A 57,671-nucleotide genomic window follows, 5' to 3' on the forward strand; every position below is an offset into this window, starting at 1 on the left:
AAAATATAAGAATGAAAAAAGGGCGACAAGATAGAATCGCGGAGACGCTTACTCAAATCAAATGGCTGCTTCCTGATTCAACCATTGAGCAAGATTAGTAAAGCTATTTCGTAATTAGTTTCAACCCTATTTGAAACTAAAAGTTTCACGCCGAGAAACAAAGTGTTTCAAGCATTGAAACGAAGTGTTTCACACCGAGAAACGAATCGTTTCAAGCTGTGAAACTATTTTTGAAACTAATCGCCACAGGTGAAGAGGTGGTGAAGTTGTTACCCTTCACCCGCAAACTCCTTATTCATCGAAGAGACAGAGAAAAGGTGAAAGAAGACATAGAAAGATTGAAAATAAATATCCGATGAGAAAATCCATTCTATTCTGTAACAATTAAAAACCGCACCGATTAATTACTAATCCGTTAATCACTATTTAATTCCTTTGTGCACCATTATGAACTTTCCAACTAAATTTCAAAAGAGCAACTACACCCAAACTTCATATTAAGGAGAGCTATTTTGATTTAGTTTTTTAAGAATGCTCCTTACCAATTAGTTTTCCCGTTCAATAATATATTTGTTTTAATCTCTTGATATAGTTGACTGATTCGTATCTTGTATAACCGAATTATCAAATTTATGCTTTTTCTTTCCAAAAATGAAACGATAATTGACCGATAAGCTAATCACATGATCGCTAACGCGAGGTATTCGACTTTCATATCTTCTTTCATAGCCAATTTGCTGAAGGTGTCCTTTAGAGACTGCCTTGTACGGTGTTCGCATATATAAATCAATATTCCAGTTGTTGATACTGTAACCAGCTCCAAATCCCAGCATTCCGGGAAAATGAGTCATAAGACCGGAAGTGATTTTCATATACTTTGATGGTGCCATATAGTTTACATCAAAGCTCCAACCATTATGCATATAAAAAAGAGAACAGCAAAAGAAAAAACGATCAAAAGAAAAATTTTTCCACAATGTCACATCCATGCGGTCATAAATCAGCACTGGTCTTAAACTAAATATCTGTGGAATAATATCATATTGCAAAGCCAATTCATAGTGCTGACTCAAACTTTTGCCTCCATTCAAATTTTGATATATAAACATTTTCCGTTCGTCATCATAACGATATAGTTCATAGATCTGCGGATTACTTATGTGCAAACTAGCTGAATAAAGCAATGTCAACTTAGAATTCATAGTCCAATCATAATTTAATCCTGCATTATATTGCAAATAGTCTTTTAATTCAGGATTTCCTACAAACATCTCGTATTCATTTTTTTTATATTCGTAACCGGTACGATTTGAAAGACCTATTTCTGTACTACGGACAGTTCCGGTCAACTTCAACGAATGTCCCTTATGAAGATAGGAGAGTTTCAATGAAGGTATGAAAAAAGAACTGAACACATGATTTCCATTCGTCGTAGTATATGATAAATGTTCGGCAATGCTAGCTTGTAGATTAAATTTCTTCTTAATGCGATAATTATATGTAGCATAAAAACTGGTATTACCTTTATTTAAAAAGATCTCTGAATTTTGCCCCTCTTTTGTATTTAAGTTGTTAGTATGCGTAAAATTCTGATTTAGAGTCAAACTGACAGATGATTTATTTTTGAAACTTTTACTATAGTTACAATTAAGCCTTCCATACCAACTATCTTCGGCAGTAGCATTGGCATAAGAAGACGTTATGACTTCATCCGTACGCTGCTCATACCATCGATTGTAATCGTTGTTTCCATAACTTCCATACAACTCCAATCGAAGTATCTGCCTTTTGGGAAGAGTACGATTATAGCGTAATTGTAAAGCCGGATTCAACCTAACAGTATGTTTGTATTCTTGTTTCACGAGAACAGCGGATGTATTATTATACCGTTGCCGATTCCAGTCGTCATTTTCGGACATACTCCTATTCATTCGTAAAGAAGAATAAAATGTTTGCAGCTTATCTTTATAGATATAGTTCAGATAGGTTTTCAAATTGTTATTGTTATCCAATGAGGGTAGCTCATCATCTGTCCGTACAATGGTTTCGTCAGGAAAATGATAAATGGTTTCGGTATATCCCTCATCATGATTTCTAAAATGAGTATAACTGTCCGATACTGACACAGCCCATTCAGATTTTCCTTCAAAATACTGGGCAGTTCCTCGTCCAGTACCTGTTGGTTTGTTCAATTGATGCCTTGCGTTTAAAGCGATTGTTCCTAAGTAATCCCGTTCTTTAAGTATATAATCTAATATAGTAGAAGCTTCCGGGTAATCGGGACGACCTTGAGAATAAAAATCTACACGTTTAATATCTTTGGGGTTTAGATTCTGCACTTCTTCCCGTGTTGCCTCACGTCCGTCAATACACAATAATACGCTTTCTCTATGATAAGTGATAGTTGCACTTCGAGGATCAGCTTCCAGCCCCGGAATCATTAACGCACGCAAAGCACTGTATCCATCATAAGAATGTCGTAACTGCTCACGAGTAGGGAATACCATTATTTTGTCTTCGGTATTTATCCGGTTTTGAGCTAGCACAGTTACTTCCTGTATCTGTACCACTTTCTTATCCATCGTTATTTCTCCTAAACGAATCTGGGTCTCTTTGGTCGGATTCAAGACTAAAGTGGTTTCCTTATAACCTAAATAACTAATTAACAACTTGTATTTTTGCTCCGTACGTGGAAGTTTGAGTTCAAATTCTCCTTTACTATTTGTAACTCCTCCTATCACTAAAAGCGTATCATTACTATAGCAGCGTATAGTTGCCGCTACTAAGTCTCGTTTATTTTCATCTATTAAATGTCCTTGTATTTTCAGTTCTTGTCCAAAGAGTGAAGTTCCCCAAAATAACAAAGCAAATAGTAATATAGCGTATTTCATAAAATTATTTATATTTCAATTTTACATATTCATTTTGCCGATGAATTAATACCATAGCTGCTTAGCATCTTTATATAAGAAAATTCGTTCATCCGTCCCCCTAGTAAGATTTCTCAATAATAGTAAAGCATTTTGTGGTACATGGTGAAAGGTTAGACTAAAATCGTCAGCTATTTGTTTGCCCAACGACACCCAATCCATATCCCAATAAAAAAGCTCGTAAGTATCTCCAATACGAACATTATTGTCATCATTACGTGTCATATAGCCTATTCTTCCAACAGATTCCGGTTTGCCCAAATCCAATCCTACCCAACCATCTCTTAAAGTTTTAGATGCGAAAAATGTCAACGGATCTAAATCAAAAGCAGCAAAACGGCTATAATGAGGATTTTTGCTTCGTTCTTCAGAACCTATAATGGTTCCTGTCAGTTTTTTATTGTCTTTATCCAAGAACATCAATTCTGCAATATTACAGCGGTAGGGCTTTGGACAGATATAACGCCAATAACGATACTTTGTAGTATCGCTCACATTTATACTACCCGATACGCTATACTCTTTGAATGTATGTACTGTGACAGCATCACTGAAATCCTCCTTGTGTGCTGCTTGAAACATGCTGTATTTTAAACGGAGTGCTGTGGTGAACGCTTTGCGCGTTAAAGGATATTTCCGTTTTAGACTAATACTTCTTTTCGATGTGTTATCGGGATTCAAGAACTCCAGTTCACCTTTTTCATTCAACAAAGCAGGATAATTGAATGGACGAACCCTTCCATTTATATAATATACCGGCAGATAGACAGCTCCCTTCTCTATTTTATCAAAGACGATCTGCTTACTATCTTTTATTTCCGAAAAACAAATAGGAACCCATTTCGCATTGTCAAATACAGCCAGATATGCATATTTTTCTTTGCGTTCTCTTTTCCCGGAAAGTACAGGAAAAACAGGATCAATGGTCGTTGCATATTCATCCGTAACGTCTTTTATAAACACATTGCGCAACGTTGACGGGACACTACCAGCTTCTTTATTCAGCCGGACTAAGGCCGAATTGGGAGAATATGTTCTTCGATATACTTTTCCCTTACACTCCCCCGGTCGTAAGGCAGCTAAAAAAGGTTCATGTCCTCCTTCACATACCATTCGGCGATCGTGATCTATCAAAATACTAAGCCACGAATGTGCATGTGCTTTTGTAGGCCACTGCAAAACGAAATCATACGAAACCGCAAACCCCTTACTGCGCATGATAGCTAAAGCTGTGTTTGTCCTTGTCTCACAAGAATTGGAAGGAATATTGCACCAAAACGGAACCTTATATAACGCATGCCACTTCAGAGGCTTTTTCAAATCGACAATAACGGTATCACGTAGTTTAATATTAATAGCTTCTGCCGCATGATAGGGTGTTTTATTCCAAATGTCATTATAAGAAAAATCGCCTAATGTGTCATTAGCTATCGGTTTCAACACATTGCGCCAATCATCAAAAGCCTGAAACTCTACGCACTTATAAGGAAGCATATATTCACAAAATTCATCGAATGTAATGCCTCTTGCCCAACGACCTTGTTGCCAATCGTCAAAAGCCGCGTCTATACTCTGTATCAGATAGTCGGCTTTTATGACAGAGTAATCTTCCTTAAACTCAAAATCATCTGATGGAAACTCTAACAACAAGTTATTTAATTCATTCACCTGTTCATCAATCTTTCTGTCGGAGAAGATAATCTTTTCAGCTTCGACATAATATTCTTCAATATCTTTCCCTATATACGACTGGTGTCCGGGCATATTCATTATCAAAAATTTGGCAGCTCTAAGTTTCAAACTGTCAGCTTCGTTTTCTTTATAATGCTCCAACACTTTTTCGAGTTCCAGACGATTATTGCCCGCCAGTGTCAGCACCTTTTCCAACTGTTTTTCTTCAGAGCTTTGACAACTGAAAAGCAAAACAAGAAAAAGAAAGATGAATGTAGCTTTCATTTTGTTTTATTGTTAGTTTATAATTAAATATTCTTTTTACGCAAATAGTTTCTAGCCTCTTCTTGTATGATAGTAACAGTGTAAGATGGTATCTTTATTCGTTTATTTATTATTTCTAAAGCTATCCGTTCGGCAAGTATGCAGTTATCAGATTTTACATAGACCCTCAAAAGTCCTTGTAATGGAAGAAAACGGCTAGGACACATACATTGTGCCAGCTTATATCGTCTTTCAGCTTCTTCCCAACATTCCATTTGATAGTAATTATCCGCCAATTGCATTTGCAGGTCATACGTATTGATATAAGATTCGCAATGCAAGAATATGTTGACGCTTTGTTTGTACAATTCCACATTTTTCAATTCTGATGCATAATTGTACAAGAAATAGGGATTGCCATTCCACTCATCATATAGCTTGGTAAATACAGATAATTCATTATCCAGCAAACTATTGTTCTTTTCTGCAACCAACGAAATTCGTTTCCATGTACGCTCGAAAATGATATTCTTAATCAAAAAGAAACAGAGTATAAAAAGAATAATCAATAAAAATGGCTTGTTGAAACGTATTGTTCGTAGAGCAACCTCCCGTTGATTAAGTGAAGCGAGGCAGTAGATAATCATGAACCAAACAAAAGCATATTTGAATGGATAAGAAAAACAGGAAAATATAGCAATAGAAACAAGCGTCAGTATGGCTGGAGTGTCAAATGCCACATTACTTCGAAAAACAGCAATCAACGACAATAAGAATAAAGCGATTCCTATGAGTCCTTGTTCAATCAGCAGCAACAGATACTCATTAAATGGATGATTCGTGTTTCCTGCCAATATTCTATCGCTTTCATCAGCATGGGAGGAAGACAAATATTTGGCTTGTTCCGGCATGTAATCCGCCTTAAAAGAACCAAGTCCGTTTCCCTGAATTATATGTTCCTTACACAATCCGGCAGATACTTTCCAAATCAGAACACGACCGGAAGCGGAAGCTGGTTTTAGATAAATCAGACCAATGAATAAACTTATTAGAAACAAAGCGCCTCCGCTGATAAGAAAGATGCGCCTTTTATGAATTAACTTCCGATAACGGAGAGCATAAAAAAGAAGTGTTACTACACATAAAGTAAATACACCTGTTCTCGAACCGGATAAGATAACGACTATAATGAGGAGAAGGCACGCCATAACCTTGAACGTTCTTCTTTTTCCGTTAGAAGAATGACACAAAAGAAAAGGATAACAGAGAACGATGCTCGCAGCAAATCCGGCGGGATTATCAAAAGAACCGGTAACTGGAAAATAAGATTGAGTTTCTATACACCCTACATATTGCAGCAAGCCATACAAGGCCGACAAAACTCCAACGACAGCTAAAATGCTATTAAATGTTTCTGTAGGATTTTTTCTATTACGCATCAACACAAAAAGAATCCATCCAGATACAATGTATACACTGTGTATATATTGTGATGTAAAGAGACTGCAAACGAAAACATATCCCATAAAAACAGTAAAAGACAGAAATAGAAAATCAACAGACAGTCTAATTTTTCGCTTCCAGTTCCCTATGCAAATACCTCCCCATAATATGATGCCGACAACGAAACTTATATTTTTAGGCATAAAATACCTATCCATAAACCAATCAGCCGATAAGTATAAGGTGGTGATAAGTAAAAAAGAAAACGTAAAAACATTATCACTGAATAATTGCCTTAACTTGCAGAATATAAAAGAGGGAGTCTGTATTTGCATTGATAATAATTAATTCTTCTTTCGCTCCTAATCCTTTTCCTTTCGGATTGAAAGAGAAATGAAGCGAGCACGATTCGTCAGGATTTAATTCATACTTCTCCACCGATGCTTGTGTACATCCACATCCAGTTTCGATCTCTCCTATTTCCAACCTGGCATTGCCTACATTGGTGATTGTAATGCTATCACGACAAATTATATCAGAACTAATTATTCCGAAATCGTGTGTATAGGAAGACAGGGACATCTCTGCCTTCCTTTTTTGATTGCAAGAAACGCAAATCAGCAGAATAACAATAAGACCAAGGATTTTACTCATTTTTTATAGTTGTTGATGATGAACTACTCGGAATAGTCTCGATGAAACGGGGTGGATCACCGATCAAACTATCTAATATCATTCGGCTCTTCTTTTTAAATTCTCGTTCTTTCATAATATAATCCCACCATGATAAAAAAGCATCTCGATCCGCTTGGGGCATTAAATCGATAATGCGTAAATATTGAGAGAGTTCAGGCTCCCCAATCGGGTATTTTGTCCTTAAATCACGAGCCAACATGACTCGGATGACATTCGGATATTTTGCATATTTTTCAAGAAAAGTAAACCGACCTTCTGAACGCTGTTCAGTTTCTGATATATCCAATAGCTTACAATTCTCTATATTAATACTATCTTTCGCCATTTTTCTACGTTCTCTATTCCAATATACAGCATTCCATTGAGCTTCTCGCTCAAGAATATAAGTATTATAATCTTCATTGATGGAAGTGCCCGATACATTAGCGTTATCGTTCCAATCGACCATACGAATATAGATATTACCCGGTTCCACAAAAAGATTAATATCAGTCCCTTTATGGAACGGTGGTCCATCATAGGATATTTGTGCAAAAAAAGGCTTTCGTGTGACAGTTCCTTCGTAAAAAAATTCCTTGCCAATCACCTTTATTTTTATGCTGTTGTCGTATGCTTGTTTTTGGCGTTCTCTTTCTTCAAGAAGATACGATTTATCTATTAATAACACATATTTACCATCTAGAGAATTATCAGGGAATTCACCCCGAATCGTAAATTTTTCCTGTCCCAAAAGTAATTGAGCAAAGAATGCGAATACAAAAAGGGAAAAGATTTTTTCTTTCATAATTGTATGTTGTTTGGAATCTTAAATAAGTGGAATCTTGATTTTTATCACGTTGTTTTTTTACAACAGTCTTTTACGCAACCCTCCCTATCTTTATCAACTTTCTTTACACATTCATCTCTACTGTTTCTAGCTCGTTCTTTCAAATATTCCAACCTTTCCGGATACATAAGTTTTTCCCAATCTGACATACTATTTTCAGCATCTTGAATTTCTGCATAATATGTATGTTGGCATTCCATATCTTCGTTTGTAGCATCCGCATTACAATCATCAATACAACGTTGTTCAGAATCGGTATCTCGTGTACTAATAGTAATTTGATTCATTTGACGTTTTTGCCGAGCTCTTGTTAATTCCAATCGGGTAAAATTTGTACCTTTGTAAACCTTCCAAACCAAAGAATCAATTCGATCGTAACTTGCTTCTTCGTCATATCCGAGTAAGATATTTAATTGAATCTGCGCTTCAACACGAGTATCCGATTTGGATAACTTTTTTCTAAGCTGTTGATACTGTTTTTTTTCTTCTTTAGAAAATTTATCAATTGCGTTTTTTCTTCTTCTCAAATTCTTTTTAATCTCTTTTTCTAAATTCTTATACGCCTCCGAGGCTACAAAAAGGTCGGCTTCAGTCAAATTATTTTCTTGAATAACATTATCATAACCGCTATCAGTCTGACAACTATGAAGTGACATAACTATAACAACAGTCCATGTAGTCAAAGCTAAAATGAGTCTTTTTGTTTTCATGATTTGATTTTTAATTATTATTTATTTGTCTTTCAATAAAACGAGGAGCATTGCGATTAAGACTATCGGTCAACGCTCTTCTCTTTGCCCAATACTCCTCTCTCTTCATTGTATACTCTCGCCACTCTATCAAAATATCTCGATCCGCTTTGGGCATTAAGTCAAGAATACGTAAATATTTAGCATCCACCAATCTTTTATTTAATTCCTTAACTTCCAAATAGCGAGATAACATTACTCGAATAACATCCGGATATTTGGCATATTTCTCAAAGAAAGCCAATTCACCTTTTTCAAAATCCTCAAATGCTGAACCAAAAGAATAAGCCCCTTCAGCTTCCGAAGTCTGCCCCTTTAAACAGATAGTTCTAAAAATTCTATTTACCAGATTTTTCCGTTCAATGACACAAGTGTTATAGTCTTTATTGATAGGAGTACCCGATACATTTCCTTCCTCATACCAATCGGTTATATGGATATGGATATTCCCAGGTTCTATTACAAAAGAAGTCGCACTTGTCTGACCACTGAATGTTGGTCTATCATAATATATTTGCGTCAAAAAAGGTTTTCGTGTAGTTACCCCTTTATAATAGAATTTTTTATCAGTTACCAATATCTTTACTTCATCGTCAGATGCTTTCCATTTACGTTTGTACTCATCAGAAAGAAAAGATTTATCTGTCAGTATTATATATTTTCCATCCAGCGAATTATCTGGGAATTCACCTTGAATCGTATATTTCTCTTGTCCATAAAACAACTGAACAAAAAACACTAATACAATAAGAAATAGATTCCTCTTCATAATTTTGGATATTAAAATTATCTATTTTTTTCATCTGTACCTTTACAATCTTTTATACATTCTTCCCTCTCTTTATCAGCATCATCCAGACAATTTTTTCGTTCTGTTCCGAGTTTTTCTTTTTCAGAACGAATATATTCAGGATCATAGTATTCCGCCATGCTTTCAAGTTCGCTAATATCTCTATTATAATTATCAAAGCATATACCAGAACTCTGTGTAGCATGGTCAGTACACCCTTTTTTGCATGTCTCTAAATCTTCGGTATCAGTTGTTCGTGTATTAACAACAGCTCGTTTCATTTGCCGTTTTTGTAATGCTTTCATTAGCTCTAATTGTGTAAATTTAGTGCCTCCATAAACCTTTCTAGCCAAAGATGAGATTCGATCATAATCCACTTCTTCATCATAGCCAAGCAAGAGATTCAGTTGAACATTTGCTTCAGCGCGAGTCTTAGGATTGAGCCACTCTATTTTGAGTTGATGATATCGCTCCTTTTCTTCTCTCGACAATCTAGATATTGCATTTCGCTTTCTTCTCATATTCTTTCTGATTTCCTTTTCCAAATTCTGATAAGCTTCCGAAGCGATAAAGAGATCAACAGCAGTCAAATTTTGTTCTTTAGGAGAATTATAATTGTCATCGTCATTCGATTGACAACTAAGTACAGACATACCTATTAAAAAGGCTAACAAAGCCATAGTAAAGAAAACTTTGCATTTTCTCATAAAATTATTTTTTTAAGTTAATAACTTGGGGAACACTTACATACAATTGCTAACCTCATAATCCCAAAAACATCACACAAATAACAATAAAACCAGAATTCTACTCATTTTTTATTGTAGTTGATTATGAATTACTCGGAATAGTCTCGATAAAACGAGGGGCATTGTTACGTATACTGTCCAACAACGGTTTGGTCTTTTTTTCATATTCTTCTCTTTTAATAGTATAGTCCAGCCAAGCCAAAAGAATGTCTCGATCTGCTTTAGGCATTCGGTCGAGAATCTGTAGATATTTTGGGAAATCAGGATCCTTTGACGCTCTTCGTCCGTTCAACAAAAAAGATAAGTGGAATCGTACAACATCTGGGTATTGGGCATATTTTTCTAAGAAGAGCAATTCCTTTTTCAGATTTCTCTTTGTGGCAATCATATAAGTATTGTAATCTTCATTAATAGGAGTACCTGACACAACACCCTCATCTGCCCAATTAGCAATACGGATATGGATATTACCAGGCTCAACTATAAAATGCAGGCCCAAATCCAACATTTTTCTTCCTGTCTTTGCACTACTAAGATATACTAAGAATGGCTTTTGTGAAAGACTACCTTCATAATGGAATTTCCCGTCAACCACCAATATACTGTCAATAAATGAGTGTTTAATTCGTTCTTTCTCTTGACTAAGAGCAGAACTATTGATTAAACGCAAATAACTATTATCCAACGAATGATCAGGTAATTCTCCCTGAATAGTATATTTTTCTTGTCCGTAAAATAGCTGGGCTATAGATACGAGAATAAAAATCAATATAACTTCTCTCATAATATTAAAAAAATAATTACTATAAAAAACGAATCTTCATCCCTTCTCTTTACATATTTAATTCTCCCAAGAAACTGACACTTTGATTGTGTTGCATAGTGACACTGATGTTCGCACTTCCATTAGAATACACCTCAATTTTAAAATTGAAATAATCTACTGCTGTACGTGTTGAAAACTTGATATGGGCATTCCCTTTTTTATCTATATTCACAGCATATTTTTTAATAGGAGCCTGAAAAATAAGTTGATTTCCTCTATCACTATAAGGTATATCGGATGCCTCAAGATAAAGAAGGTTAGAAAATACTGAATCATTTTTAATTTCTATCAAATCTAAGTAATCCAATTGTATAGGATCTCTATATGGAGGTATGTAAGTGTCCACATATATCTTATAGTTCTTTGATCTGATAATATTGCTAACAGCTTCCGCCCTTTGCTCCCTCTTACTTTGGGCAGAAAGAGTGGGAACTCCCACTAACACTACCCAAAGTAATATAAAGATTTTCCTTTTTTGTTTTCATATCAATTACAATTTAAAATACAAATTTCAACCGTATACAAATACGTATACACCAATGTATACACATTTAAATATGTTTTTTAAGACCAAGGATTTTACTCATTCGGCTCTTCTCTTTTCATATTTAATTCTCCCCAAAAACTTACACTTTGATGGTGTTGCATAAAAACATTGACAATCGCCCTTCCATCAACATACACAATAATCTTAAAGTTGAATTTGTCTACTTTTGTCCGTGCTGAAAATTTAATATGGACATTCCCTTTCCTATCTATATCCATAGTATATTTTTTGAGGGGTACCTGAAAACGAAGTTCATTTCCTCTGCCGCTATAAGGTATATCAGATTCCTCAATAAAGAAAAGATCGGAAAAGACCGAATCATTTTTAATTGCTATCGAGCTTTCGGGATAATCTAATTCTATGTACTCCCTATACGGAGGTATATAAGTATCCACACTGATCTTATAGTCTCTTGATGTAATGATCTTGTTGACAACTTCTGAGTTATATTCTTTCTTATTTTGAGCAGAAAGAGTAGAAGCCCCTACCAACATTACCAAAAACCATATAAAAATTTGTTCATTTGTTCTCATAATAATTACAAATTAGAATATAGATATTATTTCACTTTTTAATGATATGCTAAGATAGTGCACTTACCCTTACTTTGCTCACAAGCTTCTATCCCATTCTCCAAATACTCATGAATCGGCTTTGTGCATTCATCAAGTTGTACTTGACACTGTCCTTCCAATCTTGAGTATTCTTTCCAAGAAATATTAATAGGTATTTCATCTAAATTTCGATTATATTGATTAACACAGTCTTCTATTCTCGCCTCTGCCATTTCACTATAGGCTTTAATACAATTTTGAATTGCCTCATCATCTTCTGTGGTACGAGTTATAACAACTTGATGCATTTTACGCTTTTGACGGGCCCTCATTAATTCCAATCTGGTGAAATCTGTCCCTTCGTAAACTTCTCTAACTAAATTGGAAATCCGATATAAGCTGGCGTAACAATCATATCCAAGCAATTTATTCCATTGTTTTTTTGCTTCAGAACGAGTTTCCAGACTAAGTAATTCTTTTTTAAGTTGCTGATATTGCTCCATTTCTTCTTTCGAAAATTTAGAAATGGCATTCAACATTCTTCTCATGTTCTTTCTGATTTCTTTTTCCAAATTCTGATGCGCTTCCGAAGCAATAAAGAGATCCGCAGCAGTTACATCTTCTGCCTGTTGAGAGTAATTATCAGCATCATTCGCCTGACAACTAAGCACAGAAATACTGATTAGAAAAACTAATCCAACCATAATAAAGCCTAAATTCATTTTTTTCATGAGAACTACTTTTAGAGATTAATAATATTGAATATCTTTTTCAAGGCGATACCAAGATATTAGTAGATAATCGTTTGGCTCATTTTCCAGTTCTGTCTATATTACATAAGATAAGGAGCTGTATTTTTCCATAATATTAGTACGAATAAAAGTTTATCGCTCTTGTTGTAACAAAGGACGACATTTATAAATTGGGATACAAATTTCAACCGTATACAAATGCGTATACACAGCCAATGCATACGCATTTGTATATGGTTTTTACAAGAAAAATCATTCTAAACGCAACGATTTAATAAAATCGGTAATAGATTTACAAGAAACATTCATTTTCTTTTTCAATCTACTACGGCGTATTCGAAAAGAACTTCCTAGAATATGGAACAACTCTGAAATCTGCGCATTACTAAAATCGATACGTAACAAAAGAATGATATGTATATCATCTTCTGAAAGTATAGGATAATAATGCCTCAATTTATAGATAAAACCATCCTGATGAAGATTTATCCAGAATTCTAACTTATTCCAATTACAATCACTTATTGCTGATAAAGATGTAACATAAATTTGTACGTCATAGACAGTCTTCCATTCTTCTTCATTCATAGCTGGATTTTTATCTATTACAATTATGCCCTATTTCACCAATTCACCATTGATATAAAGGTTCTTGAAAGTCACATCTTTCGCCCCTTTAATATCATTTGCTCCTTTGGCTACATTATTAAAATGAGAATCCTCTACACTGATGTTATATACATGTTTATCATCCTCCAGCCCTATAATAAGCACACCCAATTTACTCTTCTCACAAGTTACATTCTTCAAATGCACATTACGGACAATCGGGTCAAACCCTCTCTTACATTTCTCCCGATTCTCATATTGCAGATTGATGCGAAGTACAGCTTCACGACATTCTCCTACCGTCACATTGCGTACATATACATTTTCTATAAGTCCTCCGCGGCAAGTACTGGTCTTAATACGAATGACACGATCCAGATTCGGGCTATCCATCCGGCAGTCTTCTACAAACAAATTACGGTAACCACCGGAAATCTCACTGCCGATCACTACTCCTCCATGTCCATTTCTCATCATGCAGCCACGTACGATAATGTTCTCACTGGGAATATTCCATTTACGCCCGTCTTCATTACGTCCTGATTTAATGGCAATACAATCATCACCCGTGTCAAATGTACAATTCTCAATCAACACATTCTTACAAGATTCAGGATCACATCCGTCTCCGTTAGGTCCACGATTGAAAACAGTCACTCCGCTAACAATCAAGCTCTCGCAGAAAAGAGGATGAATCACCCAAAATGGAGAATTTAACAAAGTAACACCTTCAATCAAGATGGTGTGGCAGGAATGTAAGTTCAATAGCTGCGGACGCATGCCATCTTCCGGCTTCATCAGACGCTTGTAAACAGGAGTCGATGTTTCACCATACATCAACAGACGTTCACGACCTCCATTGCGTTGAGCCACCATGCCTTCTTTCCAACCATACTTTACGGCCCCACACATCGGCCACCAAGTTTCCATGCTACCTTGTCCGTCAATAATACCTTTTCCGGTTATGGCAATATTACTTTCACCATAAGCATAAATCAAGGGGTGAGCATTATAGCAATCAATTCCTTCCCAACGAGTTAAAACAGCAGGAAAATAAAGGCTTTGATCTGTAGAGAATTTCAAAACAGCTCCCTCTTCGAGATGGAAATTCACATTGCTCTTTAAAGTAATAGGTCCGGTATAAAAAGTACCTTTAGGAACAATTACTGTGCCACCTCCTGACAGGCTGCACTGTAGAATAGCCTGATTAATGACTTCATGGCAAGGATTAGCCTCATCATCCGTTTTTGCTCCAAAATCAGTTATAAGAAATGTTCGTTTCGGGAAAGAGGTCCGTTTAATCTGTTTTTCGATACGGGCACTTTCTTTAAATGCTTTATCAAAATCAACAGTATTCGCAAATGTTACCTCTGCCACAAAAAGCAACATCAGTAGTAAATTAATAGTTCTTCTCATCATAATTCTTATCCTTTTATTAATATGTTATTTTTATTTTATTGCAATGTAACTCCCATCAGACCGATAACAACATCGTTTGAAAGTGTTTCCAACGTCAGATGACTTAACTCTTTGGAAGGATTCAGAGGCATGTCCAAAAGTATACCTGCTCCTCCCTCGATGGAACGTCCATAAACACCCTTTATGCCTAAGTCCTTTCCCAAGTCATTGCTAACCAAACCCGTTTTAAAATGAATGCGATAAGGACGGGGAGAAACAACGGTGAATGCCTGACCATCAACATAGAAATCTTGCTCAATAGGACACCAGTTATCCGGATTCACTAATTCCAATACATCAGAAGTTCCATCTGTATAGTATACACGAACAACACCATTAGCAATGCGACACTGCATGTGGTTGGTACTGCCTGCCATCATTAAATAGGCATGAGAAGCCCGACCGGAAAGCGGAATACTTAAACTGTCGGGATAATTATCCCACAACGAAGTAAAAGCAATATTGCTTCCTTGAGCCAATGTTCGGAACGGCACACCCAGTTTGGTAGTCAGCATTTCATCACGTACCAAGGCACGCAAACCTGCATCATCAATATCAGCAGTTAATTTGGGATGACACCACTCGCCAATGCCCTGAACAGGAAGTTGCAAAGTGGTATAAGGCGAACGGGGTGTCAGATACTCATTCCGGAAAATATCAGTCACATTCGCATTGAACAAAGAATCCATATTCATCACCCGGCACTCTGACGTATTTACCTGTGAGAAAGGAAGAATGACCGGTGATTTTTCCGATTTTGTAATCTGTACGTTTACAGGCTGCCACCATTCCATCTGTCCTTGTTTCATGCGAACAAAGAATGTATGATGCCCCAAATGATCATTAACCTTACTTCTTATAGACGTATCACTAACATTCGGTTGTATCAGCACTCCCTGCGGATCATATATTTCACCGAATACCGCCCCTAAAATGGATGGAATACGGATCTCCGCTAAAGCCTCCGCCTGTATTTCAGGCAGAACCGGATTCAGATTGTTTCCTTCCCACACAATTTCGACAATTGCTTTTTTGGCAGAAGAAGCAGGAATAACAACCACCGGATAACCGGAAGCAGCTTCCGCAAAGCTCCAGTCAACTTCTTTCCCATTTACTTTCACAGAATGAATTCTTTCTCTTCCGACATTCACTTGTAATGTCAATGCCAAAGGTGCCTTAAAACGTTGCTCTATCCGGTAAATATCTGTATCTTTCTCCCTGACAAAGTGATAGGTTATGTCAGGCAAAGAAATAGAAGCTTTTGACCATCCTGCGGGAAATCCCGGACGAATCACCATCTTCCCGTTCAATACATCGGGTAAAATGCCATACAATCCTTGTACCAGTAATCGGGAAGCTACCCCTATCGGATCTCCAAAGTCACGATAACACTCTCCACGGGCAGCATCATAAAAGCTGACTTGCCCCAAATTGCCGGGACTGTTACCTAAGTACATACCATCCAGAAATGAACTTTTCATCAATCGATATGCTTCCTCCGGACGTCCTGCCTGGAAATAGGCCAAAGCTGTATGCATTACCTCTGCGAAAGCCACATTATTGATACTCCAGGAATAAGGCAACCAATTGGTAGTGGCAATCGTTGCATACCCCTCTTCCAGTCCATCGGCATACACGGGGATATGTGGTATTTCCGTATCAACATACCGTGTAGCCTGATAAGCTTGAAAAGGATCGGCAACGTCGCTATCGAGTGCATGGTATATAGTCCATAATCCCGGACTTTCGTGAAGCCGGCGATGTCCCATAAAATCCTGATATTCCGCCCAACAACCTTTGCCCTGCATCCAAAGACGCTTATTCATCGCTTTCAATATTTGCTCGGCTTCGTTCTGATAAGGTGAAGGGTCTTCGCCTATCAAAGAAGCAAGAAAAGCTGCCATTTTATTGGCACGGTAGTTATAAGCCGACGAATGGGTGACTGCGCCACTGTTGTAGTAAAGCGCATCACTTGCCCAAATACAAGCGTATGCATCATATAAACCATCATTGTCCGGATCATAATTTAATTTTTCCCAAGCTAGATGGCGGGTAATCACAGGCCACATTTTGCGGACATACGCAGTATCTCCCGTCCAGTTGAAGTGCCATAACAATTCATCCATGTAACAAAGATTCATGTCATAGTGGTGCATCTGGTTGTTACGTTCAGGATTCCGGCAAATATACCCATTACTATATTGAGGAGTTCCCCAACGTTTTTCCGAACGCGCCAGATTCATTGTAGAATCCTGTGCCGGATGAGGTATTGTATTCGGGACATCAGTCACCTGACTAGCTGCATAAGCATCAAAATGAGTCCGTGCCCGGTCATGCCAACCTAAAGCATCACCAGTATATCCGGCCCTCCACCCACTTAACGGCATACGCCAGCCAATAGCACCGTGCAACCAAACCTGCCCGTCCCAAATTCCATCGGCAGCTGCGACCAATGCACCACCCAACGTGTTCAAATAAGGGTCCGGCGTTTCTATCTTCAAATGAGAAGCCAATGCCAAAGAAGCTGCCTCCGCTTGTTGATAGAGCTTACGGACATTATAACCTTCGGGAACCTCCCCACGTACCAAGTATACTTCTTTCTGCAAAGGAAGTTCACCAGTGACAAGGTCAGTCGCTTCGACAGGAAGTTCGAAGCAATCAGCCGGATCTACCCCCATATCTCCATTACGACTCAAACGTTTTCCGGTAGCTCCCCCATGTTGCCAACGAAGTATAGCTCCTTTAGGCATATTCGAAGGAGAAAAACGCCAAATAGCTCCATCCATATCGGCTAATGCCAATACAGAAATACGCAGTTCTCCTTTTCCCCAAGACGGGTCTGTCAAATAATAGGTACGTTTTCCAGCCGAATAACGGGATTCACAATGCCCGGTGCAGTCAAGCGCCAATTCTGTTCCGTCACGAAGAATGACTTTGAAACTTATATTTCCTCCGCGTCCGTTATTATAAAAAGCAAAAACCGGTCGGTCACTTGTTTCTACCCGAAAGGGACTGTGACTACCGTACAAAGCACGAGTATACCGATTCTTACCATTGACACAAACAAACTCATCACCATCGGGACGATATTGCAACGTCCTTTTTGTACCTCGCAGATGTTCATTCAAGGAGATGGATTCTTTAAAGTCACCGATCTGCTTTGCCTCTCTTTGAGCATTTAATGGCATCACCGACAACATCAAGAGGCAACAAACAGTCAGCTTTCCTTTTAAAATAAAATTCAGATGAAAATAACTCATATTTTTTTGTGTTTGATTATGGTAATGGCTTCAATCCTTCCCAACGGACATTCCAAGTTCCATCTTTCGGAAATCCCGGATTAGTCTCCGTACATCCGTCCCAACCGGCACACATCATCGCAATAGCAGTCAGCAAGCCGCCATTACCCGGTAAATAAATACGTAAACGACCGTCCTGATAATTATGACCATTCGGCAAGTATGTGTTTGTGCGTTTATCCATCAGTAAAGCTCCAACGGCCTTTTCCGGTTCACCCAAACGGGCAGCATTCATAGCCGTCATCGGATAATCCCATCCCCAGGTTTTACCCCAATTCCAGTTATCCCAAATCCAGTGCAATGTATTTTTCATATAATCTTCCCGGATAAGTTTATTCATCGGAAGAATACCGACTGCCCCTAATACTGCCATGTGGTCGGAAGTATAACGAATATCTTTATAAGTATCTATGGCTGTTTCAGCAGCCAGATAAAGTCCTTCATTATTAGATGCTAAAGGGGAAAGTTTGTCGATCATTTCATCCCATTCCAGACTACGTTGCTGTCCCATACGTTCACGCCATTGTTGAGCGGTCTGCATGGCAAAATGCCAGTAAGAAAGTTCAAAAGGAGGATTAATTGTTTCTGCAGCACGCAACGTTTCTTGTGCAGGAATGGCACCTTTCAATACGTAACGTCCTTCCAGTTCATCGTATGTAGCAAAAGAGTACATAAATTCTGCAGTCTCCTGTACCAAACGATTATATTTCTCCAACACTTCTTTAGTCGGATCAGCACGATAAAGTAATTCTGCCAAATAAATTAGATGAGGTTGTTGCCAAATCAGAAAACTTCCTACTTTGGAAGGGGCTTCCGTTCCTGAAGGATCGGTCATTTTCATCCAGCGAACACCATCAAACCCTTGTCTTTGGGCTATTTGACGCGCTATCGGTTCAACCTTTTCATACCAACCTAATGTACGGTCAAGTAAGTTGCTACGATTCCAAAGAGCAAATTGAGCTTCGTGCCACCAGATCATTTCAAGATGGAATTTGCCAAACCACGAATTATAGGTAAGCCCCGTCTCTTGCGGAGGAGTAGTACCTGCGCTCTGAATTGCAAGCAAATATTGGCTAAGTACCACACGTCGTTCCAGTTCTTTTGCCCGTGGGGCTGTACATGCCGAAAAGTCAACAGCTGCGCCTTCCTTCCAGAACGAGTTCCAATAGTTTTTTGCTTCTTCTTGAGTTTGTGCTACAGTAACAGGCTGCGTTGAAGGAGCTGTACTAGTAAAAGCACATGTAAAAGCTAAATGATCGTCCACCGGAGTCAGGACAAAATAATGTTTTGCTTTCTCATTGAAAGTAGCCTTCCCTTCCCAATACAAAGTTACGAAATACTCTGTGCTATCTAAAGTATGTTTCAAAACTGCGGAAGATTCATTTTGAGTAACAATAGTCGTTGTATGTTTATCAACGGCTTCCCAATTACATGCATCATCACAATGAGCGCCCGTAGGATACGGAAAGCGAAAACAAATCCCGGTATGCGCCTTAGAGGTAATATTTGCAGCAATCATATCATTAGAAGGATGGCAGACTGTCTCCACTTGATAATCTTCACCGTTTAATTTAAACCGACTTTCGATTTTTCCATCCCACAAGCAAAGTTTCTGATGAACGTCAGTTACCTGTTCAATATCCGTACCTTCTTCCACGTCAAAACCGACAATTCCTAAATGAAGACGATGCGGATTGACACGAAACCAATTAGCGGCATCCTGTTGTCTGCCTTCTTCTTTGAATTGAGTAGCGTAAAGTTCTTTCTTTCCCCTGCCAAAATCATATTCTTTCAGAGTTTCTTCCGAAGTAAGCCGGTCCGGATTGGCGAAGCTATGCCAGCCCCACTGGCTCTGCGTTCCCAATGGAACTCCTTTTTTATAATTGTCCGGAAACGTCTGTAATCCGGTTATGTCTACCGTATAAGCAAACTCTCCATTTCCTACAGAAAGTGAAGCCAATGAATCGAATGCCGTCACAACAGGACTGTTCCTTTCTACTAATGCCTCACGGTCAATTATCGGCTGATTTCCATCTCCGCAAGCTGTCCAAATAAAAAGTGCTGCAATAGATACTGCGAATGTTTTCATGATTCTTTATTATTGTTATTTACAAAAGTATTTATTTTTGAAACAAATGACGCGGATTCTCATTCAAAAACCCGCGTCACTCCACCCTAATAATCCAATCCAAAGGATGATTTGAGGATCTTTATTTTAAATTCCAATGAACGAAATAACCTGCTTTTCCACCAACTTCTGCATTAATCTTAGCACGAATGGCTTCCGGATCAGCATATTTCGGACAAACACGATCAGCTATGATACTTGGATCATTGTAACGACGTGCCATACGAATCATAGTAGGATAAATCTTTCCTTCTGTCGGAAATTCAAGCATCATTTCATCAAGAATCGCTTCATCATTGGCTCTAGCATCCCCACGTGTAAACTCACGATTACCCAAATTAAATGCCCCACGAATACCCAGGTCCGGATAACGACGAGTACCTAACGTACTAGCTCCGGTCCAGTCATCTGTAAAACCATCCCATGTCACTCCACCATTCGGAAAACTTCCGTTCACTCCCTGATTAATCAATGCCGATGCTTCCGTTACACGTCCCAAATTATTGAGAGCCTCCGCCAACATGAAATACAGCTCACTGCCACGATAAATATAAATATGCACATCATCTTGATAAGCATAGGTACGCGCTGTGCTATTTGACGGACGATACTTCTGGATAACATAATTACCACTTTTATCTTTCGCAAAATAATAAGTAGAACGCTTATCCGAAGTAGCACCTCCAAGCGGATTAAAATCCGGATCAGTATAACGATCCATTCCTACCTGTGACGGAGCCAACAGATACTCATTGGGTGATTCTGTCCCAAAATGTTTCAACAAACTATTAGTCTGGTTTCCTTGATAATTATAGATAATAGCAGAAACAGTCTCTTGTGGTTGAGGATTAGTATTATCCCAAATCTTACTATATGTACCTGTCAACTTCACATTATGCATATACTGTGTTGCATCATTCACCGTACTGGCAAACTTTGCATTCATTGTATTCAAAATAACATTCACTGTTTTCTGGTAGTCACCATGCCACAAACATAACTCTCCATATAATGCAAAGAATTCCGGTGTCATATAGTCCCAATAACGATATGTACTTTCTGCTGTTTCCGTATCAGGATCGAGCCATTCTTTCCATGACATTGTATTCGTGCCATCTATTCCATCAAACCCTTTAGTTAACAAATCAAGACAGCCTTCCACTATCTCATCCAAATTCTTCACAGGAAAGTCATTCAAATCTTTCATCTCACGAATCGGATCATTAAACCAGACAGCCTCTCCATAAATCTTACCTAATGTAAGATATATCCACGCTTTCACACGAAGTGTACAACTAACCAAAGCTTTATAATGATCCAGATTAATAGCTGCCGGATTTTCTGTTTTATAATCATACAACTTTGACAAGTAGTCATTGCATGCTATAATTACATCGTAATAAGCAGCCGGATCGGCATACGAATTTCCTGTCAAGTCTGTATCATAATTGTAGATACTATACAACTCACTGGGAGCGTTCTTTGTTGGTTCCAGCAATTCACCACGTGTATCTGTCAAATAGATCACTTTGTCTCCAATGGCTTGTACTTTGGTCATAATACCTATATACCCCGAATACATCTCACTTTCTTCGGTGATGTATCCGTCATGATCTAATACATTCTTCGTCTCGACATTGAAGAAATCGTTGCATGCACCCAAGAAGAATGTCATACTTAGTAACACATATTTCAATATATTCTTTTTCATCATCCTTAAAAGTTCAAATTAACACCAAATTTAATTGACTTAGGCTGCATCATTTTCGCATAGTCAAATCCTTGCATAGCATCACTATAAGAATAAGAGAATTCAGGATCCAACCCTAAATATTTTGTAGCTGTCAACAGATTCTCACCTGTTACATACAATGTACCGGAACGGAAGAAATTCAAGAATTTCTTGTCAAAACTATAACTAAATGTAACATTCTTCATACGCAAGAAAGAAGCATCTTCTATCCAACGGTCCGAAAAATCATTGTTACCCATCGGGTCGTTCCATTGAGCACGAGGAATATTAGTTTGTTGTCCTTCCAACGACCAGCGGTTTACAACTGCCGCACTTTGATTGCCAAAAGTAGAAAGTGATTCCAAACTACGTCTCACACCATTATAAGCCTGATTCCCCTTTGAATAAGAGAATTCTGCAGACAATGCAAAAGATTTATAACTGATTCGTGTAAAAAAGCCACCGAAATACTTCGGTGCGGCACTGCCTAAAGAGACACGATCTTTACTATCGATACGCCCATCACCGTTCTGATCTACAAAATGGATGTCTCCTGCCTGATAAGCCTGTCCTTTTTGATTGACCAGATTAGCAGCATCTGCTTCAGCCTGTGTAGAAAATACCCCAAGCGTCTGATAACCATAGAACTGATAAGGAGACTCTCCTACACGGGAAACCAACTGCGCACCATCACTATAGCTATTAATCAATTGTGATGTGTTTCCTAATGACTTCACCTCCGATTCATTGCGGGCAATATTACCACCTATAATCCATTCGAAATCACGTGTACGAACCAAAGAAGCTTGCACTGCCAGTTCTACACCTTTATTTTTTATTTCTCCACAATTTGCATAATAATTTAGAGAACCAAGTGCCGATGTATGAGGTACTGCAAAAATAACATCTTTGGACAGATTATTATAATAATCCAATGTCACTTCCAAACGGTTACGCAACAGACTCATATCCAATCCAAGATTAAATTGTATGTTCTTCTCCGGTTTCAAAGTGGTGTTTGATATATTGGCACGAACAATACCGGAAGTAGTCATATAAGGTAAACTTGTATAATAATATTTTCCAAGATTGGAAGAAAAACGGCTATTACCGGACAAGCCATATTCCGCACGCAAATTTAAGCGATTTACTAATGTAGAGTTAGTCAATGGTAACCAACCTTTTCCGAGCAAAGTCACACCACCGGAAGGATATATATAAAAGTGATTTCCATAAGTACCGGCAGAGGACGCACCATCAGCCGCCACATTCAAAGAAGCTGCTACCATATCACGATAGGTATAATCAGCATGAGCATAAAAATTCGCCCAGTTCCATTTTTCCTGATAACCGTAAAAGTAGCGTCCGATTGTTTTTGTATCTCCCAATGTTTGATAAAAATCATTCGGAGTATTACGGCCTGCACCACCTTCATACTTATTTTGAGTTATCAACATTTGAGCACCTGCAAGAATATTCAAATGGTGGATACCTTGAAAAAGTCTCTGATAACGTACATTACCATTTGCGAAAATGTTCAAAGTTTCACCTACACCTTCCTTCACGGTATTTTCTGCATTACCATACTGATCGACAATCGGCAAAATACTTTTATCTGATAGTCCGGGAATAAATAGGTGTTCTTTATTATAATTATAAAACATTCCGAATGTACCATTGAACGATAATCCATTGAAAGGTTTGTAAACCAATCCAAGTCTGAAATTTACATCATACTGTCGGTTACGACCATCAAGTGTATTGACGATAGCTAAAGGATTACTGACTGCAAAATCCATATTCGTTGAATTACCATAGTAATAAGTAGAGTAAGTATCCAAAATATTACCATCAATATCTTTCTTATAAGGACTTAACAATGGAGCACGCGAATAAGCTGCTAAGATCGGATTGCTAACATTATCCATTCCCTGTTGCTGATAATTGCCTGTCAGATAAGCTAAACCGACCGTTGCTGTCATCTCCACCCATTTACTAATCAAAACATTTGTATTCAATTGTGTATGGTAACGCTGGCTTTTAGTGTAATCCATCAGTCCATTTTCCATCGCATATCCTAATGAAAGGTCATATTTGGCAATAGCATCACCACCTTCTACACGAAACAGGTTGTCTGTTACAAAACCATTTTTATAAATTTCATCTTGCCAATCTGTGGTATTGTTATACAAGTAATTGTATTTACTATTGGGATCACTCAAAAAAGGAAATTCCGAGAAAAATCCTTCCATATTACCGAAATAAGTCATACCAATATCCGAAAGGTAAGATTTGTAATCATTACCTGTAAGTAATGGCATACGTTTATTATTCCAATTCACCCCATACTGTCCATAAAAGCTGACTCGCGTATCCAAATTATCGGAAGTTGCACCATCCGTTTCAATTAGAATAACACCGTTCGACCCCATCGAACCATACATAGAAGCCTCCGCTCCTTTCAGTACAGTGATATTTTGAATATCTTGAATATTATATGCCTGAAATATATCTCTCGAAAATCCATTTATCAATTGTGATTCACGAGAATCAGGTAAATAGGGTACACCGTTAATTACCACAAGCGGAGCGTTTGAACCTACAAAAGAACGAATACCACGCAGGTTCATATAACTTCCCTCACCTGGCATACCACCTGCACGGGTTGTCTTCAAGCCTGCTACCTGTCCTGCCAAAGCCCTATCTATCTTCATACTTCCCTGCGTGAAATCTTTTTTATTGATATTCACCGCAGAAGTCAGTTCCGGACGGGAACTTTCGATTCTCATAGGTAATATAGCCGATTCATTATATTTATATGTGCTCTCCGGCATCATCAGAATAACCACTTGTGAATTATCATCTACCAAGCGAGTTTCCGGATAATAACCAGCTGCCCACACTGAAATTTGAGTCGTATTCTCTTTCAACTCCATTTTGAAAGTTCCGTCAACTCCAGTTTTCGCATCTTTACTTCCTACAGCCGAAATGATAGCCCCTTCAATCGGTTTATTCAGCGGTGAAAGTATTTTACCGCTAATTTTACGTCCTTGCGCATATACACTGGCTACCGACAGTAATAACAGCAAAGTTGTAAATATGATTTTTATTGTCTTCATATTGATTCCTTATCAAAATTAATAACAGTTCTTTGTTGGTTTCAGGCACCAGTGGTGGAAGCAACATTTGCTTGCGTTTATTCCATGGAATTTAATAACCACATTTACCGGTTGAGTGCCTCCAATAGTGACTACACCAACTTTTGCTCCATCACGATCGTACTTTGTTTTATTTTTATCTGTCGCTTTAGAAGTGTCATACCCTTCAGGATATCCCTGTCCGCCACGATCATAGTGCCAATCAGTCTTCGTCAGTTGAGAGGCTGTAACTGTTCCTACATACTCTCCATTAAAAGAAACTTCCACGTCATGTCCCATTTTTTGCTCAAATCCCAAACACAAATCATATTCACCAGGAGGTATCTTATACGGAGCAGCGACTTTAGTTACTTCATCATAACTAAAACCTGTAAAATCCAATGTGTACTCTTTAGTAGCAGAATCTGTTAATTTAAAACGTACGACGCGATTGATTATAGTTGGGAAAACACCAGGCCAACCTGACCATGCTGTCACTTTCGTATCCATTTTATCAAAAGTTAGATTTTCGCTATCAAAATAAAGCGTTTTTTCTTCTTCTGACAGATACTCATACCATCTCATAAAATCTTTGACACGATAAATCAATACATTAGTAGGAATCTTCAGTTCTTTCACATAATATGCAACACCATTACTAAGAGATACAGGATTCTCCAAATCCACCTCTTGTACTGTAGTTCGCCACTGTTTACTAAAAATAGAATTCAAGTCTATATTATCTTCAAAATCCGATTTAGTAAGTTTTTTATTAAAGAACATTGATTGAAAAGTCCAGTTTTTCAGAATAGAGTCCTCCCGTTGCATTCCCCATTCCTGTATTTTGTTACGGGCTGTAGCCAACGCACGATTGACAACTTCATTAGAAGGAATCAATACAGTCGCTGATAATGACTCTGACATCATATTAAAACCTTCAGCCTCAAAATAAGGATTAGTAACCGTGAAAATAGAATCATAGACGTTACTTCCGGTTTCATCGACACCTATAATTTTACTGGCCTCTTTATCAAATGTCAACTGATTACGCTCCATAATCATCTCCCTAAAAATAGAATAATCATCTCCTAACCCTTCAATCAACTCATATAATGATTTAGGAGTTTCCACATAATCCTCCATTTCATAAACATAGCCATTGTTCACCTTCGTTATCTTTTTCACAGCTATACCGTTGAACGAGATAGAAGTATCATTATCTTCATTTTCTACCTTCGACACATTAATATATTTTCCATTCCACATCAACACACGTTGTCCATCCGACAGATTAGACGGAGAAAGAGAAATATCCGAAATGTGTGATTTAGCCAAAAAAGTTCTATCATCTGTAGCAACTGCACGAGATAATGCATTCTCGTCACTAACCACTAAAATAGTGAACAACAAATTCTTCTCAACCATTTCATCCAGTACTCCTGTTTCACTGAACAATTGGTACATGGAACTCAATTCCGGTTGCGACTGTAAATAATCAACAGCCGACTTGTTGACTACTGCAATATTTACATTATTCACTACCTGTTCTTCCTGGGAATAATGAGAATCCCAGTCATCATTACATGCATATATACCACTTATCAGCAATATAGATGACAATATATATTTTATAGTTTTCATAAGTATGTGTTTATTCATCTTCAATTATCGGTTCAAAAGTCATATAATCTAATTGGATACGGAACTTGTTATGAGAAGAAGCAGCCGGATCGGCAACCAACATCTTCATAGAATGAACCTTCGTCTTTGAGAATTCAATCTCATCATAAATAACTACATCATAACGTCCTAATTCATTGGCTGTAATACTCGCATAAATAGGAACTTCGACATCTGTATCGGTGTCATCATCAAATGTAAACTTAATTTTACCTCCATTACTTCCACTAGTCATTGTACGCATAAAATCCATTGATTTTGCATAAGTAACTTTCAACGTCACTTTATATTTGCCAGCTATCAGAATTGGTGTTTTCATGGTAACGGAACCATTATATCCCAAATTCAAATAGATATGATCTGTATTTTTACAATTGATCCAGTCCGAGCCTTTTGTCTTCGGAGTTGCATAGCCCACGCGATAATATCCGCCGTTTTGACCATCTAGAGATGTAAGAGTGCTCCTGGCATCTACGGTGTAACAAGAGAGCGAAGAGACATCCGACTGGCGCTCTTTTTCATCTGCCGTCTGATACTTTTGGTCCGGATCACCATAACCACCATTCACCCAAGAAGCTACCTCCTCATAATCAGCAAAGTCCCATTCTACGCGCACCGGAATCTCGGATTCCCACAAAGGCAACCAGCTATCTATTTCATGTAAAATACCATTTTTAGCCTGTACATCGGAACCGTCTTCAACAAACATCGCTTTCACCGATTGACCATCAATTTCTCCTTTATAATTAAAATACAACTTATTGCCACTCTGCATAGATGCTTCCAATACTGCATCTGCTTTGGTAGTCCACAATCGTGTAGTTGCACCTCCACTAAAATTGTTGAAATCAAAAACAGAGTAACTTCCACCAATCACATGATATGCCACATAGCGAAATAATTCGTTTGCTTTATCTTTATAGTCTGTTCCTATTGCACCTACTTTAGCAGCCAGATCAGCAACAGAAGTAACTCCTTCAGAACGATAGGTATCATCTGATACAGCCAGCAACGTATAATTCCGTTTTTGCTGAATAACCGTATTATCTTCCTGCCTTATTTCATCGTAAATAGTACTCAAACTGTCTTTCCAACTTGTTTGTTCCAAAGCATCAACAAAAATGGAGTATTTATTACTACTTTCACTGATACGTTCATATAGGCTTTCCACCAAAGGAGACATCACATCATTCAATACATACACATATCCATTAGACACTTGGATAGCCAGTTCCTTTACATGCGCTTCTTTATTCACATAAATTGAATTAAATCCTCCAGCCTCCGAACTTTCATCAAAAGAGACGGAAAGATAATCATCCGAAAGAGTTTTAGCTTCCAGTTTACCTCCTTGAACAAAAGTATTCAGATTGATAGAATCATTCACGATATGATATTCAGCAAGACTACGGGCATAGTCTTTTCCCAATTCCTGAATAGAAGATACATTCTTTTTAGTATAGAAACTGCGCACAGCTTCATTTGTAGGAACCAATACCGTAAAATAAGACGAAGCCTGATTTACGGCATTAAACAAATCTGCATACTTCAATACAGTGATCCACTCGGAAAATTCATCAGAACGAGTTTCCAGATAAGACGATACCGGATTCATATCATAAACCTGATAGGTAGAGTCTTCATAGGGATCGTTGCATGCACTGAATAATGCAACCAATAATAATAAATATATATTTCCTAAAGTCTTCATAAATGGCTGTTTATTAATTATTACCTGTTATTCCATAATATGGATTCTGTACCAATAAGTTGTTATTTTCAATTTCATCCGCGTGAATTGGTAAATACCATGCATATTCATTCTGAAGAACTGAACGTATCCAACTAGCATTCGCTGTTGTATTGTATTGCTGAACCAAAGCAATAAAAGCTGATTTATGAGCATAGTTCTTACTTTTGGCATAACGTATCATGTCATACCAACGCTTACCTTCAGCCGCCAATTCAATATTACGTTCCGGCAATAAATAGTTTTCCATCATTGAGCTTTCATCCTCCTCATCTAAAGCTATAGTTTTTTCAGGCAAGTTAGCACGAGTACGGATCTGATTTATAATATCAACAGCCTCCTGCCAATTTTCCTTTCCTTTCCAAATTAATGCTTCCGCCTTCATCAACATGACATCTGCCATTCTGTAAATAATCCAGTTAGCATCATCTTTCAAACGTATTGCATCCGGATTCGTTGGGTCGGTATCGCCCATCTCATATTTCCATATACAATGAACGATGTTCTCTCCATCAGTATAAGCTATAAAAGCACCAAATTGGCTACGGATTGCATCTTTTCCTGCCATAACCTCTTCAAAATCATTGACCAAATCCTCACCCATTTTAGTAGAATATCGATAATTGGGATTTGTACCAGTCGTATACATAGCACTTGGCCCTCCCGTCTGGCTATAGGTGTTGCCATCCCAGTTCACTTCAAAAATGGATTCATTACTATTCCCCGGATTAAAAATTGTATACCAGTTCTCCGGAATTGTAATAAATGCCGGACGACGTGATGCAGTAGCGTTGATTAATAGGTCTGCATACTTAATACAAGTATCATAATCTTCGGTCCACAAGGAAACTTCCGACATTAATGCATACAAAGCCCATTTAGTAGCCCGTCCTTTGGAAGCATTCCAATTATCATTATCATAAAATTCCTTCGCACCTCCAGAGTCAAGAGCTGTTTGCACATCCGCCTTAATTTGCTTCAAGATTTCTTCTTCTGAAGATTTGGCAATAGAAAACGGAGTAGAGTCATCCTCATAAGGAGTTGTTACCAAAGGCACTTCTTTAAAATTGCGTACCAAGTAAAAATACATTAATGCTCGCATGAAATAAGCTTCGGAAAGATGTGCATTCATTGCGCCTTCTGTATAGGTATCATCTATTTCACGTACTCCCGGAGCATGAGCGATGACCACATTGGCCATGTTGATCACTTGATACATGTTCTCCCATTTACAAATAGCTTCTGTTCCATCCAACTGGAAATTCTGCAACTTCATCCCATCCTTATCACCTGTCAAGGTACAAATAGATGCTCCTCGCAGTTCTCCCCATTTCAGCAATGATTGGCAGGAGGAACGCATATAATAATAACCGGAAGCAATGACTGCTTCTACATCTTCTTTCGATTTCCAGTAAGCGTCAGTCACTTGTTCATTTTTGGGAAGCAAGTCCAACCAATCGCTGCAACTACTGTTCAGCAGCAGGCTACCTGCCATTATCCCTATATAAATCAGTTTCTTCATGTCTGTAAATGTATTAGAAATTCAAATTTAAACCACAAGAAAAACGGCGAGAGCAAGGTGTATTTGCACTATCTTTCGACAGTTTAGAAGCCGAAGTAGGAAGAGACACTTCCGGATCCTGTCCTGTGTAACCAGTCCAAGTTAACAAGTCATAACCAGTAACAAAGAAATTAAGCGTATTGATACCTAAATAATTGCACACCTTTTTAGGCAAGGAATAGCTCAACGACAAAGTCTTTAAACGAACATAAGAAGCATCTTCTACAAAACGGTCTGACCCTAAATAGTTATATCCCTCATTATATAAAGCACGTGGAATATCCGTATTATCTCCTTCATTTCTCCAACGCCGCAAAACCGCTTTACTTTGGTTATTGGCATTATACATAGATTCATTATCCATACGAGTCGCATTAATAATTTTCTGTCCAAAACGACCATAGAATAATGCATTCAAACTTAGACGCTTATATTTAACGGTAAAGCCAAAACCACCAGTAAGAATCGGATTACAGTTGCCCAGATAAACAATATCGTATTCATTTATCACACCATCATGATTAATATCTTCATAAATAGCATCACCCGGACATACCTGCTTAGCACCATTCTTCATAACAATTGGTTTACCGTTCACATCATTCATAACATTTCCCTCTTTATCTCGTGCATAAGTAGTCTCCTGATTCTGATAGACTCCTTTGTAACGATAACCATAGAAAGAACCAAACGGGCGTCCCTCTTCAATGCGAATAGCATACTCACCATTTTTAAAGGTATAAGGCTCCGGATTCATTGTTTCAGGCAGTTCGGTAATTTCGTTCGTGTTACGGCTCAAGTTAACATAAGCACTAACACGCCAATCTTTCTTTTCATACAATACACCATCGATACGGGCCTCCCATCCTTTATTCTCCATTCTTCCAGAATTGTACCATTTATTCTTAGAGAATCCTGTAGTAGTCGGCATTTTCGGTTCTTTCTGCAGCAGATCTTTAATATATTTATTATACCACTCAAAAGTCAGCCTTAACTTGCCATGGAAAAAGCTAAAATCACCACCCAAATTATATTCTGTTGAAGTTTCCCATTTCAAATTGTTCAACTGCATTCTGCTAGGATAAATAGCAGACATATCCATATATTCTCCTCGTGAACTATAAGCTCCATAATAAGCGGCCGTCCCTTTGGGAGCATTACCACTTTGTCCGATGCTGAAACGAAGTTTGATTTCATCCAGCCAGTCTTCTGTATTTTTCATGAACGGTTCATTTTGCATATTCCAAGAAATTCCCACAGTAGGAAAAATACCCAAACGTTCTGACTTACCCATTGCAGAATTAGCATCCATCGTTGCAGAAGTATGGAATACATAACGATCCAACAAAGTATAGTTAATCAAACCGGTTCCGGAAATACTACGTGCTTCCGACTCCCCTGAACCCAGACTATAAACAGAACTACCTGTAATCGGATCTGCAAGACCAGACGAAGCATTACCATAAGAAGTACTTGTAGCACTAGAACTGGTAGCCTGCGTAGTACGGAATACAGCAGTTGCAATCAAATTATGTTTATCCTTCCAGTTTTTATTGAATATCAATTTATTTTCCGTTTGCAACGTTAGACTCTCTGAAGAAGCAGCAGTACTTTGGTTGGCATATTCACTTGTCCAAGCCACTCCCGTAGCAACTTGAGGAAGGAATTTGTCTGTTGTAGTAGTTGACATCTTAAGAGAAGCATAAGCCGAATACGTCAGATACGGAAGTATTTTATAATCAATACGGAAATTAGCACGGCTATCACGTGACATAGTATTTTTATAACTCTCGTTTGCCATAGCTACCGGATTAAAATGAGAGGCACTATTGTTACTTGCCTTAAATTCACCTTCCCAATCCTTTGTCTGATAAGAAAAATACTGTGAAGAACGGTTTCCATTATCATCCATATAATAAGGAGATTTATTTGGCATCTTTTTAAACGCTTCCGAACGTACGTTGCTATCTTTTGGTGCCCAGTTATCATCCTTATCTGACTGTGTAAAGTAGAAATCTGCTCCAAACCTCAACTTATCCGAGAAATTATAGTCTACACGCAAAGATGAGTTGAAACGTTTCAGCCCTGTACCGATAGTTGTACCTCCTTCACTTAAATATCCCAGTGACAGACGATAAGTGGCCTTTTCACCACCACCGCTCATAGAAAATGTATTGTCTGTAGTAAATGCATTCTGACGTACCTCGTCCAACCAGTTTGTATCTACATTATATTCATTGAAATAGTTCCAATTGGGCGAGTAGTTAATTTCAGGTGTATCATACAAATACTTTAAATAAGTATCTGCATTCAAACCTGTATAATTAGCACTATTCCACAAAGCCTCCTGTACCATAGCAATGTACTCCGATCCATTTAACATTGGAATACTATTCGGTTCAAATTTTGCTGTGAACTTAGAAGAAAAATTAAATGTAGTCTTGCCAGTCTTACCTTTTTTAGTCGTAATTGACAACACACCGTTAGCACCTTTCGTTCCCCAAATAGCCGTAGCAGCCGCATCTTTCAAAACTTCTACCGATTCTATATCAGTAGGAGCAATATTCAATAAAGCACCTAAATCTTCTTCATTGGCAGTAGAAAAATCAAAGTCGTCATCTAACTCTTGTGTATAGGGAACCCCGTCAATCACAATTAATGGTTCGACAGAGCCATTCAGTGTACTGGTACCACGAATACGGATAGAACTCCGCGCTCCCGGATCAGCACTCAATGCAATATCTACACCACTCAACTGCCCCTGTAAAGCTTCTTCTACCGTAGCTATCGGAGCAGTAGCAATCAAATCTTCCATCATCACTTTCTGGGTCGCAGATACATTCTCTTTATGTCCGATACCCATATTATTACGTTCGATACGTTTAGCAGTGATAGCAACCTCATCCAATGTTTCCACATTGGATTCCAGTTTTACATTTAATACCTTCTGACCAGTATATTTGATTCGTTTCGTTTTCATACCAATGTATGAATATACCAATGTCAGATTGTTTTCTTGTGCAGGAATTTGTAAACGGTAGTCACCATCCAAATTGGTCACCGCACCTCCTACAGAACGGTTTTGAGCGTTCACAATATTCACATTCGCACCTACTATCGGTTCGATCTGATTTCCCAGCATTTCGGTCACCTTACCGGACACGACTTGTACCTGTGCGGCTACTTCCCCTGTCCCCAGAACAAGTATCGCTATCAGCATATATTTTACTAATTTCATATTCATATTAAATTCGGTTATATCAAAGGACTGTATCAATCAACTGAAAACATCCGTCGTCAAACGCAAACGGGAAGAAATTATAATCAGATATCACGTTTGCCACTTTTCCATCTACCATTATGCTTAATGAACTTCCGGAATCTGTATACGTCAAAGACTTTCCACTAGCAGTAACATATGTAGAACTCTTCATAGCCGATCCCGGATAAGGATAAGAAATAAGTGCATTTTCCCTATCACGTATAAAATATGAAAGCAGGTATTGACGAAGTTTCGAACTACTAGTTACCGCTCCGGTCGCATCCATGCCCGGAATTTGCCCTGCAGCTATTGCTGTACTAATGGCTTCATTTGTCGGAATAAAACCTATAACATGAGAAGCTCCTGCTAGTCCGAATATATAGTTGCTAGACATTACCATATCAGCTTTCTGCAACAGCTGTGCAAACTGATAGTAAACATAACGATTATCATTACAAACGCTTAATTTATGTTGTAACCCATCACCTTCTTGCGCTTGAAACAAGGCTGTTCCACTATACATATAAGTTCTTCCATTATTCCAGTTGTCATTGCCGTTCTTTACTTCTGTAAATTCAGAGAAAGGTTCCACATTATTATCCGGTTCCAAAATTTGATTATAAGCTGCACTACTTGTTATCTTCCCGTCCTTCACATACCAATAATTAAAACCGGTTTGTGTAGCTAGAACCTGTGTCCCATTTGTTTTCAGTCCATCTACACCTGTAGCCGTATGTATGTTTACAATAGTTCTCATTACAGAAGAAGAAACATCTACCAATCCATCCTCGGTTTCTTGTTGTAACTTACTTCCATCCGCATAAGTTCTCAAGTAAATATCTTCTGACTCTATTTGTTCATTAGTAGGCACTAACAAGACATACTTCGTATCTTGTGAAGAATAGGCAGTTATCAGTCCAGTCCCATCCAACATGTAAAGATAATAATTACAATCTTTGTTACGGAAAGCCGGTCCGACTACAGAAGCAAACAAAATAGGTGTATCCATTGTATTTAATCCATAAAAGACACCATTGACACACATTGATTTATCAGTCACCTTAGAAGGATCGAAGTTAAAGACCATGTCATACATATTCTTAACTTTTCCACTCGTAATTTCATCAGGGAATGCAATTCCATCTTTATAAATAAATTGATTCAACATATATTTCATTGCTAAATCATCTACATCATCCAAAGATTCATATCCACCCTTTTCCCAATAATTATCAAAGAAATTATTCATAGCCACATCTGACGGTGCAAATACACTATATGCTTTTGAAGCATTATTGGCTACATCCGAATATTTCGTTGAATACCATTCTACTGCTATAGCAGGCAAAGAAGTACCATGTGTATGAATAAAAAGTGAATCGGCCCCCAAGGCTGCTCCAAAATCTTTAGATAAGGTAGCGTCATACGTATAAGTGGTATTTTCATTATATAAGTTGAAAAAAATCGAATAATTTTCATTTGATTCCAACTGGGTATAAATGGTTTCCAAAGGTTCAATTACCTGATCAACAATATATACATAACCATTATCTGCCAAAATTTCATATTCACTAACAGCAGCATTGGAAACATTGAATCCCTCTGTCCCTTTCCATGTGGAATTAGGATAAAAATAGGTATAATTAGATGCTGCATCCAATTTTTTTGTATCCCAAAAACGGTAAGAGAAAACCGGAATAAAACGGTCCAAATGATATACCATACGTCGTTTACCCGTAGAAGCCTCTACTTCCATAGTAGGTACATTACTACTGCGTGTACGAAACTTATAATACAGACCCGCATTTTTATTCATTTCCTCATCAGTTATTAAATCACCTTCCGGACGAAAATTCACCAACTTATTTTTATTGTAAGAATAATAAAGCAGATGAAAACCAATCACTTTTTTCAATTCATCCAAATTTATTTCACTGATGTCGGAATAGCCGTGCTTCTCCAAATAGACCGAAAAAGCCGTATCATCCGGAGCCATCACAGTCAGGATACTTTTTCCCTCCATAATAGGCTTAAAACCTGCCAACTCTACTGCCTGCAAAAATAGCGAGTAGTTCCCTCTATCTTCCAGGACTTCCCAAGCACTACCTTTCAACCATTCAGGTTCTTCATAATGTTCATCTATCTTATCTGTACATGAGGAGATAAAGAAAGGCATGAACAGTATACAAAGTAGTACTGTTGTAAATGTCATGTTTTTCATATTACATAAATTGATTATTGTTTATTCTTATTAAGTTCATACTCATATTCATCAGGATATTCCAACGAAAGGGCATAATTTTCTATATTCAAATAGCCATTTTTAGCCTCTTTTACCGCATCTGTCGGATCATATTTGTCCAGTCCCCATGCATCTTCGAAAGCATCTGGCATCCCATCATTATCTGAATCCAGAGGTTTCTGTGCAGCATTTATTGTACCAGGACCCCCCAACGGAAATTGTTCTGTTTTACGTTCATCTTGAATAATCGTTCCTTTTCCTCCCAACGAAGTAAGTTCATCTATCAAGTATTTATCTACTTCATCACGTACCGGAAGATAAGCACCCACTTTTTCAACTACCCATTCATAAGCTTCCTGTGCACTTTTCTGACTGCGTATAATTGGATGTAGATCTGAACGAGCTTCAAGAAAAGCAGGAGAACCACTACAGTATTGTGACCAATTTGTCTCCGTTATCTCTACTCCATCCAATGCCCCGTCCTTATTATTATCATAATAATTACCTTTGCAATAAGTATTAAAATTACCATTACCACCTGTAAATGGTCTTGCGGGATTCATTGGAACATATTCTGTCTTAATTGATCCATCAGGTTGTGCCACATTCTGCCAATTATAACAAGGACCAACTATAAAATAGTTGTTTTCAATGGTTGTTTCTGATTTACCTTGAGAATCACCACTCATATTATAAGCAGCTCCGCTTCCCCAGTTGTACACCACGTTGTTAACAAACTGGTTTAGTCCTTTGACTTTCGGATTTCGAGTTTTATTGTCAATATATAAATTACGGAAAATCGTACACCCATTCGATATATCAGTTTGCATCAGACCACCACATGAGTGATTCTGCAAACCCTGCCCGATTATAGAATTTTGTATTGTTATATTCTTTGGACTAGTACCTTTACCATCTGGATTTATAGAGAAATTTTCGTCTTTTCCCCAAGTTATTGAGCAATGATCAAATATCATATTTGCTCCATTAGCAATTCCACAAGCATCTTGATCTCCTGAATAAGCTGCTCCCATACGCATACGTAAATAACGAACAACTAGATTTTGAGCACCAGAAGCAGAAACGCGACCACCATAAAGGACGACTCCATCACCTGGTGCGGTATGCCCTAAAATAGTCTGATTACTTTTCAAAACAATAGGATCCTTACTCAACCTGATAACACCAGATACATCAAAAACAATAATACGCCAGGGTTTACTTACTGCATCACGAAAAGATCCAGGACCCGCATCATTCAAATTAGTCACATGATAAATTTCTCGTCCCTCACCCGCACGAGCACCTGTTGCATTTTTCCCATATCCTTCCGCCCCAGGAAAAGCAAGTACTCCATCATCAAAAACCGGGAAATTAAGTCCCTGATCCGAACCTCCCCCTTGATCACCAAAATCCCCATTTTGCGCTTGATCTGTTGGCAAATTGGGACTCAAATCACTTCTAGCATCCTTATCAACACATGCAAACAAAGCAGTGATTGAAAGACAGGAAACTGCCAATATTCCTACTTTTGCTTTTAATAATGTAATGTTTTTCATATATAATTAAATTAAATAATTAGACCATTTGTAGATATATTTAAATACGTATAAAATCTCGTTATTTCACAATTTTTATTTTCATATTACTTATTCAACTCAATACATCCCATAATGAAAGGTCCTGTTGCTTTAGCATCATTATCTCTCATTTTCTCTCCTATATAATACTCGAAACTGCCGTCACGGTAAGGCTTACCACCTAATCCACCCACTTGGCAACACTTTGTCAATGTCAATGTTCCGTCCGAATTTGAGATTAGTAGTTTATCACACAGACCTTTAAAGGCTTTTTCTGCAATAGCACGATACTGACTATCAATATATCCTTTATTCACAGCTTTCATATAGGCATACATACATTGTGTCGTAACAGAAGCTTCCGGGAAATTACCGGTACGTGAAGGTTGATCAATCACCTGATACCATAAGCCATTTTTATCTTGGTATTTTGAAAGAGTCTCCGCTAATTCCTTCGTCCATTTAATCATATCAGCATAGCCTGAATGCTCTTGGGGAATATATTCCAAAGCATCTACCAAAGCCATAAACCACCAACCAATACTACGTCCCCAGAAATTAGGAGAATGGCCTGTTTCCGGATCAGCCCAGCGCTGACTCCGGTCCTCATTCCATGCATGATAATAAAGTCCCGTCTTGGTATCGTATGTATGCTGATGGCAGAGAGTGAACTGTTTAACAGCCTCATCAATCCATTCCGGACGATTAAATTCAGCTCCATATCTAGCCATAAAAGGAGAAGCCATATACAATCCATCCAACCACATCTGATTAGGGTATATTTTCTTATGCCAGAAACCTCCATCTGTTGTACGAGGTTGCTTTTTTAGCTGATCTATCAAATTCTCGATAGCCAATTTATATTTCTCCTTTTTGGTTTCATTGTACAAATCAAACAGAACTTTTCCGGAATTGATATAATCCAAATTATAGGTTTCTTTCTTATATAAATGAATCTCTCCTTTGTCGTCTACCAAAGAATCAGCCCATGCCTCTACATAATCAAAGTACCTACGGTCTCCTGTTTTCTTCCAAACTTGTAACATCGCACAACAACCTACTCCTTGCGCATAACCAAAATACAGGCGTTTTCCATGATCCAGTTGCCAAGCTTCCGGGAAACGACGAATTTCCGAATCGGCAAACAGACGATAATAAGTGTCGGGAGCAAAAGTATCTGTACGGAAAGGAACTGTCGGAAGTCCGGCTTTATTAAACAAATTCACTCTAAAGAAAGTCCCATAACCGTAGCGTACAGCCACAGGCGCAGAAACATAAGTTGAAGAAAGCGTTATCGAACTTCCATCAATTACGGCTTCAGCCGGATAAAACCGCGCATCATTGCCGGCAATAAAAAATCCTTTTACCGGTTCATTGCCGGGTGTCTGCAGACCACCTTCCGCAAATTCAAAATCTAATGTAACTTCTCCCCCATTCACTTTCATTGATTTGTAGAGAGGTCCTGAATAAACAATCTTTTTACCATATTGCTTTGCTAATGCCCAAGCTGCCAGCCGTTCGCCCGGTGCAACTTTATTTCGTGGATGTATGTCGGTAGAATCGGCTGCATCCGTCACTACTGCCATACCAATGTTTTCAAGTCCACTTAACCATGTTTTTAATTGTGCTTCACGAATACCTGCCGGTTGCTTGTAATGTGGTGCAATCTGTACAAAATAGAAAGGCATATCCGGTTGGTTCCATTCTTTCCGCCAACTATTAATCAGGTTAGTAAATACTTCCTGATATTTCTCATAGCGAACAGAGTTGGATTCTCCCTGATACCAGATATTTCCTTTGACTGTATACCCTAGTATAGGAGCAATCATACCATTCCACAAAGTAGCCGGAACCTTACACTTATCTTTTTCCCTACTAACCTTTTCTTTTGAATACTGTTTTAAGACATCAGCATACAACGGATTGTTTTCCATCACTTTCATACTTGTCCAGGATTCAGCATGTGTTCCTCCCCAAGTAGACTGAATTAATCCAACCGGTGTACTCAAATCTTTATACAATTTACGTCCAAAGACAAATCCTACAGCAGAAAAGTCTTTCAGATTCTCCGGATTACAAACCACCCACTTTCCAACGCAATCTTCTTTTTCACCATCAGGTGCCAGTTGATGCTCTACATGAAACAGGCGGATTTCCGGGAAATCAGCATCTTTCATTTCTTCCGCTTCATTCAACATTCCTGTTTTCCATTTCACTTGCGGATTACGGGCTACGGGAAATTCCATATTTGACTGTCCCGTACAAAGCCAGACTTCACCTATTAATATATTATTGATCCGGATCTTATTATCACCTTTCAACATTACAAATTGTCCGGAAGTAGCAGCCGGTGTTTGTATCATCAATTCCCAATGACCGTTTTCTAAAGCAGTCACCTTGTATTTCTTATGATCCCATGAAGTCTTTACCAAAATCTTTTCTCCGGGACGTGCTTTTCCCCAAAAACGTACTTCCGCATTTTGCTGAAGTACCATATTATCTGATAATATAGAGGGAAGTTGTATATCTGCATGAATACCTATTGGAAAGAAACAGACCAATAACCACAGACAAAAAATAATTCTACAGAATTTCATTGTATTTTATAGTTTTAGATTCAATATTTTACTGAATAAGCACATGTCAAAGATACCGCATTACATGGTAGAGTTAAAGAAAAGGAATATGGAGAATTCGACTTTCTTATGTAAATTCATATGTGTACAGCCCATCACACGCCTATTTTGTACGATTTTACAGGCTATGTACGATTTTCCAGTCTTTCTACCATTCTTTTTTAATTCACTTTATTTATCTCAACCTTTCTCATAACCAATGCATCAATAATATTTTCATCTATCTTCACATCTTTTTTAGCCGTAATAGTCAAATTGTCAAAACAGAAATTGGATAATTTATATTGTTTTGATTTCTCTACAGCAAAAAAGGAATCACAATCCAGATGAATATTACGCATTGTAATATAGCTGGAATACGAGACTGGCATATCCTTGCGATCTTTCAAATCATAAAACTGTGTCCAAGGAGCAATAAAGATACAATTGCGGACATTTCCTTTTATGTCTTCAACGAGGATGTACTTATATTGTTGGGGAGTATCCGGACGCATTTTCAACCACAACAGGCGTTTAGCCTGATCCAGATTGCAGCGTCGAAGAATTATATTATGATTATATATCGATTCGCTACCGCAAGTCAGCACTCCGTGACAGAATCCAAAAGTACAGTCTTCAATGATAATATCACAATTGCCACCATTATCGGGATTTTGATCAGCCCATGGTCCTTTGCCGCCTTTTAATGCAATTGCGTCATCATTAACCGACATATAGCATCCCTTGACAAGTACATTTTTACATGCATCAATATCGATTGCATCTGTACTTGGAGCCTTTACGGGAGAAGAAGGTGAAAAGATATGCAAATCCAAAAGTTTTACGCTATCACATTTATAAATGTGAGTTGTCCAAAACGGAGAATTAACAAGTCGCACATCTGAAATTTGTACATTATTGCTATGAGATATATGAAGTAGACGAGGACGCAATTCATCCATGTTAGTACATTTAGGGATAACACTACGCCGTAACCAGAATGACTTCCAATATCGTTCACCGTTTCCATCAACTTTTCCTTTTCCGGAAAGGGTGAAACCATCTACCTTATCAACATTAATCAAAGCTGAAAAGTACTTTAGGTTCTGTCCCTCCATCCGTGTTTCTATTACAGGAAAGTTGCTAATATCGTCACTACCTTTCAATACAGCCTTCTTTTCCAGATGCAAGTGTGTTCCCGGCTTAAAGAAAAGCGCACCACTAAGATAAGTACCTTCAGGTATAACAACGACTCCGCCTCCATTATTAGACGCCAAATCTATAACAGCCTGAATTTTCTCTGTCTGTAATAGTGTACTATCATTCACTACTCCATAGTCGGTAATCAAGAAATTCTTTCCTAATCCATTTATATCAGTTTTTTCATTTTTGTAAAACCAATCCGGTATAATTTTACCATCGGGAAATTTTTCCTGACTAAACAGTTGCAGACTACAACATGTTGCTACTATTAAAAATGCTGACTTTATCATTTTCTACTGCTTATTACTTTTTCCGCAAAAGTACCGCATCTTCCCATTCACCCCAAGCCTAAGGATATGGAGATATTGATTTTCTTATGGAGTTCTATGCAAAGGATTCAAATACTACTTATCCATATACAATATTCCATATCCGGATACACTTTTATATATACATAGAACCAGAATAAAAACGTTATGTCCGAAATAAAAAAGCACATCTTCTTTATAAAAGAATAGAATTTCGTGATAGTAACGTCCATTTCATTTACTTTCTATAGTAAACTCATGATAAAACATATTTTATCATATATCAAAGAAGAAAAAAATTAACTCTTCTTTCATAATCCTCTTCAACGTTCTTAATAAATTATTGAGGAGTTTATTATAAACGGTACCCAAGTTTATTATAAATGATAAATTCCGACTTTAAAGATATAGCGGTCTTTTTTTGCAACAAAAAAGGCTGCAAACCCCATAAAGATTCGCAGCCTCTGGCTCATACAGAAACTCTCACAGTTTAACTACTGCAAGAGTTCCCTAATATATTGTCATCATATTGTACTATTTTCTTTTTCATTCTTTTTAATGATACCTTTTACTCATTGATATTCACACCTACAAATATACAACATAAAAAAGGGTTTGTCAAGAGCAACCTGTCCATAAGAAGAATTATATCATAAGATTCGATCATTTACTTTAAAAAGTCATTAACCAAGCCTTCAGCTCTATCAACATTTCATTGCGGAATTTAAAACTATCTTTCATTCCCCATCCATGCCCACCACTGGGATAAATATACATGGCAGCCGGTATCTCCTTTTCTTTCAAAGCAGAATAGTAACGAATAGAATTCATAGGTACCACGCCCCTGTCATCATCGGATAAAGCTATAAACGCTCTTGGTGTAAGCGAATCCACCTGATACTCATTACTAAATTCCTTTTTCAATTCCTCCGTTGCTTTTTCACCTAGAAACTGTCTGCACGATCCACCATGCCCGTATTTAGGTTCCATCGAAATTACCGGATAAAAAAGAATCTGAAAAGCAGGACGAAGTTCTTCGGAAGCATGCGTAGCCACTGTAGAGGCCAAATGACCACCTGCCGAAAATCCCATGATACCAATGCAATCAGGATTAATATTCCATTCAGAAGCATGTTCTTTCGCATAACGAATAGCTTCGTATGCATCCGACATGGGAACCTCCCGATTACCATTAGGCATACGGTACTTTAAGACAATAGCAGCTATTCCCTGTTCATTGAAAAACGGTGCCCAGTCATACCCCTCGTGAGCCATTGCCAAATGCCCGTATCCACCTCCCGGACATATAATAACAGCTCTCGCCGGCTGTTGAGAAGCTTTCGGCAAATATACCCGGATACTAGGTTTGAAATTATTCTTTTTATCATCATATCCCTGGGCTTCCATCCCATTCGTATTGGGTAAGCCGTTTTGCCACAAATCTATATCAATAGGCGAATCCTGTTTTTTCATAACTTTGTCTTGTGCATTCATAGAAGTACAAACAGTTGTAAAGCAACCGCTTAAAAGTAATATTTTACAAAAAGAAATTAGTCTCATACTATGCTGTTTTAGTTAATCTTATTCTTATGAATCCTGCGGAGAATCATTATCATTACTCACACCACGCTGATAGACGGACGGTGCTACTCCGAATTGAGCTTTGAAGCATTTACTGAAATAGAAAGGATCGCTGATACCCACCTTATAGGAGACTTCTGCAACCGTCAGATTATCTTCCGACAGTAACAACTCGGCTGCTTTCTTCATGCGCACAACACGTAAATATTCATTAGGCGAATATCCCGTTACTCCACGCAGTTTCCGATAAAATACGGTTCGTCCCAACTTCATCATCTGCGCAAACTCATCAATAGAGAATTCAGGCCGGGCGAGGTTCTGTTCAAGGATGGCAGCCAACCGATCTGCAAATTCTTTATCTCGGTCAGTAGTACACATGGCCGGACGCACAATACCCGGTTCACTGGAGAACTTCTCACGCAATTTATCGCGCTGCTCGATCAGGCGGAACACACGTGCCAACAACAATTTTACACTAAACGGTTTGGCTATGTAAGCATCCGCTCCGGCTTCTATACCTTCCAGATGTTTCTCCGGCGAACTCAAAGCAGTCAGCAGAATGATAGGAATATGGCTCGTATCAAAATCCGATTTCAGCTTCTTAGTTACCTCAAATCCCGTCATTCCCGGCATCAGAACATCACAGATAATCAAATCGGCATCATACGTACGTGCCTTCTCAAATCCGGATGTACCGTCAGCAGCAACTTCTACTTCGAAATAGGCTCCGATTTCCTCTTTCAAGAATTCACGAATATCATTGTCATCTTCAATAATCAAGACTTTCCGTTTATTCAGAGGAACAGCCAGTTTTTCCGAGTCAGGAAGTTCTTCCGAGAGCTGCAACAAATGATGCGCATGTCCGTCCGCCTCTTTCAGCAGTACATTGCCCGGGACAAGGAAGTCTTTCTCCGAATACACCGTCTTATCCGTCGGAATGCATACGGTAAATACAGAACCACCGCCTTCATTATCCTTATACTCAATCGTTCCTTTATGTACCTGAACTAGTTCATGGCTCAAATGCAACCCTACACCGATACTGTCACCGGAGAAGTTACTCTGCATAAATCGTTTGAACAATTCGTTCTGCTTCTCTTTAGGAATGCCGACTCCCGTATCCGAAACCTGAATCTGCAAGGTTTGCTTCCCTTCGTCCACATTCACCGAGAGAATAATTGTTCCGTTCGAAGGAGTATATTTAAAGGCATTTGAAAGCAGGTTATAAGTCACCTTATCCAAATTTCCTTTATCAATAAACATTTTATAGGACGGCACCGAAGGCAGGAAACGGAAATTCATATTCTTTTGTTCCGCTACATCTCCGAAGCTCAAAAATATTTCATAAAGGAAAGAGATGACATCCGTTTCCTCTAAAGAGAGTGCCAGCTTATTATTCTGCATCTTTCTAAATTCCAGCAACTGATTGATAAGCCTCAACATACGCTGCGTGCTCTTATCCATTGTTTTCAGCGGATATATCAATTCACGCGGGATATCAGTCACACGTTGAATCTTCTCCAATGCTCCCTGAATCAAGGTAAGCGGAGTACGGAATTCATGAGAGATATTGGTAAAAAACACCAGTTTATATTCTGTCAACTGCTTTTCTACATTGATGCGGTTACGCAAGCCGTTAAAGTTACGAACGATACGGAAAGCAAAGTACAAGGCTATGATTAATAACAGCACATAACCCAGCATTGCCCAAGTCGTTTTCCAGAATGGAGGGACAATTACAATTTTCAGTGTAGTCTCGCTATCATTCCAAACACCTGATCCATTGCTCGACTTGACGTGAAGTATATAAGTTCCCGGATTAAGATACTTAAACGAAGCAAAATTCAGAGGAGAAGGAGCACTCCATCCCTGATCGTAATTTTCCAGCCAATACATATATTTGGTATGACCGCTATCCGAATAATCAAAAGTAGAGAAATCTATCAAGAATGAGTTCTGAAAAAACTTCAGGGTTATTTCGTCCGAATAAGCCAACGATTGCTTTAACGGAGAGTCCTCCATCTGCGGATTCATCTGGGTTCCATTGACATATAAATCCGTGAAAACAACCGGGGAGAAAGTTTCGTTATCCTGTATCTTTTCAGGATCGATCACTATTAATCCGTAGTTTGTGCCAAAAAGCAGTTTTCCATCTTCGCGCATACAAGCACTATTCTCACTATACACATTTCCCAATGTATAGGAAGAAAAGAAATAGTTTTCAAAAGAATGGGTAGTCGGATTAAATTTGGAAATACCATATTCGGTGGCAACCCAGAGATTCCCCTTTTTATCTCCCAGAATAGACTGGATTACATCGTTAACCAATCCTTCGGAAGTTCCGTAATGTTCATATTTCAAAGAGCAATAGTTATCCTGCGGCTCACAAAGATTCAGTCCCGAACCGGACGTACCAATCCACATCCGCCCTTCCGTATCCCGATAGATACACTTGATTTCATTACTGCAAAACTTTCCGTTTGTATAACTGAAAAGATGATAATTATCAGCATCTGCAATCAATGAATCCGGATGAAAAATACAAATACCCTCACTGGTTCCTACCCACACCATCCCATTTGCGTCTTCTTCTATCACACGCACCATTCTCATCCCGAATGTTTGCTGGAAGAAATGACGGAATTTATATTTACCGTCGGGAGTAGGTTCAGCCAGTTCCAGCCCACCGCCAAATGTTCCTATCCACATGCGGTCTTTACGGTCGCGATAAATGGCAAAAACGTTATTATCGGATAAGGCTGTCAAATCAGAAGGATTATTATAATACCAGGTGTCCCCCACTTTGAGACCATTTCCACGAGTTCCCATCCACATTCGTCCCTGTTTGTCTTCGGTGAGAGCATAGATATTAGAATGGAAATATTGATTGGTCATTTTTGAATGAAGGCTCGAATCAAAGGTGTATAATCCCCCCTTACGCGTACCTACACAGATATCCCCATTAGACATTCTGGTAAGCATACGGATGGTGTTCGACCGGTCGAACAAATCACGGGATTCGGGATAGATACGGGAAGTTCCTTCATTCAATACGGAAATACGGGACAAGCCTGAATATTCCGAAGCTACCCAGATGCCACCGGCACGATCTTCCATCACATATTGCAGGAAATCCGAACTGATATGACTCTGGTCATTAATGTTCGCCACAAAATGCTCCAGTTTATCTTCGGCGGTATTATAAGCGAAAAGCCCATTTCCATAGGTCGAAATCCAAATAATTCCCCGGGAATCATGGACGATATGATAACGTTCAAAGTCGATATAACTTATCTTATCCTGGGGAATCAACTGGAAATCCTTACTCTCTCCGGTTTCGGCAAGCACGTATGTAAGCCGTCCCGTATGATTGTATATCCAATAATCTCCACGATTATCACGTATCAATTCTCCCTTTTTAATATTCAAACGAGGATCTGCGGCCATCTCTCCGGTAGCAAACTTATAAGTATATACTCCGGTAGTAGTCAGGATCACCCACTTATCTTTCAACAGGAAATTTCCGGTTGGCGATGTCGCCCCTGCCACAGTGGCAAGAGAAGCCAACTTTTGCATCTTTTGAGTAGCCTCCTGATAATAATAGATATCTCCATCTGCTGTAAGGAAATACATATCGTCCTTATAGGCCAGCGAAGAAGTGAAGTGGATTAATCGGTCTTCTATCCGATATTGTCCGTTGGAGACAGAAACCAGTCCGCATTGAGTGCCGATCCAGATACGGCCACTGGCATCCTCATTCACAAATTTCACCCGGTTATCCGGCAGATTTCCACGTTCGGTCCTGAATACGGTAGATGTCATCTCACCATTTTTCTGATGTACCATCTTCCGGCAGCCATTTCCCGAATGGGAAAGCCAGACATCTCCGTTAGCAGCGACAAAAACCGTTGAATAATTCTGCCTTAACTCGCCACAACCGGTATAGTCCACAAAACGGGCACGTTGCAAATCATAGCAACTATATAATTCAGGTGTAGTAGAAATCCACAAAAAACCATCTTTATCTTCTGTCAGATCGTAAATACGGTTATCTGCCAAAGATACCTCATCACCGATTTCCGGACGGAAAGTGAGAAAAGAGTTGCCATCATAACGACTTAACCCGTTCAAGGTAGCCAGCCACAAAAAACCTTTACTATCCTGATAAATATATCGAATAGAGTTATTGGGAAGGCCGTCACTCGTTCTCATTTGTGTAGAACGAAGCTCAATTGCACTATAAGCATTCAACACAAAACTAACAAGAAAGGTAAAGATCAAAAGGTGTCTTTGCATCATATAGATTCCAAGATTAATAATAAATGTTGGACAAAAATAGTCAAGATAGTTGAGATAATGAAAGAAACGGCTCACCTAATTACTAAAAAATCAATCCATGTGGAATACTTCCGGCAAAGGAATGGACACCGGTGAGTTGTCCGGATTCACTTCCATGATATCCGCCATATAGTCCCACCATTTCTGCACAATCTCCGTATTACCCAAGTCCTGCGAACCGGCCTCACCTTCCGTTTTCTGGAAAGCAAACAGGATATTGGTCTCCTTATCCCAATAAATCGAATAGTCCGACACTCCGTTTTTGGAAAGCAATGCTTTCAATTCAGGCCAGATGGCAGCGTGTCTTTTCTCATATTCAGCTTCACATCCGGGTTTTAAATACATTTTAAAAGCTTCTCGTTTCATGGTTCTATCTATTTAAAGTTAATCTTTCTTTTCTTCTGTATCGATGGCAAAAATAGGTGCAGTCGTCTTCTGTTTCACCTGATAATACTGAACGGCACTGTCATTCATCTGCGGGTACTGATTCTTCAATAGAGAGATCATTTCCGCACCTGCCCAAAGCACTGGTCCGTATCCATGTGCCGCATATACATTGACCGGACGATAGTAATAAAAAGCAGGATCGAAAGCCATCCCCGTACCCACACAAGTGCCTTCCACCTGACCTTCCGCATTGATCTTACCGGCCACGGCATGCCATCCCAAATGAGTGACAGGTCCATAAGCAATGGCATCAATCCAGCCTTTATTGATAGCATGCGCCAAACAGTATACGTAAATAGCCGTAGCAGACGTCTCCAGATAAGAATCATTCCGGTCGAGCAATTGATGCCAAAGCCCTTCTCCACTTTGCAAGGCAGTCACTCCGCGTACATGAGCCCGGAAATAATCCATCACTTTCGCACGTTGGGGGTAATCTTCCGGCAATACATCAAGCAATTCGCATGCTGTCAGCATAGCCCACCCATTGGCACGCGCCCAACAAAAGGCAGGATGATCGGTACTGCTTTCTACCCATCCATGACGATACAATCCTTTTTCAGGGATAAACATACGGTCGGCAAATTGCAGGAATTGTCTGACAGCCTCCGCCAGATATATCTCTTTTTGAGCCTTGTCATAACGGCTCATCTGGGCTACTGCGGGAATCCCCATAAACATGTCGTCCAGCCAAAGTGTATTATGTTGCGGACGATTGCGGGCAAAAGTACCATCTGCCAACCGGTATTCTTTATTCTGAATAAAATCAAAATAGTTCTCAATTAATCCGTCTACAGGAAGTGAGCGGTCTTTCACACGGACTTTCACCATCGCTGCACACACAGCCCCGGCATCATCCAGAGCATGAGGAGTGAGGATTTGCAGCAATTGAGGGTCTGTTGTGCCTTTCTCTTCGTACACACGCTTAAAATGAGGCGCCACTTCCGCCAGAAAGCGGAAACGGTTCTGCACATAATCCATGTAACGTTGATCGCCCGTAGCTTCAGCAGCTGCTATCAAGGCTGAATAGGTTACTCCCCATTCGTAACTTGCCAGACGGAAAGCACCACGTTCCAGTTGCGCTTCCTCTCCCATCGTGGTGTAGTCGGTAATCAGTTTACCTGTGTTCTTATCTACCACGCGTGCCGGAGTCTCCTTATCAATATAAGCAAATACACGATCTATATCTTTCTTGACCTGCCCGGGTGTCAGGTCACCATAAGTGCCCTGATAAGCAGGTTGCAGCAAATGCAAAGGAGTATTTGAATCATTCACTACCGTTTTCTTTTTCTGTGCACTAACCGGCAAAGTTGCCAGCAATAAAGCAATGGTTATGATACGAATATTCATAATCTATTTTTTAGGTATTTTATATCCTCTGAATACAGTGCCCTGAAGCTCCGGTCCGAAATAGAATCCGGGCTGTGTAGGCTGATTATAAGCCACATTCTGGGTAGCGATACTTATACGATAAATCGGATCTTCGAGGAAAGTATGAAAACGATAGTCGGTAGGAATAGTGGAGACGTAAAGCCGTAAAGCTGTATTATCAGCTGTACGCATCAGTATTTCTTCGCGCCAGTCACCTACGATATCTCCCTGAAGGCAAGGATTCGCTTTGGTTCCATTATTGGAAAGAGTTCCCTCAAAAATGGCTATACGCTCACACACTCCTTTTTCCCAATTATATTTGCTGACCATATTTCTATCCAACAATTCACGCAACAAATCTCCATCCCACCAAACAGCCATATTACAGGATAAACCTCTTACCCGGTCTTTTACCACCTCTCCTTTCACATTCCTTATTCCTCCGGAAGCAACAGACCACATTTCAACGCCCGGTTGAGTCGGGTCAATATCAGCTGCCATACAACGCCCTACATCTGTATTGTCTTTAATCTGAAATAGAACTTCTCCGGTAGCTGCATCCCGATAGGTAGAACCATCACGTTTATTTTCATGACAATCCCATACTTGCAGCCCTTTACGAGAGGGGTCGAAATGAGTCAGATGAATGGCATCGCCGTGTCCCATTTTCGTGGTGTAGAGTCCTTTACCGTTATGGTCTATGGCGCATGAACCGTAGATGATCTCATCGCATCCGTCACCGTCCACGTCACCTACCCGCAGGTTATGGTTTCCTTGTCCGGCATAATCTTTACAACCGGGATTATTACTGTCGAATACCCAACGTTGTTTCAGCTCCTTTCCATCCCAGTCAAAAGCAGCCAAAACAGTACGTGTATAATATCCACGACACATCACTACGCTTGGGTGTATGCCGTCGAGATAGGCAACGCAGGCCAGAAAACGGTCGCTGCGATTACCACGACTGTCTCCCCAACCCATCAAGTCTCCTCTTACGGGCACATAATCAATTGTTTGCATCGCTTCTCCTGTCAATCCGTTAAAAACTGTCAGATATTCCGGTCCGGTCAGGATACGTCCTTGTTCATTCCGATAGTCAGCCTGCGCATCCCCAATCACTTTTCCTGTTCCATCCACCGTTCCGTCCGCGGTCTTCATCACTACTTCCGCTTTGCCGTCACCATCGAAATCGAACACCATAAACTGGGTGTAGTGTGCACCGGCACGTATGTTACGTCCCAGATTAATACGCCATAATAGTTTTCCGCTCAACTTATAGCAATCAACATATACTTCTCCCGTATAGCCGTCATGTGAATTATCATGTGCATTACTCGGGTCCCATTTCAGAATAATCTCATATTCGCCATCACCGTCCACGTCACCGATACTGGCATCATTCGGAGCATAAAAATAGTTTTGCCCTGACGGAGTCGTACCATCTTCGGGGCGGTTCAACGGAATATTCAGATAACCCAATGGGGCATTTGCCGGTAATTGATAGCTACTTTCCGTTTTACCTTCCCTTGCTTTCACGGTATAAAGTACAGATTCTGTCCCTGCATAGGTATCCTGAAAGAAAGTGGCATCCTTCAACGGGTGTTTGTTTATCTTTTCATCGTTCCTATAAATATCAAAAGATTCATTCATCGGGTCGGAAGACAAATAACGCCAGGAAACAGCCACAGTAGACGGATTCTCTCGGATAGCAATTACACCACGTCCCAGACGTTCGCGTTTCAACTTCGAAAAGTCATAGTTTGGCTGAGCTATCGAGAAGATAGCTATCAGGCAGAAACTAAAAAAAAGAGTTATGCACTTCATAGTTTTATCGATTAATCAAATTACAACACAAAAGTAAAGGACGCAGCCCATTGATAAAATAGAATATTGTACAGATATATGTAGAAATCATCATTAGACGTACTTTTAACACTATTTTCTGTCGTCTCGTGAACGAATTTAAAGACATTTGCACGGAAATCCATTGAAAAAGAAAAGAACGTCTCTTACCTTTGCCATAGAAATTAGTATAAACAGCAAATTAATAAAACAGAACTATTGTACCATGAAGAAACCACTATTCTTACTCTTTACAGGATTACTTCTTTCTTGTCTGATACCAGTCCATACGGTCGCAGCACAAGAACTCCCGACACAAAAAGAGACTTTAGAGAATATCATAAAGGTAAATGACTACTTTATGAAAAAGTATGCCGATTACACTACTCCCAGTTTTTACGGTCGTGTACGTCCCAGCAATATATGGACGCGTGGTGTATATTATGAAGGATTGATGGCTCTCTATTCTATTTATCCGCGTGAGGATTATTATAAGTATACTTACGACTGGGCCGATTTCCACAAATGGGGAATGCGCAACGGTAATACTACCCGTAATGCGGACGACCATTGTTGCGGACAGGCGTACATTGATATCTATAAAATCTGCCCGTCAGACCCGAACATGATTCGGAATATCAAAGCAAGTATCGATATGGTGGTGAACACCCCGCAGGTGAACGACTGGTGGTGGATTGATGCTGTGCAAATGGCAATGCCTATCTTCGCTAAATTCGGAAAGATGACCGGAGAACAGAAATACTACGATAAGATGTGGGATATGTACTACTACACACGCAGCCAACACGATAAAACGGGTATGTTCAACCCCAAAGACGGTCTGTGGTGGCGCGATCAGGATTTTAATCCTCCATATAAAGAGCCGAATGGCGAAGATTGCTATTGGAGTCGTGGAAACGGATGGGTATATGCTGCCTTGGTACGTGTATTGGATGAAATTCCTTCTGACGAGAAACACCGTCAGGACTATATCAATGATTTCCTGACCATGAGCAAGGCTTTGAAGAAATGTCAGCGTGAAGATGGTTTCTGGAATGTCAGTCTTCACGACCCGACGAACTTCGGAGGAAAAGAGACTTCCGGTACAGCCTTATTTGTTTATGGTATGGCTTGGGGAGTCCGCAACGGATTGCTCGACCGTAAAGAGTATCTTCCCGTCCTTTTAAAAGCATGGAACGCTATGGTGAAAGATGCCGTACATCCGAACGGATTCCTGGGATATGTGCAGGGAACAGGTAAGGAGCCTAAAGACGGACAGCCGGTTACTTATAAGAGTGTGCCCGACTTTGAAGACTACGGAGTCGGTTGTTTCCTGCTTGCCGGAACAGAAGTTTATAAATTAAAATAACATACACAGTTTTTTCATTAGGTTTAAAGATAATCATTCATTAGGTTTAGTTAGAGGTTAGTTAGTAGCTAGTTCCCTCACTGACTGTTTAGACACCGGTCAGTGAGGGATTTCAAAGAAAACAGATTCATGAAAAACAAATTATTCCCGTATATATGTTGGCTGACAGCCATTACGTTCAGTTTGCAACTGCAAGCGCAAAATAAAGTTTCCGCTCCCATGGCAGATGTCAATCAGGTGGTTGACAACACGCTGGATAGCCTGAATAAAGCACGTACCTCGCGACCGGAAGCCGGTTCCAGCCGGAAAGGTGACAACCCTGTTCTGTTTCTGGTAGGTAATTCGACCATGCGTACCGGAACTTTAGGCAATGGCAACAACGGACAATGGGGATGGGGCTATTTTGCTGGTGAATATTTCGATTCCAACCGGATTACTGTTGAGAATCATGCGTTGGGAGGTACCAGCAGCCGTACTTTCTACAACCGTCTTTGGCCGGATGTAATCAAAGGTGTACGCCCCGGAGACTGGGTTATCATCGAATTGGGACACAATGACAATGGTCCTTATGACAGCGGACGTGCCCGCGCCTCTATTCCGGGAATCGGCAAAGATACGCTGAACGTAACCATCAAAGAGACCGGAGTGAAAGAAACCGTATATACATACGGGGAATATATGCGCCGTTTTATTCAGGATGTAAAAGCAAAAGGTGCTCATCCGATCCTATTCTCGCTTACTCCCCGCAATGCCTGGGAAGATAAAGACAGCACCATCATCACACGTGTCAACAAGACTTTCGGATTGTGGGCAAAGCAAGTAGCCGAAGAACAGGGGGTTCCTTTTATTGATTTGAATGATATCAGTGCCCGCAAATTCGAGAAGTTCGGTAAGAATAAGGTGAAATATATGTTCTACATCGACCGTATACACACAAGTGCTTTCGGTGCTAAAGTCAATGCGGAATCTGCTGCGGATGGAATACGTGCTTATGAGGGACTGGAATTGGCCAATTATCTAAAGCCCATTGAGAAAGATACTGTAACAGGTTCCAGCCGTAAAGATGGACGTCCGGTATTGTTTACCATCGGAGACAGTACGGTCCGAAATGAGGATAAAGACAAAAATGGTATGTGGGGTTGGGGAAGCGTAATCGCCGACGAGTTCAATCTGAATAAAATATCTGTAGAAAACCGTGCCATGGCAGGACGCAGTGCCCGCACTTTCCTGGACGAAGGTCGTTGGGATAAGGTATATAATGCTTTGCAACCGGGAGACTTCGTTCTGATTCAGTTCGGACATAATGATGCAGGAGATATTAATGTAGGAAAGGCCCGTGCCGAATTACGTGGTTCCGGTGACGAGAGCAAAGTATTTTTAATGGAAAAGACCGGTAAGTATCAGGTTATTTATACGTTTGGCTGGTATCTTCGGAAGTTCATCATGGACGTTCAGGAGAAAGGCGCCATTCCCATCGTTTTAAGCCATACTCCACGCAACAAATGGAAAGAGGGAAAGATAGAACGCAACACAGAGTCTTTCGGTAAATGGACACGTGAAGCAGCTGAAGCTACCGGGGCTTATTTCATTGATTTAAATAAAATTAGTGCCGATAAATTGGAAAAGGTTGGTATCAAGAAAGCGATTACCTACTATAATCATGATCATACGCACACTTCCTTGAAAGGAGCGCACATGAATGCGAAAAGCATTGCTAAAGGGTTGAAAAAGACCGATTGTCCATTAAAGAATTATTTAAAGTAAGAACGTAAAGGATAGAGTATACTACTTGTCCTATAATCTATTAATAGAAAAGTTACTCTTATCCCTTTGCAAACATCTTTTGGATTAGTACCAAAGTTTCATTTGTTTAAGAGTAAACTATAAATGCAAGTTCTGTTTTTAAAAATGCAAGCTTTGTTTTTATAATCAAAGGCTTCATTTATAAAAACAGAACTTGCGTTTATAGTTTATAATAAATTGATTGTAAGTTTGGTATAAAGGAAAGGAAGTTTATCCTTAATGCGGAAGAACTTTGCTGTTAATAGATTAGGAAGTAACTAATGCTACTTTACACTATTTCAGTTATCCATTGGAATAACTTCCTGCATATAAATAGCGTCGAGACTCCAAAGGGCAGCATCATTCGTGCTGATGCTTGTACATTCATCTAATGGAGCCGGTACTTCCGGCGGAAGTATGGTCGTGATACGGAAAGAGGGTGCAGGTGTATGTTCCAAACGGGTGAATAAGTCCGTCCAGGCTTCTTCTGCCATTTGTCTATCACGCAGATGATAAGCCGCATAAGCCATCAGGCGGGATATACGGAAACGGCTGTGACTAAGTTCCCATGCTTTCTTCTTGTAACGTGCGGCATGGTCAAGCCAAGCATCTTTCCATTCGGGTATATCAATCATACGCATCATTTCATTTGCAATCTCAAATCCGCCCATGATGGTCATTAAATGGTTGGTTGTTTCCAGTTTAGGATCGCATTCGGTTGTGATAATCCCTGTTGCCGGATCAAACCCTAAAGCTTTTGGCCCGGTAAAGAGACGGTTAGGTAAGGCGGCAATGCTTTTCATTCCTGCTACGATTTTATCACGATACATTGTGTTGCCGGTGCGTTCCCATTCCGTCATCCAATTACCGGCATAGGCCAGCCAATCAGGACCGATACGCAAACGGGCGGGAGCAGTACAAGGATATTCACTGCGGGGTTGAGCCAGGCGCATAGGATCCAATTCATAGAGTTTGTGGTCAGAATCCTTTACTTCAGTCATTAAATCACCGCAACGTTCGTCCGTAGTAAGGTAATAGTAGAAACGGTTCCAAGCGGCCTGGCTGATTCGCGCTTCTTTTGCACCACAGCCCCAATGGCTTACGTTATGGCGACTGCCCAATCCGGCATTCGGACCGACGTGGTAAACGTCGACTTCACCCGTATGCCGGGTCATGGCTTCAGCCATACGCCAAATATCAAGACGCCCGGTACGCAGGAAATTATACCACAGCCACATATTAGAAGCCAGTTCCGTATTGTCCCAGGCAAATCCTCCGACATCATAACGCCAGGTATGACGAACGGGGTCATAAGCATGCATCACATCACCGTAATTCCAGAAACCATACCATTTGTTTTGTTCGATTGCTTTCTGATAGAAGTCAATGTAAGCATCCAAGCGGTCTTCTACACAAGTACGGAATGGAGTGCTGCGGTCAGGAAGGCTCCATATTCCGAAAGCCTGGCGGGCATGAAGATAATTCGGGGTTGGCATTAACAGACTAGGGCTAGAAAATTGTTTGGCATAATCAGCAAAAGCCTTTTTCCCGATATAACCACCTTGTGGGATAAGTGTAAATGTAGTTGTACGGGCAATGCCGTATGGCGTGCTCATACCTTCCTGGACATCTTCATAGCTGGCATTCAGGTCATGAGCTATACGATCATAATGCCGTAAATCCATAGGCTCGGACTCCGGACTCCACAACCAGGCGGTAAGGGTAGCTACCGGGGTTCGTGCGTCTGAAATTTCAATAGAAGAGGGATAAGACTGCCAAAAGTCATGCATACAAAGTCCTAATCCTCCGGTAATATCTCCGACAAAAATATATCCATCGCTACGTGTGCCGGAAAAGGTTCCTATCCAGGGATTATCGTTATTGGCGCGTTTACGAATGGAGAAAGCATCAGCAGTGAGTTGAGACAGACGGTAGTCATTCCATGAAGCCCAGTTATCGAGCAGAGAACGGTTCTTTTCATCGAAAAATTCATAAGGCGGAATACGTTTGCCTTCCATTTGCTGCTGTTGCAGAGAAGGTTCATCAGTCGGTATCAGTTTTGTATCATTCTTTTCATGACTGTTTTTCTTATTATCTGCCTTATTTAAAGTCAGCATGCGACGTCCTATCAATGGTTGCACCGGCTCGCTCCATACTCCTCCATCCGCACACGAGAAAGCAATATGACGATTATACAAAGCTTCACGCATAGGAATATCGAAACGAATACCTAAACTACGAATGAAATCTTTCTTCTGATCTCCGTCATAGACGAAGCTATGTACCATTTTGACCTGTTCACTACCACCATAAAAGTAGAGACGTACCACAAAAGGAAGCCACTCACGGTTATTCAGACTGTTTTCATCAGAGTGATTCACTTGGTTCCCTTTAGAGTGACTCACTTGGTTATTTTCAGCGTGACTCGTTTCAATCTCCCTATTCCTGTTCCGATGCACACCTTCCAACTTGACAAGCGCCCGTACAGAGCCGAAACGTTCAATGGTTACTGATTTTATTTCTCCTATGTAACGAGTAAAAGATATTTGAGATGTATTTTCCTGAATCGGCTCGCTTTGAGTACTACAAATAAGACGCGCTTTCTCTCCTACTTTAGTTCCTTTATAGAGCAGGCTATCCATCAGGAAATCTCCGCGCCGGGGAATAAATACAGAAAGTACGCCTGTTTCAATTTGAATATTTTCAGGCGTTTCAGTTATAGCAATAGAAGCATTAGGTTGTTTATTGATAGTTTTTACTTTCTGGGGGACTTTTTCCAGTGTTAGTCTTTCTGTTCCGGCAGGAATGACTCCGGCAACTCCACTCCATTTCACGGAACCATCCGGCCAGTAAGCTAATGGCCAAGTATCCACCGGTATTTCTTGATTTCTACTTGTTGTCAGCCGTAACGGAGTTGCAGGAAATACGTCGCCTTCATCAAAAGGAATTCCGAAGCTTACAGCTTTGTCCTGTTCAGGAGTATCACCGATCCAATGTAAAGGGACAGTAGACGTTTGGTGAGGCGAATATTCATAGTGGAAATTTGTAATACGGGTACGTGATAGGGTGGTGCGAAAGCCGAACCATCCTTCTGTCAGAGGTTCGGTATCGCGGAAGTCCACCAGTCGCTTGCCGTCTATGTAATAACTAACCCTATTATTTTCATTTGTTATCTTAATGTGGTACCAGTGGTTCGCCTTGAGCAAATGTTCGGCATCCGTATATTCTTTTAGTATGGACGGGCGAAGTCCGGCTTCCATTATTGCCGCTTCATTACCGTCATAGCGGCGAAAGCGTGTGGTGGAATTATAATTTCCACCATATCCCATATAGTAGAGTTGCAGAGAGTAACAATTCTGAAAAATTCCGTTACGCCACTTCTCACGTTTCCAGATATTATCGGGATATTCAGGGTCCGAAGCCATCCAAAAGCAATTCAAATCGCTCAAGCGATCTCCTTCTCTTTCTACAACGACGCATGCATCATATTCAATCGTTACCCGTCCGCTCATCTTTTCTTTTCGCCAGAGAGTAAGCCCTTTGGGAGAAACGATTTCGGCGGTATCACCGACAAATGTCACTT

34 protein-coding genes (1 of these 34 running past the window's edge) are annotated in these 57,671 nt (G+C 39.4%); 2 read left to right on the forward strand and 32 right to left on the reverse strand.

Going from position 1 to position 57,671, the window contains the following annotated elements:
- Positions 1–575: 575 nt before the first annotated feature.
- The 31 genes from DWZ47_RS07000 to DWZ47_RS07155 all read right to left on the reverse strand — a co-directional run bounded on the left by DWZ47_RS07000 (position 576) and on the right by DWZ47_RS07155 (position 50,919).
- On the reverse strand, positions 576–2,891 hold the full coding sequence (locus tag DWZ47_RS07000; protein WP_117512645.1) for a carboxypeptidase-like regulatory domain-containing protein: 2,316 nt from the start codon (positions 2,889–2,891) through the stop codon (positions 576–578).
- Positions 2,892–2,936: 45 nt separating this feature from the next.
- The gene (locus DWZ47_RS07005) at positions 2,937–4,886 is read right to left on the reverse strand and encodes a discoidin domain-containing protein (RefSeq protein ID WP_117512646.1); all 1,950 of its coding nucleotides are present in this window, start codon (positions 4,884–4,886) and stop codon (positions 2,937–2,939) included.
- A 23-nt stretch (positions 4,887–4,909) separates the two neighbouring features.
- Positions 4,910–6,304: an O-antigen ligase family protein gene (locus DWZ47_RS07010; protein ID WP_233525015.1), complete on the reverse strand. Its 1,395-nt coding sequence runs from the start codon at positions 6,302–6,304 to the stop codon at positions 4,910–4,912.
- 283 nt (positions 6,305–6,587) lie between these two features.
- Positions 6,588–6,962 carry a DUF1573 domain-containing protein gene (locus tag DWZ47_RS07015; protein ID WP_015532423.1) on the reverse strand — a complete coding sequence of 125 codons (375 nt, stop codon included), beginning with the start codon at positions 6,960–6,962 and terminating at the stop codon, positions 6,588–6,590.
- Entirely contained in the window at positions 6,955–7,788 is an 834-nt protein-coding gene (locus tag DWZ47_RS07020; protein WP_117512648.1) for a DUF4369 domain-containing protein, read from the reverse strand. Before DWZ47_RS07020 ends, DWZ47_RS07015 begins: the two co-directional genes overlap by 8 nt.
- 47 nt (positions 7,789–7,835) lie before the next feature.
- Positions 7,836–8,540 carry a hypothetical protein gene (locus DWZ47_RS07025; protein WP_117512649.1) on the reverse strand — a complete coding sequence of 235 codons (705 nt, stop codon included), beginning with the start codon at positions 8,538–8,540 and terminating at the stop codon, positions 7,836–7,838.
- A gap of 10 nt (positions 8,541–8,550) precedes the next feature.
- Positions 8,551–9,348: a DUF4369 domain-containing protein gene (locus DWZ47_RS07030; protein ID WP_117512650.1), complete on the reverse strand. Its 798-nt coding sequence runs from the start codon at positions 9,346–9,348 to the stop codon at positions 8,551–8,553.
- A 17-nt stretch (positions 9,349–9,365) separates the two neighbouring features.
- A complete protein-coding gene (locus DWZ47_RS07035) occupies positions 9,366–10,076 on the reverse strand; it encodes a hypothetical protein (protein WP_117512651.1) in 711 nt (236 codons plus the stop codon).
- A gap of 124 nt (positions 10,077–10,200) precedes the next feature.
- Complete coding sequence (locus DWZ47_RS07040) at positions 10,201–10,902, reverse strand: DUF4369 domain-containing protein (protein WP_117512652.1); 702 nt, start codon at positions 10,900–10,902, stop codon at positions 10,201–10,203.
- Between the two features lie 49 nt (positions 10,903–10,951).
- Positions 10,952–11,404, reverse strand: coding sequence for a DUF4251 domain-containing protein (locus tag DWZ47_RS07045; RefSeq protein ID WP_182281647.1), 453 nt, complete (start codon positions 11,402–11,404; stop codon positions 10,952–10,954).
- A 119-nt stretch (positions 11,405–11,523) separates the two neighbouring features.
- Positions 11,524–12,024 carry a DUF4251 domain-containing protein gene (locus tag DWZ47_RS07050; protein WP_117512654.1) on the reverse strand — a complete coding sequence of 167 codons (501 nt, stop codon included), beginning with the start codon at positions 12,022–12,024 and terminating at the stop codon, positions 11,524–11,526.
- A gap of 38 nt (positions 12,025–12,062) precedes the next feature.
- Positions 12,063–12,776: a hypothetical protein gene (locus DWZ47_RS07055; protein ID WP_117512655.1), complete on the reverse strand. Its 714-nt coding sequence runs from the start codon at positions 12,774–12,776 to the stop codon at positions 12,063–12,065.
- A gap of 273 nt (positions 12,777–13,049) precedes the next feature.
- Positions 13,050–13,385, reverse strand: a complete 336-nt coding sequence (locus DWZ47_RS07060) for a hypothetical protein (protein ID WP_117512656.1) — start codon at positions 13,383–13,385, stop codon at positions 13,050–13,052.
- 30 nt (positions 13,386–13,415) lie between these two features.
- Entirely contained in the window at positions 13,416–14,825 is a 1,410-nt protein-coding gene (locus DWZ47_RS07065; protein ID WP_182281645.1) for a glycoside hydrolase family 28 protein, read from the reverse strand.
- A gap of 35 nt (positions 14,826–14,860) precedes the next feature.
- On the reverse strand, positions 14,861–18,124 hold the full coding sequence (locus DWZ47_RS07070) for a DUF4450 domain-containing protein (RefSeq protein ID WP_117512657.1): 3,264 nt from the start codon (positions 18,122–18,124) through the stop codon (positions 14,861–14,863).
- A gap of 16 nt (positions 18,125–18,140) precedes the next feature.
- Positions 18,141–20,252 (reverse strand): hypothetical protein, encoded by a 2,112-nt coding sequence (locus DWZ47_RS07075; RefSeq protein ID WP_117512658.1) that lies wholly within the window; start codon positions 20,250–20,252, stop codon positions 18,141–18,143.
- 121 nt (positions 20,253–20,373) lie between these two features.
- Entirely contained in the window at positions 20,374–22,005 is a 1,632-nt protein-coding gene (locus DWZ47_RS07080; protein WP_117512659.1) for a RagB/SusD family nutrient uptake outer membrane protein, read from the reverse strand.
- 2 nt (positions 22,006–22,007) lie between these two features.
- On the reverse strand, positions 22,008–25,142 hold the full coding sequence (locus tag DWZ47_RS07085; protein WP_007750963.1) for a SusC/RagA family TonB-linked outer membrane protein: 3,135 nt from the start codon (positions 25,140–25,142) through the stop codon (positions 22,008–22,010).
- 18 nt (positions 25,143–25,160) lie between these two features.
- A complete protein-coding gene (locus tag DWZ47_RS07090; protein ID WP_117512660.1) occupies positions 25,161–26,819 on the reverse strand; it encodes a hypothetical protein in 1,659 nt (552 codons plus the stop codon).
- A complete protein-coding gene (locus DWZ47_RS07095) occupies positions 26,812–28,551 on the reverse strand; it encodes a DUF5108 domain-containing protein (protein ID WP_004320934.1) in 1,740 nt (579 codons plus the stop codon). Before DWZ47_RS07095 ends, DWZ47_RS07090 begins: the two co-directional genes overlap by 8 nt.
- A 13-nt stretch (positions 28,552–28,564) precedes the next feature.
- On the reverse strand, positions 28,565–30,112 hold the full coding sequence (locus DWZ47_RS07100) for a RagB/SusD family nutrient uptake outer membrane protein (RefSeq protein ID WP_004320935.1): 1,548 nt from the start codon (positions 30,110–30,112) through the stop codon (positions 28,565–28,567).
- Between the two features lie 13 nt (positions 30,113–30,125).
- A complete protein-coding gene (locus tag DWZ47_RS07105; RefSeq protein WP_117512661.1) occupies positions 30,126–33,395 on the reverse strand; it encodes a SusC/RagA family TonB-linked outer membrane protein in 3,270 nt (1,089 codons plus the stop codon).
- Between the two features lie 16 nt (positions 33,396–33,411).
- On the reverse strand, positions 33,412–35,634 hold the full coding sequence (locus DWZ47_RS07110) for a fasciclin domain-containing protein (RefSeq protein ID WP_117512662.1): 2,223 nt from the start codon (positions 35,632–35,634) through the stop codon (positions 33,412–33,414).
- Between the two features lie 14 nt (positions 35,635–35,648).
- The gene (locus tag DWZ47_RS07115) at positions 35,649–37,214 is read right to left on the reverse strand and encodes a polysaccharide lyase family 1 protein (protein ID WP_117512663.1); all 1,566 of its coding nucleotides are present in this window, start codon (positions 37,212–37,214) and stop codon (positions 35,649–35,651) included.
- 86 nt (positions 37,215–37,300) lie between these two features.
- A complete protein-coding gene (locus DWZ47_RS07120; protein ID WP_374938666.1) occupies positions 37,301–39,730 on the reverse strand; it encodes a glycoside hydrolase family 88 protein in 2,430 nt (809 codons plus the stop codon).
- A gap of 302 nt (positions 39,731–40,032) precedes the next feature.
- Positions 40,033–41,343 (reverse strand): glycoside hydrolase family 28 protein, encoded by a 1,311-nt coding sequence (locus DWZ47_RS07125; protein ID WP_117512665.1) that lies wholly within the window; start codon positions 41,341–41,343, stop codon positions 40,033–40,035.
- Positions 41,344–42,033: 690 nt separating this feature from the next.
- Positions 42,034–42,834 carry an alpha/beta hydrolase gene (locus DWZ47_RS07135; protein WP_229115798.1) on the reverse strand — a complete coding sequence of 267 codons (801 nt, stop codon included), beginning with the start codon at positions 42,832–42,834 and terminating at the stop codon, positions 42,034–42,036.
- A 114-nt stretch (positions 42,835–42,948) separates the two neighbouring features.
- Positions 42,949–47,241 carry a two-component regulator propeller domain-containing protein gene (locus DWZ47_RS07140; RefSeq protein ID WP_117512666.1) on the reverse strand — a complete coding sequence of 1,431 codons (4,293 nt, stop codon included), beginning with the start codon at positions 47,239–47,241 and terminating at the stop codon, positions 42,949–42,951.
- 90 nt (positions 47,242–47,331) lie between these two features.
- Positions 47,332–47,646, reverse strand: a complete 315-nt coding sequence (gene rhaM / locus DWZ47_RS07145) for an L-rhamnose mutarotase (protein ID WP_004301580.1) — start codon at positions 47,644–47,646, stop codon at positions 47,332–47,334.
- A gap of 18 nt (positions 47,647–47,664) precedes the next feature.
- Positions 47,665–49,074, reverse strand: coding sequence for a glycoside hydrolase family 105 protein (locus DWZ47_RS07150; RefSeq protein WP_117512667.1), 1,410 nt, complete (start codon positions 49,072–49,074; stop codon positions 47,665–47,667).
- 3 nt (positions 49,075–49,077) lie between these two features.
- A complete protein-coding gene (locus DWZ47_RS07155; RefSeq protein WP_117512668.1) occupies positions 49,078–50,919 on the reverse strand; it encodes a rhamnogalacturonan lyase in 1,842 nt (613 codons plus the stop codon).
- A gap of 244 nt (positions 50,920–51,163) precedes the next feature.
- Between DWZ47_RS07155 and DWZ47_RS07160 the strand changes: the two genes are divergently transcribed.
- Positions 51,164–52,306 (forward strand): glycoside hydrolase family 88 protein, encoded by a 1,143-nt coding sequence (locus DWZ47_RS07160; protein ID WP_004301577.1) that lies wholly within the window; start codon positions 51,164–51,166, stop codon positions 52,304–52,306.
- 129 nt (positions 52,307–52,435) lie between these two features.
- Positions 52,436–54,070: a rhamnogalacturonan acetylesterase gene (locus tag DWZ47_RS07165; RefSeq protein ID WP_182281644.1), complete on the forward strand. Its 1,635-nt coding sequence runs from the start codon at positions 52,436–52,438 to the stop codon at positions 54,068–54,070.
- Positions 54,071–54,387: 317 nt separating this feature from the next.
- Here the strand turns inward: DWZ47_RS07165 and DWZ47_RS07170 are convergent, their stop codons facing one another.
- Positions 54,388–57,671, reverse strand: partial view of a DUF6250 domain-containing protein gene (locus DWZ47_RS07170; RefSeq protein WP_117512669.1) — the 3' portion only. The gene runs 139 nt beyond the window's last position; only the last 3,284 of its 3,423 coding nucleotides appear in the window; its start codon lies off the right edge, out of view; its stop codon occupies positions 54,388–54,390.

Source organism: Bacteroides sp. AF32-8BH (assembly GCF_003435205.1).
In the GTDB taxonomy this organism is placed as follows: domain Bacteria; phylum Bacteroidota; class Bacteroidia; order Bacteroidales; family Bacteroidaceae; genus Bacteroides; species Bacteroides ovatus.

Excerpts from the sequence above, each read along its gene's own strand:
- DWZ47_RS07000 (WP_117512645.1), bottom strand. The coding sequence starts at position 2,891 with ATGAAATACGCTATATTACTATTTGCTTTGTTATTTTGGGGAACTTCA.
- DWZ47_RS07005 (WP_117512646.1), bottom strand. The coding sequence starts at position 4,886 with ATGAAAGCTACATTCATCTTTCTTTTTCTTGTTTTGCTTTTCAGTTGT.
- DWZ47_RS07010 (WP_233525015.1), bottom strand. The coding sequence starts at position 6,304 with ATGCGTAATAGAAAAAATCCTACAGAAACATTTAATAGCATTTTAGCT.
- DWZ47_RS07015 (WP_015532423.1), bottom strand. The coding sequence starts at position 6,962 with ATGAGTAAAATCCTTGGTCTTATTGTTATTCTGCTGATTTGCGTTTCT.
- DWZ47_RS07020 (WP_117512648.1), bottom strand. The coding sequence starts at position 7,788 with ATGAAAGAAAAAATCTTTTCCCTTTTTGTATTCGCATTCTTTGCTCAA.
- DWZ47_RS07025 (WP_117512649.1), bottom strand. The coding sequence starts at position 8,540 with ATGAAAACAAAAAGACTCATTTTAGCTTTGACTACATGGACTGTTGTT.
- DWZ47_RS07030 (WP_117512650.1), bottom strand. The coding sequence starts at position 9,348 with ATGAAGAGGAATCTATTTCTTATTGTATTAGTGTTTTTTGTTCAGTTG.
- DWZ47_RS07035 (WP_117512651.1), bottom strand. The coding sequence starts at position 10,076 with ATGAGAAAATGCAAAGTTTTCTTTACTATGGCTTTGTTAGCCTTTTTA.
- DWZ47_RS07040 (WP_117512652.1), bottom strand. The coding sequence starts at position 10,902 with ATGAGAGAAGTTATATTGATTTTTATTCTCGTATCTATAGCCCAGCTA.
- DWZ47_RS07050 (WP_117512654.1), bottom strand. The coding sequence starts at position 12,024 with ATGAGAACAAATGAACAAATTTTTATATGGTTTTTGGTAATGTTGGTA.
- DWZ47_RS07055 (WP_117512655.1), bottom strand. The coding sequence starts at position 12,776 with ATGAAAAAAATGAATTTAGGCTTTATTATGGTTGGATTAGTTTTTCTA.
- DWZ47_RS07060 (WP_117512656.1), bottom strand. The coding sequence starts at position 13,385 with ATGAATGAAGAAGAATGGAAGACTGTCTATGACGTACAAATTTATGTT.
- DWZ47_RS07065 (WP_182281645.1), bottom strand. The coding sequence starts at position 14,825 with ATGATGAGAAGAACTATTAATTTACTACTGATGTTGCTTTTTGTGGCA.
- DWZ47_RS07070 (WP_117512657.1), bottom strand. The coding sequence starts at position 18,124 with ATGAGTTATTTTCATCTGAATTTTATTTTAAAAGGAAAGCTGACTGTT.
- DWZ47_RS07075 (WP_117512658.1), bottom strand. The coding sequence starts at position 20,252 with ATGAAAACATTCGCAGTATCTATTGCAGCACTTTTTATTTGGACAGCT.
- DWZ47_RS07080 (WP_117512659.1), bottom strand. The coding sequence starts at position 22,005 with ATGATGAAAAAGAATATATTGAAATATGTGTTACTAAGTATGACATTC.
- DWZ47_RS07085 (WP_007750963.1), bottom strand. The coding sequence starts at position 25,142 with ATGAAGACAATAAAAATCATATTTACAACTTTGCTGTTATTACTGTCG.
- DWZ47_RS07090 (WP_117512660.1), bottom strand. The coding sequence starts at position 26,819 with ATGAATAAACACATACTTATGAAAACTATAAAATATATATTGTCATCT.
- DWZ47_RS07095 (WP_004320934.1), bottom strand. The coding sequence starts at position 28,551 with ATGAAGACTTTAGGAAATATATATTTATTATTATTGGTTGCATTATTC.
- DWZ47_RS07100 (WP_004320935.1), bottom strand. The coding sequence starts at position 30,112 with ATGAAGAAACTGATTTATATAGGGATAATGGCAGGTAGCCTGCTGCTG.
- DWZ47_RS07105 (WP_117512661.1), bottom strand. The coding sequence starts at position 33,395 with ATGAATATGAAATTAGTAAAATATATGCTGATAGCGATACTTGTTCTG.
- DWZ47_RS07110 (WP_117512662.1), bottom strand. The coding sequence starts at position 35,634 with ATGAAAAACATGACATTTACAACAGTACTACTTTGTATACTGTTCATG.
- DWZ47_RS07115 (WP_117512663.1), bottom strand. The coding sequence starts at position 37,214 with ATGAAAAACATTACATTATTAAAAGCAAAAGTAGGAATATTGGCAGTT.
- DWZ47_RS07120 (WP_374938666.1), bottom strand. The coding sequence starts at position 39,730 with ATGGTACTTCAGCAAAATGCGGAAGTACGTTTTTGGGGAAAAGCACGT.
- DWZ47_RS07125 (WP_117512665.1), bottom strand. The coding sequence starts at position 41,343 with ATGATAAAGTCAGCATTTTTAATAGTAGCAACATGTTGTAGTCTGCAA.
- DWZ47_RS07135 (WP_229115798.1), bottom strand. The coding sequence starts at position 42,834 with ATGAAAAAACAGGATTCGCCTATTGATATAGATTTGTGGCAAAACGGC.
- DWZ47_RS07140 (WP_117512666.1), bottom strand. The coding sequence starts at position 47,241 with ATGATGCAAAGACACCTTTTGATCTTTACCTTTCTTGTTAGTTTTGTG.
- rhaM (WP_004301580.1), bottom strand. The coding sequence starts at position 47,646 with ATGAAACGAGAAGCTTTTAAAATGTATTTAAAACCCGGATGTGAAGCT.
- DWZ47_RS07150 (WP_117512667.1), bottom strand. The coding sequence starts at position 49,074 with ATGAATATTCGTATCATAACCATTGCTTTATTGCTGGCAACTTTGCCG.
- DWZ47_RS07155 (WP_117512668.1), bottom strand. The coding sequence starts at position 50,919 with ATGAAGTGCATAACTCTTTTTTTTAGTTTCTGCCTGATAGCTATCTTC.
- DWZ47_RS07160 (WP_004301577.1), top strand. The coding sequence starts at position 51,164 with ATGAAGAAACCACTATTCTTACTCTTTACAGGATTACTTCTTTCTTGT.
- DWZ47_RS07165 (WP_182281644.1), top strand. The coding sequence starts at position 52,436 with ATGAAAAACAAATTATTCCCGTATATATGTTGGCTGACAGCCATTACG.